At 44.3% G+C, this 40,773-nt stretch carries 31 protein-coding genes and 1 pseudogene; 16 read left to right on the top strand and 16 right to left on the bottom strand.

All coding sequences use genetic code 11. The features are described 5' to 3' along the window. Both B2866_RS10885 and B2866_RS10880 read left to right on the top strand, forming a co-directional pair. Nucleotides 1-495: pseudogene (locus tag B2866_RS10885) on the top strand (DNA polymerase III subunit gamma/tau); the annotation flags it as partial. Nucleotides 496-729: 234 nt separating this feature from the next. Next, nucleotides 730-1,629 (top strand): LysR family transcriptional regulator, encoded by a 900-nt coding sequence (locus tag B2866_RS10880; protein WP_193032008.1) that lies wholly within the window; start codon nt 730-732, stop codon nt 1,627-1,629. 116 nt (nt 1,630-1,745) lie between these two features. Here the strand turns inward: B2866_RS10880 and B2866_RS10875 are convergent, their stop codons facing one another. Continuing rightward, nucleotides 1,746-2,927, bottom strand: coding sequence for an aspartate aminotransferase family protein (locus tag B2866_RS10875; RefSeq protein WP_296194037.1), 1,182 nt, complete (start codon nt 2,925-2,927; stop codon nt 1,746-1,748). Nucleotides 2,928-2,981: 54 nt separating this feature from the next. Continuing rightward, nucleotides 2,982-3,194, bottom strand: a complete 213-nt coding sequence (locus B2866_RS10870) for a DNA gyrase inhibitor YacG (RefSeq protein ID WP_296194034.1) — start codon at nt 3,192-3,194, stop codon at nt 2,982-2,984. Nucleotides 3,195-3,428: 234 nt separating this feature from the next. Here B2866_RS10870 and B2866_RS10865 point away from each other — a divergent pair, with 234 nt between their 5' ends. Beyond that, nucleotides 3,429-4,091 carry a DUF938 domain-containing protein gene (locus tag B2866_RS10865; protein WP_296194033.1) on the top strand — a complete coding sequence of 221 codons (663 nt, stop codon included), beginning with the start codon at nt 3,429-3,431 and terminating at the stop codon, nt 4,089-4,091. A gap of 185 nt (nt 4,092-4,276) precedes the next feature. On the opposite strand, the gene B2866_RS10860 is transcribed toward B2866_RS10865, so the two are convergent. After that, complete coding sequence (locus B2866_RS10860; protein WP_296194030.1) at nt 4,277-5,686, bottom strand: ABC1 kinase family protein; 1,410 nt, start codon at nt 5,684-5,686, stop codon at nt 4,277-4,279. A 430-nt stretch (nt 5,687-6,116) separates the two neighbouring features. Then, entirely contained in the window at nt 6,117-7,451 is a 1,335-nt protein-coding gene (gene purD, locus B2866_RS10855) for a phosphoribosylamine--glycine ligase (protein WP_296194088.1), read from the bottom strand. Nucleotides 7,452-7,828: 377 nt separating this feature from the next. Between purD and B2866_RS10850 the strand changes: the two genes are divergently transcribed. Further along, nucleotides 7,829-12,637 (top strand): NAD-glutamate dehydrogenase, encoded by a 4,809-nt coding sequence (locus tag B2866_RS10850; RefSeq protein ID WP_296194027.1) that lies wholly within the window; start codon nt 7,829-7,831, stop codon nt 12,635-12,637. Between the two features lie 113 nt (nt 12,638-12,750). Here the strand turns inward: B2866_RS10850 and B2866_RS10845 are convergent, their stop codons facing one another. The 3 genes from B2866_RS10845 to B2866_RS10835 form a co-directional block, all read right to left on the bottom strand. Next, complete coding sequence (locus B2866_RS10845) at nt 12,751-13,818, bottom strand: WG repeat-containing protein (RefSeq protein WP_296194024.1); 1,068 nt, start codon at nt 13,816-13,818, stop codon at nt 12,751-12,753. Nucleotides 13,819-13,848: 30 nt separating this feature from the next. Continuing rightward, nucleotides 13,849-17,844 (bottom strand): AAA family ATPase, encoded by a 3,996-nt coding sequence (locus B2866_RS10840; protein WP_296194022.1) that lies wholly within the window; start codon nt 17,842-17,844, stop codon nt 13,849-13,851. Between the two features lie 79 nt (nt 17,845-17,923). Beyond that, nucleotides 17,924-19,465, bottom strand: a complete 1,542-nt coding sequence (locus B2866_RS10835) for an exonuclease SbcCD subunit D C-terminal domain-containing protein (protein ID WP_296194020.1) — start codon at nt 19,463-19,465, stop codon at nt 17,924-17,926. Nucleotides 19,466-19,595: 130 nt separating this feature from the next. On the opposite strand from B2866_RS10835, the gene B2866_RS13275 reads away from it, so the two are divergent. Beyond that, entirely contained in the window at nt 19,596-19,796 is a 201-nt protein-coding gene (locus tag B2866_RS13275) for a DUF4377 domain-containing protein (protein WP_409520837.1), read from the top strand. A 164-nt stretch (nt 19,797-19,960) separates the two neighbouring features. Here the strand turns inward: B2866_RS13275 and B2866_RS10830 are convergent, their stop codons facing one another. The 3 genes from B2866_RS10830 to B2866_RS10820 all read right to left on the bottom strand — a co-directional run bounded on the left by B2866_RS10830 (nt 19,961) and on the right by B2866_RS10820 (nt 23,395). Beyond that, complete coding sequence (locus B2866_RS10830) at nt 19,961-20,455, bottom strand: hypothetical protein (RefSeq protein WP_296194017.1); 495 nt, start codon at nt 20,453-20,455, stop codon at nt 19,961-19,963. A gap of 120 nt (nt 20,456-20,575) precedes the next feature. Then, nucleotides 20,576-22,186 (bottom strand): siroheme synthase CysG, encoded by a 1,611-nt coding sequence (gene cysG / locus B2866_RS10825; protein WP_296194015.1) that lies wholly within the window; start codon nt 22,184-22,186, stop codon nt 20,576-20,578. Nucleotides 22,187-22,444: 258 nt separating this feature from the next. Further along, complete coding sequence (locus tag B2866_RS10820; protein ID WP_296194013.1) at nt 22,445-23,395, bottom strand: acyltransferase; 951 nt, start codon at nt 23,393-23,395, stop codon at nt 22,445-22,447. Between the two features lie 356 nt (nt 23,396-23,751). Here B2866_RS10820 and B2866_RS10815 point away from each other — a divergent pair, with 356 nt between their 5' ends. Beyond that, a complete protein-coding gene (locus B2866_RS10815) occupies nt 23,752-24,495 on the top strand; it encodes an SDR family NAD(P)-dependent oxidoreductase (protein WP_296194010.1) in 744 nt (247 codons plus the stop codon). Nucleotides 24,496-24,589: 94 nt separating this feature from the next. Here B2866_RS10815 and B2866_RS10810 read toward each other — a convergent pair whose 3' ends face one another. The 3 genes from B2866_RS10810 to B2866_RS10800 form a co-directional block, all read right to left on the bottom strand. After that, nucleotides 24,590-25,228, bottom strand: coding sequence for a phosphoadenosine phosphosulfate reductase family protein (locus tag B2866_RS10810; RefSeq protein ID WP_068405362.1), 639 nt, complete (start codon nt 25,226-25,228; stop codon nt 24,590-24,592). 66 nt (nt 25,229-25,294) lie between these two features. Next, the gene (locus B2866_RS10805; RefSeq protein WP_296194006.1) at nt 25,295-25,891 is read right to left on the bottom strand and encodes a DUF934 domain-containing protein; all 597 of its coding nucleotides are present in this window, start codon (nt 25,889-25,891) and stop codon (nt 25,295-25,297) included. Continuing rightward, nucleotides 25,884-27,569, bottom strand: a complete 1,686-nt coding sequence (locus tag B2866_RS10800; RefSeq protein WP_296194003.1) for a nitrite/sulfite reductase — start codon at nt 27,567-27,569, stop codon at nt 25,884-25,886. The genes B2866_RS10805 and B2866_RS10800 overlap by 8 nt, the downstream gene beginning before the upstream one ends. Nucleotides 27,570-27,835: 266 nt before the next feature. Between B2866_RS10800 and sat the strand changes: the two genes are divergently transcribed. Further along, nucleotides 27,836-29,089: a sulfate adenylyltransferase gene (gene sat / locus B2866_RS10795; protein ID WP_296194000.1), complete on the top strand. Its 1,254-nt coding sequence runs from the start codon at nt 27,836-27,838 to the stop codon at nt 29,087-29,089. Between the two features lie 95 nt (nt 29,090-29,184). On the opposite strand, the gene B2866_RS10790 is transcribed toward sat, so the two are convergent. Beyond that, nucleotides 29,185-29,718 carry a hypothetical protein gene (locus B2866_RS10790; RefSeq protein ID WP_296193998.1) on the bottom strand — a complete coding sequence of 178 codons (534 nt, stop codon included), beginning with the start codon at nt 29,716-29,718 and terminating at the stop codon, nt 29,185-29,187. 420 nt (nt 29,719-30,138) lie between these two features. On the opposite strand from B2866_RS10790, the gene B2866_RS10785 reads away from it, so the two are divergent. From B2866_RS10785 to B2866_RS10765, 5 genes are all read left to right on the top strand, one after another. Then, nucleotides 30,139-31,314 (top strand): sulfate ABC transporter substrate-binding protein, encoded by a 1,176-nt coding sequence (locus tag B2866_RS10785; protein WP_296193995.1) that lies wholly within the window; start codon nt 30,139-30,141, stop codon nt 31,312-31,314. Between the two features lie 224 nt (nt 31,315-31,538). Then, nucleotides 31,539-32,642 (top strand): sulfate ABC transporter substrate-binding protein, encoded by a 1,104-nt coding sequence (locus B2866_RS10780; protein WP_296193992.1) that lies wholly within the window; start codon nt 31,539-31,541, stop codon nt 32,640-32,642. A gap of 213 nt (nt 32,643-32,855) precedes the next feature. After that, nucleotides 32,856-33,737 carry a sulfate ABC transporter permease subunit CysT gene (cysT, locus tag B2866_RS10775; protein ID WP_296193989.1) on the top strand — a complete coding sequence of 294 codons (882 nt, stop codon included), beginning with the start codon at nt 32,856-32,858 and terminating at the stop codon, nt 33,735-33,737. Further along, nucleotides 33,737-34,738, top strand: coding sequence for a sulfate ABC transporter permease subunit CysW (cysW, locus tag B2866_RS10770; RefSeq protein ID WP_296193986.1), 1,002 nt, complete (start codon nt 33,737-33,739; stop codon nt 34,736-34,738). Before cysT ends, cysW begins: the two co-directional genes overlap by 1 nt. Nucleotides 34,739-34,807: 69 nt before the next feature. Beyond that, nucleotides 34,808-35,530 (top strand): sulfate/molybdate ABC transporter ATP-binding protein, encoded by a 723-nt coding sequence (locus B2866_RS10765; protein WP_313474154.1) that lies wholly within the window; start codon nt 34,808-34,810, stop codon nt 35,528-35,530. A 133-nt stretch (nt 35,531-35,663) separates the two neighbouring features. Here B2866_RS10765 and B2866_RS10760 read toward each other — a convergent pair whose 3' ends face one another. Beyond that, nucleotides 35,664-35,987 carry an ArsR/SmtB family transcription factor gene (locus B2866_RS10760; protein WP_296193983.1) on the bottom strand — a complete coding sequence of 108 codons (324 nt, stop codon included), beginning with the start codon at nt 35,985-35,987 and terminating at the stop codon, nt 35,664-35,666. A gap of 287 nt (nt 35,988-36,274) precedes the next feature. Between B2866_RS10760 and B2866_RS10755 the strand changes: the two genes are divergently transcribed. From B2866_RS10755 to bfr (B2866_RS10745), 3 genes are all read left to right on the top strand, one after another. Beyond that, on the top strand, nt 36,275-36,466 hold the full coding sequence (locus B2866_RS10755) for a (2Fe-2S)-binding protein (protein ID WP_068405488.1): 192 nt from the start codon (nt 36,275-36,277) through the stop codon (nt 36,464-36,466). 447 nt (nt 36,467-36,913) lie between these two features. Then, on the top strand, nt 36,914-37,402 hold the full coding sequence (bfr, locus tag B2866_RS10750) for a bacterioferritin (protein WP_296193978.1): 489 nt from the start codon (nt 36,914-36,916) through the stop codon (nt 37,400-37,402). A gap of 78 nt (nt 37,403-37,480) precedes the next feature. Then, complete coding sequence (gene bfr / locus B2866_RS10745; RefSeq protein ID WP_296193976.1) at nt 37,481-37,963, top strand: bacterioferritin; 483 nt, start codon at nt 37,481-37,483, stop codon at nt 37,961-37,963. A 109-nt stretch (nt 37,964-38,072) separates the two neighbouring features. On the opposite strand, the gene B2866_RS10740 is transcribed toward bfr (B2866_RS10745), so the two are convergent. Continuing rightward, nucleotides 38,073-39,449: a DHA2 family efflux MFS transporter permease subunit gene (locus B2866_RS10740; RefSeq protein WP_296193971.1), complete on the bottom strand. Its 1,377-nt coding sequence runs from the start codon at nt 39,447-39,449 to the stop codon at nt 38,073-38,075. Between the two features lie 353 nt (nt 39,450-39,802). Between B2866_RS10740 and yghU the strand changes: the two genes are divergently transcribed. Beyond that, complete coding sequence (gene yghU, locus B2866_RS10735) at nt 39,803-40,690, top strand: glutathione-dependent disulfide-bond oxidoreductase (protein ID WP_296193968.1); 888 nt, start codon at nt 39,803-39,805, stop codon at nt 40,688-40,690. The last annotated feature ends 83 nt before the right edge of the window (nt 40,691-40,773 follow it).

Below are 40,773 nucleotides of genomic sequence, written 5' to 3'. Positions count from 1 at the left end.
CCTGAGCCTGTTGTTGAGCCTGCCACAAATGATTCTCAATTAGCAATACAAGTGGATGATCCGCGTACTTTGTTACGCTGTGCGCCGCAAGAATTAACGGATGAGTGGACGCCAGAAAAATGGGACTATTGGTTACAATGCGCCCGCGAAGCTGGTAGTTTGGCACCCGATGAATTGGCATTAGCGCGCCAAGGGATGATGACTGGTGACTGTAACGCTAAAGCCGTGTTTGTCACGGCGGTAGATAGCAAGCATCTGCAAGCTACTTTTCAGCAGCTGGCAGCGAAACTGCAAGAACAGTTTACGCAAGCAGACATTAGCTTGCAGATAGATGGCAGTATTATGCAAGCCGATGATAAGACGCCTGAACGTCGTCAACAAAAACGCCTTATTGAAGCGCGTACAGTGGCAGAGTCTAGATTACTTAATACACCCGTCATGCAATATCTGACAGAGCGCGGTGAAGGAAAAATGGGTAAGGTTCAGTTATATTAAACAATCGCTGATTTTATGATTGGCAATTTTTAATCAGCATATCTTTATATACTTTATTATATTTACCAAAATATCAAGGTGACGTCATTTTATCGCCTTGATATTTTTAGTTTTATTAAAGGCAAAATAGCTTTAGATGACTAATAGAGTTATAGTAAAAAACTGTAAGATTTATTATAATCCGCTATAATGGTTAAGTTATATTAAAAACTAAAAAGCAGCTTAGGTGGGAATATGTTAGATAATTTACGTGGTATGGCTGTGTTTGCCAGTGTGGTCGGACACGGCTCTTTTAGTGGTTCAGCTCGCGAATTGGGTATCACAACCAGTGCGGTCAGCCAGCAGATACGCGCTCTAGAAAATGAGCTGGGTGTGGTGCTCCTGCATCGTTCAACTCGTAAGCTTAGCTTAACAGAAGCGGGCGCAAGCTTTTATGAAGCGGCAAAAGACGTGGTTAGCGCTGCTGAACAAGGGCGTATTAAAGTCAATCAATTACGCGATGAGCTCGCTGGTAGTTTGCGTATTGCAACGACGCCTGAGCTTGGCGTTCACCATATTTTGCCCGCTCTATCGACTTGGATGTCGGCACACGACGACCTTAGCATTACCTATTTTGCCGACAATCATTATATTGATATGATTGATGAGCGTATCGATATTGCGGTACGTATGAGCCCCAATATCAATGATTCAACCCTGAGCAATCATCCGTTATCTGATGTGCGTCAACTGTTGGTCGCCTCACCGCAGTATTTACGTCAGCATAAAAAGATTGAAACGCCAAAAGACTTGGCAGACCATCAGCTGATTTGTATCGATATCATGAAAGATGCAAGTCATGTAGAGCTTACCCAAACGGAAACGGGCAAGAAAACACGCATTAAAATGAATTCACGTATTCATACCAATAACGTGTTTATGGCGATGACTTTAGCAAAAGAAGGTCATGGATTGATTCGTATCATGGAAATGGACGTCAAAAAAGAGCTTGAAAATGGCAATTTGGTCGAAGTATTGACCGGTTATCAGCTACCAAGTTTTGTGCTATATGCCGTCACCTTAAACCGTGATCAACAGCCTGCAAAAATCACCCGCTGCTTAGAGGTGTTAAAAAAGTACTTTCATGCCAATTAAGCTAAGCGCTTAATAACATTTAATTTAAATTACTTTTAAAGTGTTAAAAAGCAAAAAGCCTATAGATAAGTTATTTATAGGCTTTTTTAGCTGTAAACTTTGATTAGATCAATCGTTTAAAATGAAGGCTTTAATAAATTAACCAAGCGCTCAACTACTTGTGAGCTTTCATCACGGCTCATATTAAGCGGCGGCAATAGACGAATCACATGACCGCCTGTGACGTTGATGATTAATTTTTGCTCATCACGGGCACGGTCAACCAATTTGCTACAGTCCATCTGTTCTGGTAGAGCAATACCGATCATCATCCCTGCGCCGCGAGTGCTAACGCCATATTGTCCAAGCGCATCAACGACACCCTCACGGATGAATTGTCCTTCGGTGACAGCATTATTCATAATATTGCCGTCAGCAAGCACGTCATAAACGCTATGTACCACACGACTGGCCAAAGGCGTGCCTCCATAGGTTGAGCCGTGACTACCGGCACCAAATAAGCCATTGGCACGCCCGCGTACCATGCAAGCACCTACTGGAAAGCCATTACCTAAGCCTTTGGCCGTCGTTAAGACATCAGGACGAGCATTGCTATGCTGATAAGCAAAGTATTTGCCCGTACGACCGTTGCCGGTTTGTACTTCATCGAGCATAAATAACCAATTATGGCTATCGCATACGGCTTGTAGCTGCTCAAGGTAATTAAAACCATTGGCTGCGGTATTCAAACCCCCTTCGCCTTGGATAGGCTCGACAAATACCGCACAGATATCATCATGGTCTTGAGCGGCTTGTTCAATCGCAGCGATATCACCAAAGGGCACACGGAGAAAATCTTCATCCAAGGTATAAAAACCTTCACGTGCTTTAGGGTTGGCAGTTGCTGATAACGACAGCAAGGTACGACCATGAAAAGACTGTTCCATAACGATAACTTTTGGGCGTTTAAAACCTTGCTGATGGGCATAGAGTCGTGCCAGTTTTAATGCCGCTTCATTGGCTTCAGCACCACTATTAGCAAAGAACACGCTATCCATTTGCGCCGCATGACATAGAGCTTCGCCAGCGCGCTCTTGCCAATCAATACCAAATAAATTACTGGTATGCACCAAGGTTGCCGCCTGCTGCTGAATAGCCTCTGTCACCTTTGGATGGCAGTGCCCCAAACCGCATACTGCGATACCTGTCAAAGCATCTAAATAAGGCGTCTCATCTTTGGTATAAAGCCAACTGCCTGAACCGCGGGTGAAGCTGATTGGTTGACGATTATAAGTGGGCATCAGGTAAGTAGCAGACATGTAAAACATCCTTGGAGTTATAAAAGGTTAGAGGGCTAGAGAGATTGGGATTAATTAGAGCTCATCAGAAAACGGCGTCGATTCGGCAGGTAAGGTATATTCTTCACTTGCCCAAGCGCCTAAGTCGATAAGCTTGCAGTGATGACTACAAAATGGCTTATATTTATTGTCCTGCCACGCGGTTTGGTTGCCGCATTCTGGACAAGGATAGGTTTTGGGTAAGGGGTTGGTATGGTTGTCGCTGTTGCTAGAAGTAGATTCAGTCATAATAAAAGTAGATACATCCTATGGGCTATCAATAAATGCTGTCATTTAGGACAGCGCTTCTAATCAATAGCGAGTATGAAAAATGTGGGTTTTCCAGATTTATAAGCAATCGCTCTGCATCATTAATAATTGTCGTTCGATAAGCACGGTCGTTGTATTACTATTGGACTAGATTGACTATATAATAGCATGCGGTCGAATAATGACAAATGACAAATCCCTTAAGGATAGTAGATGACTGATAATATCGAGCTTTCGCATCAGCAGCAGCGTGCCTTCCAACCACAAAAACTCTCAGCCCCACGTGATTTTATAATGCCGGATATATTGGTCGACGCCGAGCTGCCTTTGGTATTGGAGATTGGCGCAGGGAAGGGCAAGCATGCGCTTAGCTTCGCAATGCAACATCCTGATAAGCACTTGATAGCCATCGAGCGTACGCGTAATAAATTCGATGCCTTTGCTAAAATGGCAGCGCAGCAGAAATCAAGCAATCTCAGCGCGATTCATGCTGATGCCATCGCTTGGATTGTCCATGCCATTGTGCCAAACAGTATCGAGCGTATCTTTATCTTATATCCCAATCCTGAGCAACATAACCCCAACCAACAGTGGTTAAACATGCCTTTTTTTGAGTTTTTGCTTTCTCGTTTGCAAGTAGATGGAGAAGTGGTGCTGGCGACTAATATAGAAGCGTATATGGATAATGCAGAGCAGCAAGCCAATGAAGTCTGGTGCTTACCGAATACGCGTCATAAAGTCGCTAGTGATAGTCAGCGTACACATTTTGAAGTCAAATACTTGGCGCGCGGTGAAACTTGTTGGCAGCTAAACATGCGTAAGCCTGACGGTTATCAAACCAGATTCGACAATTGGCAAGCGAGTAGTGAAGCATGAAAAATAGCCTAAGCAAAAATACGCATAATACTCAAAAATTATTGAATATCAGCGTAGGAATGCAGAGCAGTAAACAAAAATATATCCTTATTAAAATGATTATATAAAATAGCCTAAGCAAAAAAACATAAAAAATAAAAAGACCGCCACAAAAAGGCGGTCCAAAAAACATCAAATTTCTTATACTACAAAAAAGGCTTCACCAATTTATTAGAATCAGTATGAGCATCTAATACCGTCAAAAAGGTATAGGCACCGATAAATTTTCTACTGATAAACATAAACTCTTTAGGCGGCAGGTTAAACTCAAAAGACTGCATCGCTTGCGTGGCATTATTTGAGAGGCGAGTATGCAACTTACTGTTCGCCCAGATATAACGCTGCTGTTCATCCAAACAGTTATTAGGAATATCAGGGTTTAAAGTAGGGTCGCTAAAGGGTTCTGTCGCCAACAAGAATAATGAAGCGATATCTGAGCGTACTTTATCGCTCATGCTATCAAAGAAGTCATAACCCGTCATAGCTCGCTTCATCGCTTGATGGTCGTGACGATATCCGGCTCGTAATAACCCGTGTGCAATCGTCAGTAGGTTGTTATCGAATTGGCGAATGGCGCCAAAATCTAATAATACCAGTTTATCGATTTCGTTTTCATTGGCAGCGACACGAACGAGGTAATTGCCAAAATTGGGATCCGTTTGCATCTCACCCCAAACGAAAATCTCTTGCATCATGATTTCGATAGCCGCTTGACCGATAGCGTTGCGGCGCTCATGTGACAATAACTGTAGCGCTTCCGAGACCACCGTAATGCCTGGCTCATAAGACATGCATAACAAGCGTTTGGTTGAGTAAGTACGATTGATTTTGGGTACGATATAACGCGGGTCGCCCAGTAAGCGCTCATAAAAACGCTCCGTGGTCGCTGCTTCCGCTTCGTAGTCAACTTCATGATGGAGGAGGTCACGTATCTCTTCAAACCATGCATCGAGAGCGCGTGTTTGCGGTACGATATTACTGACTTTTAATAAACGCTTAAATAAAGCCAAGTCAGAATTAATAGCATCGGCAACACCTGGATATTGAATTTTTAAAACCACTTGCTCACCCGTTGCCAACACTGTTGCGCGATGAACTTGGGCGAGGGAAGCGGTACCAATAGGAATGGGATCAACTTCTAGCTCATTTAACTTCGCGCCCAATAATTGACGTAACGTGACCTCGATTTTTGGCCATGCTAAGGTTGCGGTGTCATCATTGAGCGTTTGCAGGGCGCGCGTGATTTCGGGCGGTAATATATGCTCGCCATAAATTGCCAGCATTTGGCCAATTTTTACTACCGACCCTTTTAATTTACCCAGCTCTTCTGCCAGATAATGCGCCTGTTCTTCCATAAATATTTGGTTGCGCGCTGTACGTGCTTCTTTATTCAAAAACATACCTGACACACTATTACCTGCCCAACGACGACCGATATTTAAGGAAGTTTTTGCAATGGACATCCGACGCTCAAACCCTGAGGTCTTCAGGTTGTCGATGGATTGCTTATTATTAGACGGTTTATTATTAGAAGGTCTAGAGGTATCATTTGCCATAAATATAATCATTCATCCGGTTGCTATTGATGTGCGGGCGTAAACCGACAATACAAGGAGATGCGACGTACTGGTACAAAATTGTATCATATAATGGGTGGTAGATTGAGCTGCCTGAGCCTAGCCTGAACAGTTACTTTGTAAGTTAACGTATGCATATTAAAAGTGACTGTATTAATTGCTAAGCTACAGGCTATTACCTAGCACTAGAGCACTCCAAATCAAGCGCCACAGTAATGATCTTTATTCTAACACTAAGCCGCCACAGATAATTTTTTAAATAAGATCGTAAAAAATGAGCAAAAAGAAACCGACCTAGCATTACTGGGTCGGATTATTACAAAACAATATAATTTTTAAAACGTCGCTTTTAAAAAAACAGCCTTTAAAAAAAGCTTTTAAGATAAAAATTTAGACCAGCTTAACCATATCAAACGTTTTCACGAGTAATCGCATGATGTCCGATATCACGGCGATAATGGGCACCATCAAAACTAATCGCGCCTGTCACTGCCAATGCGGCTTGCTGCGCACCAGAAATGCTATCAGCCAATGCTGTCACGCACAATACGCGCCCGCCATTGGTCACCACTTCTTTCTCATCACTATCATCACTAAGCGCATCGTCATTAGAAAAAGCCGTGCCAGCATGGAAAACTTTTACCGAGCTTTGATTGTCATCATCTAATTCTGGTAAGCCAGTAATCACATCGCCTTTAGATGAGGTTTCAGGATAACCTTTTGAGGCAACGACGATGCCAAGAGCAGAGCGCTCATCCCAATTGGCGGCGCTTGGTAACTTACCATCTAACCCTTGAGCGACCAAGTCAACCATCGATGATTGCAAACGCATCAAAATCGGCTGCGTTTCTGGGTCACCAAAGCGGCAGTTAAATTCAATCACATACGGGTCGCCCGCCTCATCAATCATTAGCCCAGCATATAAAAATCCAGTATAAGGATGACCGGCAGCTTTCATTGCATCAACAACAGGTTGGATAACTTGCGCCATTACCTTATCGTGAACGTCTTGGGTCACGACTGGCGCAGGAGAGTAGGCACCCATGCCGCCAGTATTTGGTCCAGTGTCACCTTCAAACGCACGCTTATGATCTTGGCTGGTTGCCATCGGTAAGATGTTTTCACCATCTACCATGCAAATAAAGCTGGCTTCTTCACCTTGCAAGAATTGCTCGATAACCACACGGCTACCAGCATCACCAAATTTATTATCAGCAAGCATATCATCAATCGCATCATGCGCCTGCTTGATGGTTTCAGCGACGATAACGCCTTTACCCGCAGCCAAACCGTCGGCTTTGATTACAATCGGTGCGCCTTGCTCATCGATATACGCTTTGGCAGCAGTAGCGTCCGTAAACCCTTGATAAGCTGCGGTTGGTATGTTGTTTTGTGCCATAAACTCTTTAGCAAAAGTTTTTGAGCCTTCGAGCTGTGCACAATAAGCGGTTGGCCCCCATGCTTTGATGCCAGCTTCACGGCAAGCATCGACAATACCCGTTACCAATGGCGCTTCTGGACCAACAATTACCATATCAATGGCGTTTTTTTTGCAAAATTCGATAACCGCACTATGTTCGACAGCGTTATCTGCATCTTCTAGCATAACGTTTTGGCATTTTGGCTCAAGCGCAGTGCCAGCATTACCGGGGGCGACATAGATGTTTTGTACCTTGTCGTCTTTTGCACACTGCCACGCGAGAGCGTGTTCGCGACCACCTGAGCCAATCACCAAAATATTTATCATACGTCTGCCCTTAGCATCAAAATTCATTGTGAGTTGTTTGTGAGTTAGTTTTTTGGGAGTTAATAGCGAGCCAGCAAAATCTGCTGCAATATACTGCGGTATTCTAACAAAAAAACGCTATGATTGTTATGAGTATCCACTTGCCAGCAAGTTTTAGATGAAGTTAAGGTGTTATCGTCTTAATTACTAAAGACTGTCTCATTAACTGTCTTATTATCAAAGGTTATCGACATCTTAGTGATTCATGAAATGATGTTGTACGCTTTTGCTATACGCTGAGGTGCGTTACACTTTGATAAGTTGGCAGCAGTAAATACCAATGATTGGTTATTAAAAAAACGAGAACGACAAACCTATAACAAAGGACAACGGACATGCCTAACACGTTAAATATCGCAAAAGAGCGGATTAGCCAGATAAGCGATATTGCCACCAGTTATGTGCAAAAGGACAAATCGCTATTTGATCATTTTATTCATAGCTATTACCAAAGCTTGCACCAAGAAGCGGCCAAAGATATCAGCAATATGGATTTGGCTGGCATGGCGCTGCATCATTTCACCCTGCTCAAAGCCTATGACGGCAGTCAGCCGCAGCTTGCTATTTTAAACCCTATCGCAGAAGAGCAGCATTTTCATAGCTCGCATACGGTTATTCAAATAGTCGCTTACGACAGACCGTTTTTGGTCGATACTATTTTGATGAGTCTAGAAGCAGAAGGCATCGACGTCCATCGCACTTATAATATCATTATCGGGGTTGAGCGTGATGAAAGCGGCGATATCACTCATGTCGAAAGTGCTCATGAAAGTGACACCTCAAAAATGTCTTTAATTCATTGCGAAATCGCTTATCAAAACAATGATGAGTTGGCAGCCCTAAAGCAAATGTTGCTGGCAAAAATAGATACTCTAGATGTTGTTGTCGATGATTGGCAACAGATACGCGGCAAGCTGACCGATATAAAAGCAGAGCTGGCTGGTCAGAATCTACCAGAAGTGTATTATTCGCAGCAAGAGATTCAGGCGTTTTTGGATTGGGTATTAGACGAGCATTTTATCTTTTTAGGCTATCGCGAGTACCGCTTAGAAGATGATGGTAATTTAGACTTATTTGCCATTGGTAATAGTGGGCTTGGCCTGTTGCGCGGCGGTAGTGAAGATACGCTCTCAAAAAGCTTTGATGAGCTGCCCCATAATCTAAAAAAACTATTAACCGAGCCACGCGTATTGATGCTATCCAAATCAAGCCGTGTGTCACCCGTTCATCGTCCGGTATATATGGACTTTTTAGGTATCCATAAGTTCGATGACAATGGCACTCTGATTGGCGAATATCGCTTTATTGGTCTATTTACCGCGCAAGCCTATCAGCTAAGCGTACAACAGATTCCATTACTGCGTGAAAAAGCCAATAAAATCATGGCGATGGCGGATTTACCACGTGACGGTCATGCGTATCACAAAATGATGCATGTGATTAACTCTTTACCGCGTGATGATTTGTTTCAAGCCAGCGTTGAAGAGTTATATCCTATCGTCTCTGGTATTAGCCAATTGCAAGATAAGAAAAGCTTGCGTTTATTTAGCCGAGTCGATCATTATCAGCGCTTTGTATCCTGCTTGGTCTATATCCCGCGTGATAAGTTCAATACCGAGCTGCGTATTAAAGTACAAAACGTCTTAAAAGACGCTTACGGCGGTACGTCATCTGGCTTTACCACGGAATTTAACGAATCAGAACACGCCCGCGTCCACGTCCATGTGCGTACGATACCCGGTCAAGTAAATGAGGTAGATACGGCGGCGCTACAAGATAAGCTGTCGGCTCTTATGCAATCATGGCGCGATAATTACCAAAGAATGCTGCTTGATAATGTCGGCGAGCAGCAAGCCAATGCCTTAATGCGCCGCTTCTTAAGTTATATTCCTGCAGCCTATCAAGAACGGTTTGATGCGCGGACGGCGGTCGAAGATACCAAGCGTCTGGCGGGCTTAAATGACGAGCGGCCAATGATTTGGCATTTATATCAGTCAACGGGCGGCGCCAGCAATCAGCTGCACCTAAAACTTTACGGTCGCCAAAACCCTGCCATTCTCTCAAAAGTCTTGCCGGTGCTAGAAAACTTTGGCGTATCGGTGATCTCGGCACAAACCTACGAGTTCGATTTGCCAGAGCAGCCGATTTGGATGCAAGAGTATGAGCTGGTATTGGAACATGTTGACACCATCGATATGCAAGTGGTACGCGCGCAGTTTGAAGACAGCCTTAAGCAAATATGGGCAGGGCGCGTTGAGAGTGATTCCTTTAATGAGCTGGTATTAACCACTAAACTCGATACGTATGATGTGGTGGTACTGCGGGCCTTATCGCGTTATATGATGCAAGCAAAAGCGCCGTTCTCTAGTGCTTATATTCAGCAAACCGTGGTGAAAAATAGTGCAATTAGCATTGCATTAAGCGAGCTATTCGATGCGCGCATGAACCCTCAATATAGTGAAGAGGAGCGTGCCAGCAAAACCAATCAAACCCGAGAGCAAATTAACAGAGCCTTAGCGGGTGTCAGTAGTTTAGATGAAGATCGTATCCTGCGTTGGTATTTGGATTTGATTAACGCCATGGTGCGTACCAACTTCTATCAAAGAGAAGCGGATGGTCAACGTAAAGATCGTTTATCGTTTAAGTTTTTGGCGGCAGATATTCCAAACTTGCCCAAACCAAAACCAATGTTTGAGATATTTGTTTATTCACCACGCGTTGAGGCAGTGCATTTACGCGGTGGCAAAGTCGCTCGCGGCGGTCTGCGCTGGTCGGACCGTATGGAAGATTTTCGTACCGAAGTGCTCGGTCTGGTCAAAGCACAAATGGTCAAAAACGCGGTCATTGTCCCAGTTGGCTCTAAAGGCGGTTTTATCGTCAAGACCAAAACCATGGCTGATGGCCGTGAAGCCTTTCAAGCAGAGGGCATTGCCTGTTACCAAGCGTTCCTGCGCGGTATGCTCGATGTGACTGATAATATTGTCGATGGCAAAATTGTCCCGCCAGCCAATACGGTGCGTCACGACGAAGATGACCCGTATTTAGTGGTCGCCGCTGATAAAGGTACCGCTACTTTTTCTGATATCGCCAATGCCTTATCAAGCGAGTATAACTTTTGGCTCGATGATGCGTTTGCTTCAGGCGGCTCGGTCGGTTATGACCATAAAGCCATGGGCATCACTGCTCGCGGTGGCTGGGAGTCGGTCAAACGCCACTTCCGTATGCGTGGTATGGACATCCAAAACCGTGATGATTTTACCGTCGTCGGTATTGGCGATATGAGTGGTGACGTTTTTGGCAACGGTATGCTCAGATCCACACATACCAAGCTGGTCGCAGCCTTTAACCATTTGCATATCTTTATCGATCCAAACCCTGATACTGAAGCGTCTTATGCCGAGCGTGAGCGTTTATTTAATCTGCCGCGCTCAACGTGGGACGACTATGAAAAATCGCTTATCAGTCAAGGTGGCGGTGTTTTCTCACGTCAAGACAAAACCATTGTGATTAGCCCTGAGATGAAAGCGCTATTTGATATCAGTGAAGATAGCCTTGCCCCTAATGAGTTAATCAGTGCGCTGCTAAAATCGCCAGTTGATTTGATTTGGAATGGCGGTATCGGTACTTATGTAAAAAGCGCCAATGAAAGTCATGCCGATGTCGGTGATCGCGCCAATGATGCCGTACGCGTCAACGGTGGTGAGCTACGCACGGCGGTTGTTGGCGAAGGCGGTAACTTAGGTTTTACTCAACAAGGACGTATCGAATACGCACAGACAGGCGGGCGCATTTATACCGACGCTATCGACAACTCGGGCGGCGTTAATTGCTCAGACCATGAAGTTAATATTAAGATTTTGCTTGGTAAAGTGGTCGAGCAAGGCGACATGACGCTCAAGCAGCGTAATGAGCTCTTAGAGTCTATGACCGATACGGTCGCTGAATTGGTGCTGCGCCAAAATTATCTACAACCGCAGGCGCTTGAGCTTAGCCATCTACGTGCCGCGGCAAATTTAAGTGACCATCAACGCTTTATTCAAATGCTAGAAAGCGAAGGTCGTCTTGACCGTGCTATCGAATATCTGCCGTCGGATGAAGAAATCGCCAAACGCCAAAAAGCGGGCACGGGGCTCACCAATCCAGAGCTGGCAATCGTCATGGCTTACGGCAAGATGTGGGTGTACGATAATTTGTTGGCGTCAGATTTACCTGATGCACCGTATTTCGTTAATGAGCTGCGTCAATACTTCCCTGATGAGCTGGCAGCAAACTTCTTTGATGAGATGAAAGAACATCGTTTGCACCGTGAAATCATCAGTACTTATTTGACCAATAGCATCGTCAACCGTTTGGGTATCGAAGCCTTATTTCGTTTATTTGAGGAAACAGGGCAAACGCTTGCTACAATTGCGCGCGGCTATGCAATTGCTCGTGATGTCTTCCATGTATCAAAAGCCTGGGAGAAACTTGAGTCGCTGGACAACCAAGTCGATGCCACCTTGCTACTTGAGCTTGAGCTGCGTTTACGTGATGCGCTTGAAAATGGCGTAGTGTGGTTTATCAATGCCTTTGGTCAGGATTTACAAGTTGCCGATATGATCGAGCGCTTTGAAAACAGTGTGGAAAAATTAACCAAAGCAGGTGGTTTTATTGAGCAGCAGTTCTCAGAGTACTTACAAGAAGATATTACAAGCTTAACGGAAAACAAGCTGTCTGCGGATGATGCGGCGATGTTTGCGATGTTACCTTACCATGTCGATGCGCTAGATGCAGCGCTGCTGGCTGAGCAGTATGAGCGCCCAGTCGATGAGATTGCCACTTTATACTTTGAGGCCTATCACGTTTTGCAGCTAGATTGGATGATGGACAATATCGCCACCTTACCGCAGCAAGACCACTGGGATCGCCGTGCGCGTCATGCCCTTGTCAACGAAGTTTCGCGCAGCTTACGTATGCTGATGGATACTTTATTGACGCAGCCTGATGCCAAGCAAGCCTTTAGTGACTGGAAATCTCGTCACACAAACCAGCTTGATTCCGTCACCGCTGAGATGCAAAAAATTGATAGTAATGATGAAAGTGATATTAGTTTATCAACGTTATCGGTATTGATGAGTGAGCTTAGTGGGCTGGTAAGTAAGTAATAAGCCAAATAAAAGCCAGACTATATTTTTATTAAAAAATCACCGTTATGAGTTAACGGTGATTTTTTGTCTTTCAATAATAAAAAGAAAAATAAATGCCCTAATCTAAAGCATTAATTGAAGCTTATAAAGCTATTTAAACGGCGCATTTTGCCATTCTTCTCAACCCACACTTTATCGCCATCGTCACGATAGCTATCAAATTGAGGTGTTAGTATTACACTGCCTTTATCATTCATAATGCCAAACTTGCCAGCTTGTTTATAAGTATAAAGCTGATGGTATAGCAGTTTTCTGATAGGCGCGTCTGATGCGAGGATTAACTTTCCATTAGCATCGATAATTTGCGCGCTGACAATCTCGTCCTGGATATCTTCGCTCATGCCTGTAGCGGTACTGCCATTGATTAACGTACTGCGCAGAAAAAGCAAAGGGCTGACATTGTTATTAAACGCTTCAATATGTTGATGGGCAGCAAAAGGAATGATGACTTGGTTATGTTGGTCAATGAGTGCTGTCTTGTCGTTTAAGCTCACTTGCAAATACAAAAGCTGACCTGTACAAGCATTTAACGGATGAATCGCCTCATACTGCGGCATGATTGTCCAGTAGCCTTTATCATCGAGCAGTCCTGTGGGCCCTTGATTACTAGTCATTTTAAAATAATCTTGGTCATTGTCAGGATCGTAGTGCGCATGCTTGATACGCGCCGCGGTGAGTGGAAAAATCCAGTCGCCATGACGATTAATAATACCTTGTCTGGGTGTCGCATCTGATGATTTTATGCTGACAATAAAGCTAGTTGCAATATCCGGTTCGGTTTGAATGTCATCATATTCAAAAGGGGCAATAATCTTGCCAGCAGCATTGATAACGCCGTATTTGCCATACTGTTTGGCAAGCACATAGTTATCCATCACGATATAAGCCTCGGACAAATTATCCATGACTACATCACCGCTTAGGTCGTGCAATTGCTGCGTGCCATCGGTTTGTTCGGCCAACTTGCCAGCAAACGGCGTAGTATTTTCAATGCGCTCGAAATACCGATTGGGTAAAGTTCCGGCGCAACTGATTGTTGCCTGCGCAGTCGTCAAACTTAAAGTAAAAGCAGTGATAGTAAATATAAAGGCATTAAGCAAACGCGTATTAATATAAATAATTTTAAATAGACTATGCATAAATATGCTACCTTCAAATCGCTTTAGCCATTAACTGGCAATATGATAACAGCCTTGCCCAGTGATTTTACTAAAGCCACCTGAGAGCTTAGTGACTTGAATTTGGGTCAAAATACGCTCTTTTAGCGCCTGCACGTGTGAGATAACGCCAATCAATTTGCCTTCTTGCTGTAAGCTGGTCAAGGTATCGAGGGCGATATCCAGTGATTCCTCATCAAGGGTGCCAAAGCCTTCGTCCAAAAATAACGAGTCGACGCGAATATTATGACTGGCCATCTGCGACAGCCCAAGCGCTAATGCTAGGCTTATAATAAAGCCTTCACCGCCAGAGAGATTTTTGGTGCTGCGTCTCTCGCCACCTTGATAGTTGTCAATGACATTGAGCTCGAGCGGATTATTGTCGTCACGCGCCAGCAAATAGCGATCGCTCATTTTATGCAGTTGGGCATTGGCATGGGTCACCATGATATCAAAGGTCAAACCTTGGGCAAAGGTACGATACTTTTTGCCACTGCTTGAGCCTATCAACTCATTGAGCTGTCGCCAGACTTGCAAAGTGTCTTTTTGCTGAGCAATGGCTTGGCGCTGAGCCTGCTGATTGCCTTTTTTCTCTTCATTGTCTTTGAGCTGTTGGCTCATGGCGCCGATTGCTTCAATCAAGCGCTGCAACTCCTTTTGTGCCAGCTGCTGCTGCTCAGCCAGCGACTCTCTATCTTCAGTGGTTAAAGGGTTGGCTTTTTTCTCTGCAAGTGCTTGCATGGTTTGAGTCAATAAGGATTGCGCTTGTTTGAGCGTATCGTTGATTTGCTGCTGCTGCTCGGTTAAGTGATGACGCTCGGCAGCTGGCAGGCGCGCGCGCATGAATGCTGCTTCATCGCTAAAGTCAGAGCTGGCAAGTACCGTTTTAAAAATATCTTCTTGCGTCGTTAGAGCCGTGCTAGCGATCGTTAATTGCTCGGCAAGCTGCTGCTGCTGTCGTTGTAATTGTTTGAGGGTGAGCTCAGCACTATCTAACTGCCGCTGCGCTGCTGCTTGTTCGCTATGCGCCTGTTCGAGGACAGCGCGCAACCTTGCTTCTTCTGCATCAGGATTGATATTCATGTTGCTATTATCATTACCAGCATTCGGCACATCACCTGAAAAAATATCACGCCGCTCAGTGGTTAATTGCGCCAGCGTCTCGGTTTTCGCAATAATTTCTTGCAGCAAATCATCAAGCTCAATCTCTTGTTTATTCAACTGGGCTTGCTTGGTTTCGATTTGCACGGTCATGCTACCAAGCGCAGTGATTAGGTTTTGTTGGGCATTTTTATAAGCAGTAAACTGCTGCTTTAGTTGCACCAAACTGCTACGCTGCTGACGCAGCGTATCAAGGTGAACCTCATAGTCAGCTTTATTTAACACAACTTGTTGATCGATACTCGCTAGCAGCGGCTGTAAAGCAGCAGGTTTGGTGACGGCATCTAGCTCATACTTGCCCGCAAGATATTTATTTAATATCGCCAATATAGCGTCTTTAAGCTGGGATAATTCGGCAAAATTCGTCGAGATTTTTTTCTCGATAGCATCCAAAGCCAGTGCGCTTATTTGAGAGTTGCTCTTAATCTCATAAATATCAGTGGCAAGCTGATACTGCTGCTTTTCAAACGTCTCAATGGTTTTGTTTGTTTTAGCAAGCTCATCGCTTAGTGCTTCATGTTGTGTAAGCGTGTCTTTTAAAGACTGCTTGCGCTTACTGAGTTGGTCTTTAATCGTATCTAGCAATAACAAACTATCTTTTATTAAGCGCTCTTTTATCAGTGTGCAATCTGTTGAGTCGTCAGCTATTTGTTCACTCAACAAATTCATATCTATGCCAATTTGGCCAAGCTGAGTCATGCTTGCGGCCACAGCGTTAGAATAGCTCTTAGCCAAAAGCGGCTGTATTAAGTCATCGCTGTCCGCGCCCAGCTTTTTCATCTGCTCATGGAGTGGGATTTTTTGCTCATGCAACTGCTTAATCTGATTTTGTGTGGTGGCATATTCAATACGCTGCTTGGATAGGGTTTGTTCTAGCGTATTGATCGTCGTATCCAGCTCGCTTATTTGCTGCTGCGTTTGAGCCACTTCCGCTGGCTCTTTGTTCAATACAGGATGATGGGCGCCGTAGGGATGCTCGCGCGCACCGCAAAGCGGGCAAGGGTTGCCATCTTTTAGTTGGGTAATATAACGCTCTAAGTTGGCAACCTGTTGCCATGAATCGAGCAGCTTTTGCTTATCTTGACGTCGGTCTTTGGCGTCTGCCATAAGCGCTTCGTTGTCAGTAATGCTCGCCGCCAGTTTGGTCAAGGCATCATTAATGGTCGGCAGGGCAGTGTTTATCTTATTGGTTTGGATAGCAAGCGCTTCAATGTGCTGTGCCTTAAAGCTCACTTGCTCTATCTGGCTGTGCGTGTGCTCAATCTGCTCTTGCTCACCGCGTATAGCAGCCAATGACTGCGTTTGGGTTAATTGCACCTGCTGTTTTTGTAAAGCGGTTAACGTTTCACGCGCCTTAGCAATCAAAGCGTTGGTCGCATTTTGCTGCTGCTGACATTGATCAAGATTGGTTTGATAATGGCTTGATTGCTGATGATGAGCAATTTTTTCGTTTGCCAAAGCGGCATTGTCTTGCAGCAGCGCTTTTAGGCGGCTGCCATGACTATCAAAATTTGCCGCATCGGTATCTATATCGTGCAAAGCGGCGGCGTCAATCAAATATTTTTCTATCGTTGCTAACTGAGCTTTGTCCTGATTGAGTTGGACGGTATGATTTTCTATTTCTTGGCGTAAGCCTTGGGTATTGGTCGCTAGGCGTTGTTTTCTATGCTGCTGATCGTCTAACACCTGCATTTGCTGGGCGATTGCGCCATCGAGCTTACGAGCGTGAGCAATTTTTGGTAACGTGATTTGCAGCTTATCATAGGCGCTCTGCGTATCAGCGTCAGCTGCTTTTAACGTATTCGCCGCGTGCGCAAGGCGCTCTTCTTGCTGCGGCAGCTGATGATTTAGTGCCTGCTGCTCATCTTGCAAGCGTTTAAGATTATCGCGGTTATGGGCAAGTTGACTGTATTGGCTGTCAATCTCCAAGGCTTTATTGGCGGCGTTAAGTCGCTTAGCGTCAGGAGCGAAATCTGCCTGCGCTTGCTTGGCTACCGTAACCTCATTTTGATAATTATCGACGTTTTTTTCTAATTCTGCCACCGTATCGAGCCAATTGATTTGCGCTTGCAGACGTTGATACTGTTGTTGCTGCTTGGTTTGTGCGGTTTGATGTGAGGTCAGCGTTTCATTAATCAGCGCTTCTTCGTCGGCGTCTAACAAAGTTAAACCCTCTAAGCCAAACTGCAATTTATTTAAAATCTCTTCTTCCGCGCGCTTTTTTTCAAAGACATGGGTCGATATCGTCGCGTAGATATCTGTACCCGTGATTTTTTCTAAGATATCGGCGCGCTCATCGGCCTTAGCCTTTAAAAACGCGGAAAAACTCCCTTGCGCCAGTAAGATTGAACGCGTGAACTGCTGAAAATCCATTCGTGTCAGCTCAACGATTTTTTCTTTGGTGCGTGACAGTTTGCTTTCTAGTATTTCATCGCCTTTAAGCTTGTCGTCTTTGCTATCGGCATTACTGTCATCGTCAGTTTTAGGCTTTACTAAAGCAATCTCATGGGTGGCATCTTGCAAGTTACCATCCGCCTTGCCATAAGCGCGGCGCTGCCCCCAGCGGCAGCGATATTGAGTGCCATTTAAATCAATGACCACTTCCGCGAAACACTCTGCCGTTTGCCGCGTCATGACCTCGTTGCTACTTTTACTGATGTTATTAATCCGCGGCGTCTCACCATAGAGCGCCAGACAAATCGCATCCAAAATCGTGGTCTTGCCAGCGCCGGTCTGTCCAGTAATAGCAAAGATGCCTTCATTGATAAACGCAGAATCAGCAAAATCGATATGCCATTCGCCTTTTAAAGAGTTTAAGTTTTTGAGTCGCAGTTCTATTAGGCGCATGTGTCGGTCTTTGTCGTTTGAATGGATAGTTTTGATTTGGATTTGGAACTTATGTTTTGATGCCGCGCTCATTGCTCATTTATTCAGCTTGAGCGTCATCATGGTAGATATTATGGAGTATCTGCTCATAGGCGCTGCGTAATGACGCTTTTTGCGTATCGGCAATGCCATTGATTTCTAGGCATTTATCAAACACATCAAGCTCATTTAAATCTTGTAAGGTTTCAGAGGATTGCTGCTGATTAAGGACTTTATTATAGGTGCGCGTATTTTTGATTTTTAACACTTCGCAAGTTAAACCCTCGATCATGGCATTCACTTCTTCACGCAGCTCATTGACGATTTCGTCACCGTCATAAATCACTTCTAGCCAAATAGACTCTGAGGGCTTTAATGATTTTATCGTCGCAGCGATGGTCGTCAAATCGCCCGTTATCTGCGCCAGTTTTTGAAAGCAAGGAATCGGCAACGAGATTACCTGCATTTGTCGTGACTCATCATGATGCAGTCGTTGAGAAGTTAAACCAGACGTTGTAAAAGTAGAATCAAGCGGTACCGCCTCTGACTGAGTAAAGGGTTTTTCATCGACGTTAATTGCGGCGCTTTTTTCTTGCTCAACAAAAGCAAATAAATCATCCATCAATTCAGGCGTTTGAATGGCTGCTTTTTTTGCTGCGGCTTTGGTAGAGGATAGAGAAGGTTCATTATCAGTGTTTGGTTTTTCTGGCGTGATGTTGTCTTTAGCATCTTCTTCAATACTCTGCTCTGTGGCACCAAATTGTACCAATAAAACCTGCTTTTGCTGCTTTGCTTCGCCAAAACCCATGGCGATAGGCGAGCCTGAATAGCGGATATGCTCACAGCCGCCGACGCGCTGCGGTACGTGCAAATGCCCAAGTGCCACATAATCAAAGCCATCATCAAACATATCAGCGGAGATTTGACCGAGCGAGCCAACATAAAGATCGCGCACGCCATCATCTTCTGTAGTCTTACTGCCTGCGGCGAATAAATGCCCCGTCGCAATAATAGGAATATGGCGCTGATGAGCGTCGCTTAAATGCTCCTGTCTTGCTTTGGCAATGCTAGCCACTTCATCATAATGCGCTCGAATACCCTTGATAACATTGGCATCTTTGCTATCCGCTGACTCGCCAGCATGGCTACCACGCACATCGCGGTCGCGCAGATAGGGCACAGCGGCGATAATGCAATGCGGTGTGCCATCAACCGCGTCTAAAACCAACACCTCATCGTTTAAATCGTCACAAGCAGTACCGATGACATGAACATTTAGAAACTTTAAGACTTTACTTGGGGCATCTAAAAAAGTCGGGGAGTCGTGGTTGCCGGCGACGATGACAATATGCTCGCAGCACAATTTTGATACTTTACCTAAAAACTCATAATACAGCGCTTGGGCTCTGTTACTTGGGGTCATGGTATCAAAGATATCGCCAGCTACGATAAGTACGTCCACTTTTTGTGCGCTAATGGTCTCTTGTAGCCAACTTAAAAAGGCTTCAAATTCTTCATAACGCATACGCCCATAAAGTCTGCGTCCCAAATGCCAGTCGGAGGTATGAAGAATCGTAAGCGGTTTAATAGCAAATGCAGGCATAAGTGAACTTAATAATGGTTAGAAGACTGCGATTATTCTAGCAAGAATTGCTGTGGTTTGCTGTGCTTATAACCTTATGGTTGATTCACTGTGAAAAAGACGGAAAGACTTATTCAGCATTGATGAGTAAATCCAACTTTGGTCAGTAAAATGCTCATCAAATGCAAGAAATGGGTATCGATATAGTGGTATAGAGGGCTTTGATTATCAGCCGCATTACGAGTACACCTTGCTTATCAAGAATACAACAATCGCCAATCCACCTGCGGATGCAGCGTCCATTCATAGTAAGTTGATAAAGATAATTGAGAAGAAAAGGACTATAGAGTAAGGATTACAAAAACCTCTATTAGAGATTGCTTAGAGTATTAATGCATTATGGCTTGTTATGAAAATTTGTGAGGTTTTCTAATGCTTGGCTTGCGCATCCTATCACAGTTAACCAACCTCAAAAACTAACTCTTTATTAACACTAATTGTTAATATTGAATTTCATTACGGCTTTGGCTTATCGTCCCAATCAAGTAAGAATTTTCTACGCAATTCAGGAGTTAGGACTTCAATAGAATGTATAGTTGCTACTCTATCCGTTAAGCATTTTTCATCGCCAGTAGTTTGAAGTGCAGGAATATTTTTCTTATCAATAAAACCGCCCCCTGCGAAAACTTCTGTATCAAATGGAACTGCTATTGCATTTAAGATTACAGTCTTTGAATCTAAGTCAACTTTGATATTACTAGCTTTCGTATCAAACACTGGGGTTATATAACCATCTTCGTCGCCAAATAAAAGACAGCCATTCTTCATTGTAAATGTGCCTGATAATAATGCAGTTAATTGAACATTATTACTTTCATCATAATAAGAGAAGAGATCGAGTGAGTTTTTCGTTCTTATCACTGGGTTAGAAGTATTTCTTACTGTTTGATTAGTGCAACCAAACTGAAATAGAACTACGATAGGAATTAGGAAAAAATATCTATTTATCATGTGTAATAACCTCATGGCACTGATGGAATAGTAACAGATATTTCATGTGCGTTATGTATTGAGGAAAAGTATTTTAGTAATGAATCGACAATCTTGATAGTCGCTTGACCTTAATCGCACTTAGCCAATCACTAATTGCTCCACATCACCAGCGGTCGCCAAATTAGCGACCATTGATAGCGCATGTGCTTGCTGGCTAGTAGGGGCTTTTGCCGCCGCTGTCTTGCCACCGCGCAACCAATTGTCATCGGTATCAGCAGCATTTTCGTTGTTTTGCTCATTGTCTACATGATACCAAGCCAAATCATGATGCAATGCAACTACGTCTCCCATAATCAGCAGAGCAGGCGTGGGTAGCTGATTTTGTTCTTGCAACTCAACGATATTGGCAAGCGTACCAGTTAATACTTGCTGATTGGGCATACTGGCATTAGAGACAATGGCGATTGGGGTATCGCTACTACGTCCAGCATCAATTAAACCTGTCGTCAAACGTGCCAGTGAATGCAGCCCCATATAAAACACCACAGTTTCGTCGGTATTTAAAAAGCTTTTAAAGTTACTGTTTGGCGTGCCAGCCTTCAAAAACCCCGTGACAAAACGTACCGACTGCGAGTGATCGCGGTGTGTGAGCGGAATACCAGCATAACTGGCAGCGGCATTGGCAGCGGTAATACCGGGTACGACCTGATAAGGGACGCCATGCGCACGCAAGCTTTCAATCTCTTCACCGCCGCGTCCAAAGATGAAAGGATCGCCGCCTTTTAAACGCACCACACGGCGACCATCTTTTGCGCTATTGATTAATAGCTCATTGATGCCAAGCTGAGCGACGGCATGGTTGCTACGTTTTTTACCGACAAATACTTTGTCAGCATCGCGGCGGCATAAATCCAATACTTGCGGTGATACTAACGCATCATAATAGACGATATCGGCTTGCTGCATAAGACGTAGGGCTTTAAAGGTCAGCAGCTCTGGATCACCGGGGCCTGCACCGACGATATAAACTTCACCCATTGGATTTTTTACGGTGTGAGATTCTGTAGATGTATTACCTGCTGTACTTTTTTCATTGATAGCAGGTGCAGTGTTATCTAAATCCGCTTGCAGTCGCGCCGCTGCTGCATCTTCATTGCCAGCAAACATCAGCTGACTGACTTCACCTTCAAAAGTGCGCTCCCAGAACTGACGACGTCCTGTCAGCGTTGGGATTTTGGTTTTTACCTCATCCCGAAAGTCACCAGCCAGCTTGGCCAATTTGCCATAACCTTGCGGGATTAACGTCTCTAGACGTGCGCGCAGTAAACGTGCCAGCACCGGCGCTTTGCCATTGGATGAAATGCCAATCACAATTGGATTACGATCGACGATGGCTGGGAAAATAAAGTCGCATAAATGCGGCGTATCAACGACGTTGACGGGAATATTCAGCTCGCTGGCATCAGTATGAATTTGATGATTGAGCGCTTCATCATCCGTTGCGGCGATAATAACGCGTGCGCCAGTCATATAAGCTTTATTGTAGTTTTCATAAATCAGTTCGTGCTTGGCTTTGTCCTTAGTATGGCTGAGCAAAGCTTGTATTTCAGCACTGATAGTTGGTGCAAGGATCGTGATCGCAGCACCAGCGCGCCTGAGTAAGTCAGCTTTACGTAGCGCGACATCACCGCCACCAACGATCAGTACTTTGCGGTCTTCTAATTTAAAAAATAGCGGAAAGGTGTTCATAGCATCACCAATGATTCAGTCAATATAAAATATGTCATCATTATGCGGTATCACGCGCTACGTCTCATGCAGTGAATTGGCATTAACATATTCGTTTTTGTCATGTTGCTGATGATTTTTGCTAGGATGTGGAATAGCTGGGGAATAAAAACGTAGAAACGTGGCAGAAAAAAACCACAAGCTCATTTTTAAGCTTGTGGGTGATGTGGATTCTAAGTCTTATATTTACATGGATAGTGTTTAACGTACTGCCAAATCTTACTCAAACTCACTTAGCATCTTAGTAATACGCGCATCTTTTTGTTGCCAAATGTCCTCGAGCCAATCAAACATCATTTTTTTAGTGGCTTCATCACGGTCATAACCGCCGTCCATAATGGCCGCAAATAACTCGTCCGGTATGGTTAAGCGCGTCACATCGACGCCCAAGCGACGAATATTACCTTTCCATAAATCATCATAGTCAGGCGCACCGTCGGGATAGACGATAGTCACGTCTAAAATCGAATCCAATTCATTGCCTAACGCATTAAGCGCCAATGACAACCCGCCAGCGCGTGGTTTTAATAAATGCTCATAAGGTGAGCCTTGCTTATCATGTTTTTCTTTAGTAAAGCGCGTGCCTTCTAAATAGTTTAATAGCGCGAAAGGTTTGTTTTTTAATTGACGACAGGCGCGCTTTGCTTCTTCGATATCCTTACCTTTGAGGGCAGGATTTTTGGCAATCGCTTCTTTAGAGTGGCGGCGCATCATTGGGAAGTCTAAGAAATAAAAGGCTTGACCGATAACGGGAATATAAATCAAATTAAACTTAGTGAAAAACCTTGTTAGAGGCAGCGTATCTTGGCTGATATATTGCACAATACTGGTATCGACCCACGACTGATGGTTACTGACCAAGAGATACTGCTTATCTTCGCTTAGATCATCGGGCAGGCTGATGCGCCAGTCTTTATGAGGTAGGGCGTGGTCGATAACGGCATTATTAGTATTAATCCAATATTTGGTAATTGCAATTAAGGCATCATCGGTCAGTTTCGACCCAGTCAATACTTTCGCCGCGCCCATAGTCCAGACCGGTAGACCAACCAACGCACTATTGGCAGTGAGGACGCCAGTACCCGTCAAAAAAGAAGCGGCCTTGCCAACAGCTGGCAATTTATCATGCAGTTTTTCATAGAATGAATCGATTTTTTTTATTAAAGGCATATCAAATATCCGTATTGATGAGTGTGGCAAAGCCATGATCGAGCTTGATGGTAAAAAGACGCACAAGTAGCTGCAACGACGGGCAGCTTCGTCCATAGTTTAGCGTTAAAAGGTTGGCTTAACGTTTAATGTGATGTTGCGCCAGCTTTGAAGCCATAGAATACCTTAATGTTAGCCGATAAAACGTTAAGAAAACGTTATTTATGCAACTAAAAGGCTAGATATGTGCCAGTTATTAGCTGATTAAAAATGTCTAACATAGCCTAACATTCACAGTTAGGTGACTATGTTAATCTAACCTAAATGTGATCAGATAGAAAAAAGTTTTATTTACAACATAAAAAACAAGGATGAACATGATGAAATTACAAGACAGGGTGGCCATTATATTTGGCGGTACCTCAGGATTGGGCGAAGCGACTGCAAAAGCGTATGCCGATGAAGGGGCAAAGGTCGTCGTCACGGGTCGCGATGAAGAAGACGGCAAACGTATTATCAAAGACATAACCGATAAAGGTCAAGACGCTCTCTTTGTGCATGCCGATGTGACCAAAAAAGCAGAGATTGAAGCGGTGGTCGATAAAGCCTTAGAAGCTTATGGTCAAATTGACATTTTATATAATGGTGCAGGCATCCACGACGCTTATGATAATGCCGTCGAGTTAGAAGAAGACTTATACGATAAATTGATGGCAATTAATGTCAAAGCGCCATACCTCGCCTCAAAAGCGGTGATTCCGCACTTTATCAAGCAAGGACGTGGAGTTATCATCAATGTTGGCTCACAAGCCACGCAAATGGCAGGCCCCGGCGGTTCCGCTTATGTGACTTCCAAGCATGCGGTGTTAGGATTTACCAAACAATTGGCATTTGATTTTGGCAGTCAAGGGATCAAAGTAAATATTCTATCGCCGGGCTTTATCGAAACGCCTATGACCGATGGTATTGATGATGAGCGCTTAAATCGTATCCCAGCCCAGCGCGCTGGCAAGCCCGAAGAGATTGCAGCGCTCGCGGTATTTTTGGCGTCTGATGACTCAAACTATATGCATGGCTCGAACGTCTTTATGGATGGTGGTTGGATTCTCGGTCGTAAATAACGTTCTAAAAAGCTATAATCTTAAGCTATCTAAGTGTAAAAAGCCCTCTTAAATGATAAGAGGGCTTTTTAATTTCACAGGTTAAGAATAAAGCTTAAAGCTGCGTATGCAAACCACATTCACGGCTTTCTTCAACTTTGGTTGGATCAAAGTAATCAAACTCGTTAGGCAAGTTATGCTCTTCAAGATAGACGTCTAAATCCGCGTCTGTTTTTTCAAATAATGGTGCAACTTTTAACACGCCGTCTTTTGATAAGCTCAGCACATCAAGACCTTGGCGAAATTCCGTTTGATCTTTACGAATGGCGTTAAACCAGACATCAGGTTTCAGCTCATCTAGCGCACGGCGAAATGGCTCAAGTTTTACTTGGTCCGTGAATTCATCATGCTGTGGATTATCAATGCCTGGGATACCGTTCATGGTTGCGTCACGATAGGCAGCCGTTTGCTTAGGAATGTAAGTGATGACGTTTAAATTCAAATCACGGATGACTTTATTGGCAAACTGGTAAGTAGCATCGGTGTTATAACCAGAATCTACCCACAATACCGTGATATCAGGGCGCTGTTTAGCAACCAAATGCAAAATCGCGGACTCATACGGGCGGAAATTGGTGGTGATAATGGGGTTTTTTGCTTGGCTAAGCGCCCATGCGACGATTTCTTCTGGTGATTTACCTTTTAATTCTTGGTTGGCTTGATCGATATCTAAATTTGGGTGTAATTGGCTCATGATGGATTCCTTAAGGGTAAAAAATATATAAATGATTGATAATAAGTAGGGTGGTGAATATGAATATTAAGCACCAGCAAACATCGGTAAGTCGGCGGCGTTACGACCGTCATAACTACTGGCAAGCGCATTAAATGCTTGGCTGATATCAGAAATAGAGTGCAAATCATGCGCGCTTATCACAAAACTGTCGGCGCCTGCGCGTAGCAGATATGCGATTTGATCGCGGCCAAACTTGCCAGCCATACGAATCTCGCCTTGATAGCCCATTTGGCGTAAGGTTTGGGCGTAACTAAAACCACGTCCGTCCGTGAAAGCAGGGACGTGAATCACAATCAAATCTTGCTGTAATAAAAACTCTGGAATACGCGTCAGCACCTCGGTATCGCTATCGGATGTCACCCAGACACCAGTACGGCTGATATGCTCGGCTAACAATTCACGTACTTGTAATAGTAGTCCGCCTGCAATATTGCCTTTAGCATCTAATAAATCAGTAAGCGGTAAAACGACCTCGAGTTTTTCTTGTTTTTGCAGCAGCTCTAACAAAGATATATCGGTCAGGGTAATACCGTCAGGCAGCTCATCGGTGCTAAGCGCAAGCCAAGTGTCAGTCTCGCTAATATCGATGCCTTCGCTAGTAAACACATGATGATTAGCCATAGACCTTCTCCTTAAAAGGGGTAATACCGATACGGTCGATTAACTCACCAAAGCCTTCGACGTCATTGTCATTGCTAACGCGCTGCTCTAAGTAAACGTCGATTATCTTTTGTATCGTCGTTGCTACGGCATCGGTTGGTACCGCCTTGCCTAATATCTTACCGATTTTGGCGTCGTTGCTAGAGTTACCGCCTAGGCTGATTTGATACCAGTATTCGCCTTTTTTATCGACCCCAAGGATACCAATATCGCCGGTATGGTGATGGGCGCAGGCATTCATACAGCCAGACATATTGAGGCGTATCTCACCCAAGTCATAAAGGTAGTCAAGATCATTAAACTGCTTTTCGATTTGCTCAGCGATATTGTGGGTCGTGGCATTGGCAAGCGAACAAAAATCCCAGCCTGGGCAGACGATCATATCGGTTAGAGTATTGATATTTGGACGGGCCAAATGTAGTGCAGCCAGCTGCTGCCATAATTCGTACAAGCGGTTGGTTTGTACATCGGCAAAGACCAGATTTTGCTGATAAGTACCACGTAGCTCGCCAAAGCTATGCTCGTCAGCGAGGTCGGCGAGGGCGTCCATTTGCGCGGCGCTAATATCACCTGATGGTACATATTTACCATCGACCAAGCCGGCTTTTAACGAAATAACCACCGCGCGATAGCCTGCGATTTTATGCGCCACGGTATTTTGCTGATACCAATTGGCAAAGTCTTTATCAGCCTCTAGTTGCTGCTGCAAGTCTGACTGTACCTGTAGTGCATCAAAACTTAGATAATCAGGCTCAGTAAAAAAGCTGCTGGCCTTGTCAAAGTTGGCATCGGTCAGGGTCAACGGACCATCTTTGATATTGGCTTCCCATTCGGCATCGACCAATTTGGCAAATGCTGGGCCGCCCATGCTATCGACCAATATCTTGATACGCGCTTTGAATTTATTGTCGCGGCGACCATGCAGATTGTAGACACGCAAAATCGCATCTAAATAGCTGAGCAGATGCTGGCGCGGTAAAAATGCATTAATGGTTTTTCCAATCACTGGCGTACGCCCAAGACCGCCACCAACTATCACCTCAAAGCCAAGCTCGCCTGCGTCATTTTTCTTTAAGTGTAGTCCAATATCATGGACTTGCGTCGCCGCGCGGTCTTTTGCCGTACCAATCACGGCAATTTTAAATTTACGCGGTAAAAAAGCAAATTCCGGATGAAAGGTTGACCATTGACGAATAATCTCACAATAAGGACGCGGATCGGCGATCTCTTCCTTATGAATACCCGCATAAGGGTCGGTGGTGGTATTACGGATACAGTTGCCCGAGGTTTGGATCGAGTGCATTTGCACCGATGCCAATTCTGCCAAAATATCTGGCACTTCTTCAAGTTTTGGCCAGTTCAGCTGCATATTGGTACGGGTGGTAAAGTGGCCGTAACCTTTATCATATTTACGGGTAATCTCAGCCAATTTGCGTAATTGATAGGTTGCCAGCAAGCCATAAGGCACGGCGATACGTAGCATCGGTGCATAGCGCTGGATATATAGCCCATTTTGTAAACGCAGCGGTAAAAACTGCTCTTCTGGCAGCTCACCTGCCAAAAACCGCTCGGTTTGGTCGCGAAACTGGGCGACTCGTTCCTCTACCAAGGTTTGGTCAGCGTAATTATATTGATACATGACGTAATCTCAATTTTGTTTTTAACTTAAAAAGCCGCGACGAAAATGATTTGCGTGTGATCGCTTGTATTGCCAATCGCAAGGTAAACAATTCAGAGTCACATCATATAAGCTTAAATCTATAAACATAAATTCCTTTAAGACATATCCATATCCAAACACAGCATAAATTTTCATAACCAAAGTTAGGTAGCCTATGTTTATCAAATTTAAGCGCTCATTCTCCTGACCAACTATCTCTCAATTTCATTATTAAGGTTTTAAAAATGACATCTACCAATCCCAATCTCTCCTCATCAAAACTTGTTCCGCCGCACGGCAGCAGCGAGCTAAAACCATTGCTATTAAAAGGTGAGGCGCGCAAGCAAGCATTAAAGCTTGCCAGCACGCTGCCGACGATTACCTTAAGCTCTCGTGAGCGTGGCGATTTGATTATGCTTGGGATTGGCGGCTTTACCCCGCTAAATGGTTTTATGAATCAGGCAGATTGGCAAGGCGTCGTGGATAATATGCGCTTGCAAAGCGGCGACAATGATGGCTTGTTTTGGCCGATTCCTATCACCTTATCAGCGCCAAAAGCAACCGCCGACAGCCTAAACCAAGGTGATAAAGTGGCATTGGTCGCAAAAGATGGCGAAATTATGGGCATTTTAACGGTAGAAGAAACCTATACCATCGATAAAGCCCATGAGTGTCAGCAAGTCTTTACCACCACCGATAGCGAGCATCCGGGCGTGCAGCAAGTACTTAACCAAGGTGACGTAAACATCGCCGGTAGTGTCGAAGTACTAAGCGAAGGCGAGTTCCCAACCTTATACCCAGAGATTTACAAAACACCCGCTGAGACGCGCGAGATTTTGGATGCCAAGGGCTGGAAAACGGTTGCCGCCTTCCAAACGCGTAATCCGATGCACCGCTCGCACGAATATCTTGCCAAGATTGCTATCGAAATTTGCGACGGCGTATTGATTCATTCACTACTCGGCGCACTAAAACCGGGCGACATCCCAGCCGAAGTGCGTCAAGAAGCCATCAAGACCTTGATTGATAATTACTTTAGAGCAGACACCGTTATCCAAGCTGGGTATCCGCTCGATATGCGTTATGCTGGACCACGCGAGGCGCTACTACATGCGGTATTCCGTCAAAACTACGGCTGTAGTCATCTGATTGTTGGTCGTGACCATGCGGGCGTTGGTGATTATTATGGCGCGTTTGATGCGCAAACCATCTTTGAATATGTTGGTAAAGACGACTTGATTACGCAGCCGCTAAAAATTGGTTGGACGTTTTGGTGTAATGCTTGTAATGCCATGGCTTCTGATAAAACTTGCCCGCATGAAGCATCTGAGCATGTTAAGGTTTCAGGCACCAAGCTACGTAAAGCGCTATCAGAAGACCTCGATGTACCAGAGAACTTTAGCCGTCCTGAAGTGCTAGAGATTTTGCGACATTACTATGCTGGTATCGCTAAGGAAGAACGTGCTGAGGTGAAATTGGTCGGTGCATCTGCGGTTTAAGTAATATTTTATCGTCATCAATAAAAGTATTAAAAAAGGTGTGAGACGTTTAATCTGACACCTTTTTTATTATCTAAAGCCAACCATTAAAGTGGTTAATGCAGCTCTAAATCACCCTCAAGCTTTTGATACTCGCCAACGAGTGAAGCTCCACCCGAACAAAAATAATTCAGCGCGTACTTATCTTGGCTATCAATAGTCAACGTATCATCTTTAAATTGAAAAAAGGCGGTACTGTCATTAACCTTACTTTGAAAAATAACACCGTGCGCCTCGTCTTGACCCATTAATGTCGCTTTACCATCGAAGTGACAAGTTGGTTTTTTTACATCACTACGCGCTCGTACTTTAATATCAATTTGCTCGCCATTGTCTGCGTCGTCAGCTCTTATCATCACACCCATCCAATCATAGCCTTGGGCACGCTTGGCATAACCGTCAGAGGCGTAATCGCCAACGACCGTCTGCACCGCTGGCGTGACAGCAGCGTTTGGTTGCTTAATCGTTTGTTTATTGACGCTTGGCGTTACGTTATTACAGCCACTTAAGGCCAATAAAGCGATAGAGGTCGTTAAAATACCAACAAAAAAGCGTGAGTGACGAGCATAACGAGGTGGAGACTTGATCATTGCATTACCTTTAATAAAGGGGTTAGTAAACAGGAAATAAGTGAAAGCGTATCGGCTAAGTTTTATCAGTGCAGCGCCTGATATACAACAAGCTAAAGGATAATATCGACTCTATAGAGGCTCGTCTAGAGCCTAAGCAATACCGTAACTTACTCAAAAGTGTCTGCTTATCACAAAATTGCAAAAATACTCATTAAAAACAACCACTTTAGAATAACTAATAAAATTACTTATGCCAAGTTAATAACTCGATAAGCGTATTTGTCACTAAGCAATTGCCTCACAGGCTGTTAGCATATTGCTCATCATCCATAGAACCGAATTTCGAAACGCAAGATTTTTATCCCTATTATTAAAGAACAACGTTCCTATTTATTAGAGAAAACTTATTAGAGAACAACGTTCCTATCGAGAGCAAATATGCAGCCAAATAAAAAGAGCGGTCAAAAAATACCTCACAAGCATATCAATGCGCGTGCTCCTTTCGCCATTCAACCTAACAGCATCGGCACAGCGCTCGCCACTCGCTTTAGTTATACCGTCAATCTTGCCAGCAGTTTTGGCCTTAGTGGTGTGCTCGCAGCGGCGGTGCTGATCACAGGCTGTAAGCCAACCGAAGCCAATCAAAATGACGCCGCCAACGAGGCAAAAAATATTGATTTATTAAATGTGTCTTATGATGTGTCACGCGACTTTTATAAAGACTACAACCCGTTGTTTAATGCAAATTATCAGCAAAAACACCCAGGTATTAAGGTGAATATCAACCAATCGCACGGCGGATCGAGCAAACAAGCGCTAGCGGTTGCTAATGGCTTGCAGGCAGACGTTGTTACTCTCAACCAAGAAAGCGATATGAATTTGCTGGTTGAAAAAGGCTTGGTGGCTAGCGATTGGCAACAGGCATTGCCAAACAATGCCGTGCCTTATAGCAGTACCATGGTGCTTCTGGTTCGTGCGGGTAACCCAAAAGGTATCAAAGATTGGGCAGACTTAGCCCGTAACGATATCGCCGTGGTGATACCAAATCCCAAGACCAGTGGCACGGCGCGTTATGCCTTTTTGGGTGCTTATGGCTACGGCTTACATCATTTTAAAGAAAAGGTGCAAAGCCCTACCAAAACCGATGCTTTTATCAAAAAACTACTGGCAAACGTCGTCACCTATGACAATGGCGCGCGTGCTGCCACCACTACCTTTACCCAGCGTGGGCTCGGCGATGTTTTAATCACCACCGAAAACGAAGCGCATCTGGCTGCTAAGCAGTTTGCCAAAGGTCAGGTCGATATCGTATATCCAAGTTACTCGATTGTGATTGCCAACCCTGTGGCGGTGGTGAAAACAGTAACCGATAAAAAAGGCACCACCGCCGCGGCAAATGACTATTTAACAGGCTTATGGTCGACACCCGCACAAGAGCTGATGGCACAGATGTATATGCGCCCTAGTAATGCCCAGGTACTTGCCGCGCACAGCAAAACCTTACCTGAAATTGCAACCTTTGAACCCGTGGCGGTATTTGGTGATTGGGACAGCATCATGGCGACGTTCTTTGTCGATGGTGGGCGTTTTGATCAGCTGGCGAGGGTGAAGTAGAGGGTAGCTTTATATTTTTAAAAAAGATTTATTATAAGAAAATGATAAAAGTTTCAAAGCCATTTGTAAGCTCGTTATTTTAAGTGCTTGATAAAGCTGTGGTTTAGTAACCATTACTTAGTTATTCCATTTTGGCAATAACATACGCATATTCATCATTAAACATAATAAGCTGGCGCTGTTAGCATACTTGAATTCACCAATTAATCCCTTTTGAGGCTGCCATGACATCATATACCACAGGTTATAAATATAAAAACAAAACGCTTAGCGTACTAAGTATCGCCGGTGTGGCGCTTACGTTGGGTATCGCAGGCTGTAGCAATAGCGAAAAAGCTGAGCCAACTGCCAATGCAGAAGGCACGCCAGCCACTACTGAAGGTCAAGATATTGAGCTATTAAACGTCTCTTACGATGTGGCCCGTGACTTTTATAAAGATTATAACCCATTATTTGTTGAGCACTATAAAGCGGAAAACCCAAACAGCAATATCTTAATCAAGCAATCGCACGGCGGCTCAAGTAAGCAAGCATTGTCTGTGGCTAATGGTTTACAAGCCGATGTGGCGACCATGAACCAAGGCTCAGATATCGAGCTACTTGAGAAAAAAGGCTTGGTTGAGGCGGATTGGGAAAGCAAATTCCCAGACAACGCCGTACCTTTTACCAGTACCATCGTATTTTTGGTGCGTAAAGACAATCCAAAAGGCATTAACGATTGGCAAGACTTGACCAAAGAAGGCGTTGAGATTGTTATGGCCAACCCAAAAGTCACGGGTAATGGTCGTTATGCGTTCTTAGGCGCTTATGGTTATGGTTTGCATGCCTTTAATAAAGATGAAACACAAGCCAAAAACTACGTCAAAGATATGCTGAAAAATGTCAAAGTCTATGAGAATGGCGGACGTGCAGCGACGACGACGTTTGTTCAGCGCGGTATCGGTGATGTCTTGGTCACCTTTGAAAACGAAGCCAACTTGGCTGCCAAAGATTTTGGTGCAGGGCAAGTCGATATCGTCTATCCAAAATACTCTATCAAGTCTGAGAGCCCAGTCGCTGTTGTGAAAACCGTGACTGATAAAAAAGGCACCACCGATGCGGCAAAAGCCTATCTTGATTACTTATGGAGCGAGCCTGCACAGCAATTGGCAGCCAATTTATACTTGCGCCCAAGCGTGAAGAGTGTGCTTGATAAAAACAGCGATAAATTGCCATCTATCGATACTTTCCGTCCAAACGATGCCTTTGGTACGTGGGATGAAATCATGGGTACTTACTTTAGCGATGGCGGCGTATTTGATCAATTGGCCGTTAATGCGCCAAAGTAAGCCGCTAGTACGCTGACTGATTGCGCCATTTATAAATTTTCTTAAATAACGTTTAAACCGTCAGTTTTACCGTAACGTCCAAGCATCTAAAGGACATGGCTACCCACGCTATGTCCTTTATCGCTTACACAGACCCATAATAAATACATCTGATAGCACGTGGTGCTTACAAGCAGCAAATAAGCGCCAGCAGTTAGGCAATAGGACATCACTATGAGTGCAACAACTTCTCCTGCCAGCAAACCCATCAAAAAAGGGTGGCTGACGCGCTTGCGTCAACGTAATGTGCTACCAGGGTTTGGACTGAGCATGGGCATCACCGTCTTTAGCTTATCGTTACTGGTGGTGCTACCGTTTGCCATGATGGCCTATACCACGACGCAAATGGGCTGGACGGGTTTTTGGGAAACCATTACTCAGCCGCAAGTCACCGCTGCTATCAAACTCAGTTTATGGATGTCGTTTTTGGCGATGCTAACCAACATGGTGTTTGGTACGCTGGTCGCTTGGGTGCTGGTGCGCTATGAGTTTTGGGGTAAATCGTTGATTAATGCCTTGGTTGATTTGCCATTCGCACTACCGACAGCGGTTACCGGTATCTCGCTTGCGACCCTTTATGCACCCAATGGTTTAATCGGCCAGTGGTTTGCCAAATTTGACATCCAAGTGGCCTTTACGCCGCTCGGTATTTGGCTCGCTTTAGTGGTCGTCAGCTTCCCGTTTATCGTCCGTGCGGTGCAGCCGGTTTTGGCAGAATTGTCCGTTGAATTTGAAGAAGCAGCGTCGGTATTGGGTGCCAATCGATTTACGACCTTTCGTAAGGTAATTTTACCAGAGCTATTGCCGGCTTTACTGATGGGCGCTGGCATGATGTTTGCCCGTGCCACTGGCGAGTATGGCTCGGTGATTTTTATTGCTGGTAATATTCCGATGCAGTCTGAGATTTTACCCTTAATCATTATTAGTAAGCTTGAGCAGTTTGATGTGCAAGGCGCATCCGCTGTTGCACTCTTTATGCTACTGATTTCATTTGTGATTTTATTGACCATTAATATCGTACAGTGGAAGCTGTCGCGCCGCGTAGGAGCCCGCTAATGCAAATTTCTAATAGCTACGACTACCAAAGCAATCCAGCGACCAAAGACACGCCGTGGATACGCCGTACTTTTATCGGTATCGCCGTACTGTTTATGGTGGCGATGTTGGTGGTGCCACTTTTAGCAGTGTTCTATGAAGCCTTTAAAAACGGCTGGCAGCTGTATATCGCTTCACTGGTTGACCCTGAAGCCTTGCAAGCGATTAAATTAACCTTAATTACGGCGGCGATTGTGTTGCCGATTAATATGGTGATGGGTATTGCAATTGCTTGGCTGGTGACCCGTTATCAGTTTAAAGGTAAGCAGCTGGTGACCACCTTGCTTGATTTACCGTTTTCCGTATCTCCGGTGGTTGCAGGATTGATGTTTGTGCTGCTATTTGGTCTAAACTCTAGCATTGGCGGCTGGCTTGAGAGCATGGGCTTTCAGGTGATTTACGCCGTCCCAGGGATTATTTTAGCGACGTTATTTGTGACCTTTCCGTTTGTGGCGCGTGAGCTCATACCGCTCATGCAGACCCAAGGCGATAGTGAAGAGCAAGCGGCATTAACCTTGGGTGCTAGCGGTTGGCAGACCTTTTGGCATGTGACACTGCCCAATATCAAATGGGCGCTACTGTATGGTTTGATTTTGACCAACGCACGGGCGATGGGCGAGTTTGGCGCAGTCAGCGTGGTCTCCGGTCATATCCGCGGTGAAACCAATACCATGCCACTATTGGTTGAGATTGCTTATAACGATTATAACTTTACCGCCGCCTTTGCTTTATCGAGTTTGCTTGCAGCGTTAGCGCTGGTGACATTGCTAATTCAGCAAGTGATGACCAAGCTGCAAGAGCGCAAATTCGCCAAGTCTGAGCGCTTAGCAACTGCGCCTGAGTTGCCAGTTAGTGCCAATGCTAGTAGTGCTGGCAATGTTAGCAAGGCGTCAAACACTAAAGACGCTAAGAAAGCGTCAGATACGGATGCTACTTTAGCGAAAAGCACAGGCAATCTATAAGCGCTATTTTACAAATCCGTCAGCAAGAAAGCCATCTGCTAAGCCAAAAATATAATAAGAGAACCCATTATGAGTATCGAGATTCGCAACGTTAATAAAAAATTCGGTAACTTTACCGCCTTAGATGATATCAATATCACCGTACCAACGGGCAAGTTGACGACGTTGCTTGGTCCGTCAGGCTGCGGCAAAACCACCTTGCTGCGTATTATTGCGGGTTTAGAATACGCGGACTCTGGGCAGATATTATTTGATGAGCTCGATGTCACCAATACGCCAGTGCAAAAGCGCCATATCGGCTTTATGTTTCAGCACTATGCGTTATTTCGACACAAAAACATTGCCGATAATGTTGGCTTTGGCTTAACCTTGCTACCGAAGAATGAGCGCCCGAGTAAAGCGGATATCAATAAGCGCGTTACTGAATTGCTAGACTTAGTACAGCTGCCGCAAGTTGCCAATGCCTATCCGCATCAGTTGTCAGGTGGTCAGCGTCAGCGTATTGCGCTGGCACGAGCCTTGGCAGTGAAGCCAAAATTGTTATTACTCGATGAGCCGTTTGGCGCGCTAGATGCCAAGGTACGTAAAGAGCTGCGTACTTGGCTAAAGAATATTCACCACGAGCTTGGTATTACGAGCATTATGGTAACCCATGACCAAGAAGAGGCGCGGGCGGTATCGGATGAGATTGTGGTGATGAATCAGGGCCGCGTCGAGCAAGTAGGGACGTCAGAGGAGCTGATTCACCAGCCAGCAAACGCCTTTGTCAGTGATTTTTTAGACCTAGTCTAATTTAGGCTTAAAAGCGTATTTTAAAACAACGCTTAAAAACGAAGATTGAAAATAAAAAAGACCTATCAATGATAGGTCTTTTTTTGCGCTTAATTATTTGTCGTTAGCCTTTCTCAGCTTACTTGTTTGAGCATTAGGCAGGCTTTGGCATATTGACATCTCTGGTCGATATTTGCTTATAGGTGATTTCTAAAATATCTTGGCACCATTCTGGCAAATCATCAGACACCTCGTACCACATCCACGTCCCATCACGAACACAGCTTAAAATACCCAACTTTTTCAAATGATTCAAGTGACGCGAGATGGTCGGCTGCGGTTGATCAAGTATTTCTACCAGTTCGCCAACACAGCGCGATTCTTTGTTAAATAAGATTTGAAAAATCTTTAAGCGCGTTGGGTCAGACAAGACTTTAAATAACTCAAGCGGCTGTATCGTAGAATTATTATTAGACATAGAACAATTCCAATATAGATTTAGTTAATAGGGGGTCAATATAACAGCAGTTAACGGCAAAATCGATTAAAAAATGAGCAAATTTACAGTTCGTCGCCATTTTACTACCTTTGGTACTTTGTGGTTACACCTAAGACTGTATTCAGTTACATGGATAAAGTAAGGGTAATATATCTTTGTAGCAGCGCCTAATATGACGGATAAATGTCGTAAATACTATTGTAAATGGTAATAATTATCGTTATTATAAAGCATAACGAGCTAGACATTCATAGTAGGAGCCGCATATGTACGTATGTATCTGTAACGACGTCAAAGACAAACAAATCAAAGCTGCCATTGCTTCAGGCATTGATACACTAGAGGGATTAAAAGATACCCTTGATGTAGCGACGTGCTGTGGCTGCTGCGAACCTATGGTAAATGATTTCCTTGACGAACATCACGCTAAGCTTGATGCTTTGGCCTACGCTGTTTAACTTTGACCTACGCCGGTTAAATAGCCTCGATTTAAATCTCCAGCTAAAACCCTATTCTCCATATAACGACCGCATCGTTAATACGTCCGACAAAAATTATATTCACTATTGCGCACTTATCCTTTCATTATACGCAAAGGATAAGTGGTGAGCGTCCATATAACTTTACTCATTCACCGACGGCAAACCTTTCTAGCCGTGTCATCAGTTACTTTGCCTATGAGCGATAGCTGGTAGCGCGAGTTAATTACAATTCTCAATTAGCATCTTATTCTTAGTTCATATCGTTACAAGCGTTATGGTTTGTCTATGCTACTATATCTGCCTAACTTTGTAAGACGTTTGATGGGTTTTAATCTTTACTGATTAGTTTACGAATAGTACTTTCTATATATCTATTATTGTGAATGTATTGGTAGACAAATAAAAAATACAGGAGTATAGGTGATGATAGGCAGCCCAAAGGTTATTGATTATTTAAATTTTTTATTAGGTGGTGAGCTTGCGGCTCGTGACCAATATTTTATTCACTCTGAGATGTACGCAGAATGGCATTACGGTAAATTATACGACCGTATCCACCATGAGATGCAGGATGAAACGCAGCACGCCCAAGCGATTATCCGCCGTATTCTAATGTTAAGCGGTACGCCGAAGATGCGCGTTAACGAGATTAACATTGGCTCGACGGTTCCTGAAATGCTGCAATTGGACCTTGATTTAGAATATCAAGTACAGCAGCATCTAAAAGACGGCATCGCGCTTTGTGAAGCAGAGCATGACTATGTGACGCGTGAGATGTTGGTTGAGCAGCTAAAAGACACCGAAGAAGACCACGCTCATTGGTTAGAGCAGCAGCTGCGCCTGATTGACATGATTGGTCTACCCAATTATTTACAAAGTCAGATGGCAGAAGTGTCTCCTGATATTGTTTAGTATTTTATTAACTAAGCACTTTTAACTAGCGTTATTATTAACATTAATAAAATCAGTAAGCAAGACAGGGAGAACCGCATGAAAGGGGATAAAGAAGTTATTCGCGCACTCAATCAAGTGCTCGGTCAGTCATTGATAGCCATCAATCAGTACTTTTTGCACGCCCGTATCGCACGCCATTGGGGTTTAGAGGCATTAAACGAAAATTTCTATAAGCAATCTATTGCAGAGATGAAATGGTCAGATGATCTTATTGCGCGTATTTTATTGTTAGGTGGTCTGCCAAACCTACAAGATTACGGCAAAATGTTCATCGCAGAAGATGTGCCTGAAATGATTGACTGTAACTTGCGCTTAGAAAAGCAGAAATTTTCTATCATAACGGATGCGATTACTTTGTGTGAGAGCAAGCGCGACTATGTCTCGCGTCATTTATTGGTTACCCTAAAAGATGGCAATGAAGAGTATCAAGATTGGCTTGAAACCCAAGAGGGCTTGGTTAAAGACGTTGGCATTGAAAATTATATTCAGTCACAAATGGATGATGACCACACGCCTTAGCATAAAGAACAGAAAAATAAAAAAGAGCTCATACCTGCCAGCACATTCTAAGATAGGTCTTAATTGACGTTTTAGAGTACGCTGGCATTTTTATGTTTAATGCTTTAACTTAATACAAGCCGCGACCATCCTCAGGTTTGAGGCGTAAGAAGTATAAGCCTGAAAGGATGGTTAAAATACCCAGTATCCAATAGGTGGTCTGAAAGGCGACCAAGGTATCAAGCTCAAAGCGTTCCCGCAGCAGATTCAAGACCGCCGCGCCAAAAGCGATACCAAAGCTAATCGCCAATTGCTGATTGACCGCCATTAAGCTGTTACCGCTACTGGTCTGCGCGCCTTCTAAATCACCGATAGTAATGGTATTCATCGCACTAAACTGCATAGAGTTACAGGCACCCATGATCGTTAGGATAGGGATAAACCAAATCCAATTGGCCGCATCATTAAACTGCGCTAAGACAATAATAAGCAGGCCTATCAAAAAGGTATTGGCCACCAACACTTTGCGGTAGCTAAAGCGCTGAATGATTTTACTGACCCAAGGCTTAATACCGATTGCACCAACAGCAATGGGCGCAAGCAGCCAACCAGCTTGCGACGGTGAGTACTCAAATACCACCTGTAGTAATAGCGGCAATAGAAAGGGCACAGCGCTGATACCTAAGCGAGTAAATAAGTTGCCGGTAATACCAATACGAAAGGTGCGAATATTAAATAAACTCAGCGGAAACAGGGGCGCTGCACGGCGTTTGGCATGCCACACATAAGCGCCTATCAAGATACTGGCGCCCAATGCGAGCAGCAGACCGTAAAACCCGCGACCTGTCTGTGAGCCAAACTCGACAGCAAGGGTAAAACCGCAAGCAGCGGCGGCAAATAAAGCAAAACCCGTCCAGTCTAAACGCTTGGTATCTTCAAATAATGCCGGCACCAGTTTTTTACCCATGATAAAACCAAATATACCCATCGGGATATTGATGAGAAATATCCAATGCCAACTGGTATATTGCACGATATAACCGCCCAACACCGGTCCGACTAAGGGCGCGATTAACGCCGGTATCACCGCAAAGTTCATCACGGTTAACAGCTTGTTGCGCGGATAAGACTTGACCAATATTAAACGCGCAACCGGGGTCATCATCGCACCGCCAATACCTTGTATGACGCGCGAACCAATCAATAAATTCAGCGTTGGGGAAGCAGCGCATAACAGCGAGCCAATACAAAAGATAATAACAGCGTATAAAAATACCCGCCGCGTGCCATATTTATCAGCCAAAAAGCCACTGATAGGTATAAAAATCGCCAAGGTTAGCGCGTAGCTGATGACCGCCCACTGCATTTTTAATGGTGACTCGCCAAGTGCTTGCGCCATTTGCGGCAAAGAGGTGTTTAAGATGGTGGCATCTAAAATTTGCATAAATAGCGCCACCGCTAAGACATAAGGTAGGTATTTATCTTGCGTTGGAGTTAGGGTTACCATATTGACATCACCATATCTTTTGACCACGCTGGTTAAGCGGGTCTCTAAAAAGCCGTTAAGTTGGGGTAGTATAAAAACAACCGACTATGAGTTAAAGAGTAGCAAAGTAACGGTATGCACGCAGTTATTAGAAGTTTGCCCTCAAACGCTTTGCTATTCCTGCTCGTTACTTTTAAAAATAGGTTACAAGACAGGGCTTTAACTGAAGATTTGCTATAGTAGAATTGTCATATATGATGAGGCGGGGCTGCTGCAAATTTTCTTGGCTGGCTATGCTTACGGCGATAGATGCTGCAAAAATCATATCAATTCTACTGGCTCTCTTTTATAGAACAATAAAAATAGGAAGTATTATGAGTAGTGATAATAACCAATCAAGCAATATCCAAAACGACATTCAAAACAACCATACCAATGCCTATACGCCACCTAAGATATGGAAAAATGACACCGAAAATGGTGGTAAGTTCGCCAGTATCAATCGCCCAACGGCTGGCGCGCGCCATGAGCAAAAACTGCCCGTTGGCGAGGCACCTTTACAACTGTATTCACTAAATACCCCGAATGGCGTCAAAGTAAATATCCTGTTAGAAGAGCTGGCTGAGCTCAATATTAAAGGCGCTGAGTATGACGCCTATCAAATTGACATCTCTGCGGGCGATCAGTTTGGCTCAGGGTTTGTCGCGATTGACCCCAACTCAAAAATCCCTGCACTGGTTGATTATTCTGACACTCTAGATGATAAGGATGCAGGCAAGCCTATCGCGCTTTTTGAGTCGGGTGCTATCTTATTATATTTAGCCGAGAAATTTGGCAAGTTTGTACCGTCTGCTAATGGCTCGCAAAATAAAGCGCGCGCAGATTGTCTGTCTTGGCTGATGTGGCAGATGGGTAGTGCGCCGTTTTTAGGTGGCGGTTTTGGGCATTTCTACGCCTATGCGCCCGAACCGCTAGAGTATCCTATCAATCGCTATACGATGGAGACCAAACGCCAGCTTGATGTACTAGATAAGCACCTCAAAGACCACGAGTATATGTGCGGTAATGATGAGGCGGACTATAATATCGCTGATATGATTATCTGGGCGTGGTACGGTCAGCTGGTGCTGGGCAAGCTTTATGATGCGGCAGAATTTTTACAAGTAGATGATTACAAAAACGTCAAACGTTGGGCACAAAAAATCGCCGACCGTCCAGCGGTAAAACGCGCCGTAGAGTTAGAATTAAAGCCTATTGTTTAAAGGTTTAACTTTATCAGTTTATATTTAAATAGTCGTAGCAAAACATAAGTTTTCATAAAAAGGTTAATAAGCCATTGCTTGTT

Source organism: Psychrobacter sp. UBA3483 (genome assembly GCF_002377905.1).
In the GTDB taxonomy this organism is placed as follows: Bacteria; Pseudomonadota; Gammaproteobacteria; order Pseudomonadales; family Moraxellaceae; genus Psychrobacter.
This window is presented reverse-complemented; position numbering and strand designations above follow the sequence as displayed.

Excerpts from the sequence above, each read along its gene's own strand:
- B2866_RS10880 (WP_193032008.1), top strand. The coding sequence starts at position 730 with ATGTTAGATAATTTACGTGGTATGGCTGTGTTTGCCAGTGTGGTCGGA.
- B2866_RS10875 (WP_296194037.1), bottom strand. The coding sequence starts at position 2,927 with ATGTCTGCTACTTACCTGATGCCCACTTATAATCGTCAACCAATCAGC.
- B2866_RS10870 (WP_296194034.1), bottom strand. The coding sequence starts at position 3,194 with ATGACTGAATCTACTTCTAGCAACAGCGACAACCATACCAACCCCTTA.
- B2866_RS10865 (WP_296194033.1), top strand. The coding sequence starts at position 3,429 with ATGACTGATAATATCGAGCTTTCGCATCAGCAGCAGCGTGCCTTCCAA.
- B2866_RS10860 (WP_296194030.1), bottom strand. The coding sequence starts at position 5,686 with ATGGCAAATGATACCTCTAGACCTTCTAATAATAAACCGTCTAATAAT.
- B2866_RS10850 (WP_296194027.1), top strand. The coding sequence starts at position 7,829 with ATGCCTAACACGTTAAATATCGCAAAAGAGCGGATTAGCCAGATAAGC.
- B2866_RS10845 (WP_296194024.1), bottom strand. The coding sequence starts at position 13,818 with ATGCATAGTCTATTTAAAATTATTTATATTAATACGCGTTTGCTTAAT.
- B2866_RS10840 (WP_296194022.1), bottom strand. The coding sequence starts at position 17,844 with ATGCGCCTAATAGAACTGCGACTCAAAAACTTAAACTCTTTAAAAGGC.
- B2866_RS10835 (WP_296194020.1), bottom strand. The coding sequence starts at position 19,465 with ATGCCTGCATTTGCTATTAAACCGCTTACGATTCTTCATACCTCCGAC.
- B2866_RS10830 (WP_296194017.1), bottom strand. The coding sequence starts at position 20,455 with ATGATAAATAGATATTTTTTCCTAATTCCTATCGTAGTTCTATTTCAG.
- cysG (WP_296194015.1), bottom strand. The coding sequence starts at position 22,186 with ATGAACACCTTTCCGCTATTTTTTAAATTAGAAGACCGCAAAGTACTG.
- B2866_RS10820 (WP_296194013.1), bottom strand. The coding sequence starts at position 23,395 with ATGCCTTTAATAAAAAAAATCGATTCATTCTATGAAAAACTGCATGAT.
- B2866_RS10815 (WP_296194010.1), top strand. The coding sequence starts at position 23,752 with ATGATGAAATTACAAGACAGGGTGGCCATTATATTTGGCGGTACCTCA.
- B2866_RS10810 (WP_068405362.1), bottom strand. The coding sequence starts at position 25,228 with ATGAGCCAATTACACCCAAATTTAGATATCGATCAAGCCAACCAAGAA.
- B2866_RS10805 (WP_296194006.1), bottom strand. The coding sequence starts at position 25,891 with ATGGCTAATCATCATGTGTTTACTAGCGAAGGCATCGATATTAGCGAG.
- B2866_RS10800 (WP_296194003.1), bottom strand. The coding sequence starts at position 27,569 with ATGTATCAATATAATTACGCTGACCAAACCTTGGTAGAGGAACGAGTC.
- sat (WP_296194000.1), top strand. The coding sequence starts at position 27,836 with ATGACATCTACCAATCCCAATCTCTCCTCATCAAAACTTGTTCCGCCG.
- B2866_RS10790 (WP_296193998.1), bottom strand. The coding sequence starts at position 29,718 with ATGATCAAGTCTCCACCTCGTTATGCTCGTCACTCACGCTTTTTTGTT.
- B2866_RS10785 (WP_296193995.1), top strand. The coding sequence starts at position 30,139 with ATGCAGCCAAATAAAAAGAGCGGTCAAAAAATACCTCACAAGCATATC.
- B2866_RS10780 (WP_296193992.1), top strand. The coding sequence starts at position 31,539 with ATGACATCATATACCACAGGTTATAAATATAAAAACAAAACGCTTAGC.
- cysT (WP_296193989.1), top strand. The coding sequence starts at position 32,856 with ATGAGTGCAACAACTTCTCCTGCCAGCAAACCCATCAAAAAAGGGTGG.
- cysW (WP_296193986.1), top strand. The coding sequence starts at position 33,737 with ATGCAAATTTCTAATAGCTACGACTACCAAAGCAATCCAGCGACCAAA.
- B2866_RS10765 (WP_313474154.1), top strand. The coding sequence starts at position 34,808 with ATGAGTATCGAGATTCGCAACGTTAATAAAAAATTCGGTAACTTTACC.
- B2866_RS10760 (WP_296193983.1), bottom strand. The coding sequence starts at position 35,987 with ATGTCTAATAATAATTCTACGATACAGCCGCTTGAGTTATTTAAAGTC.
- B2866_RS10755 (WP_068405488.1), top strand. The coding sequence starts at position 36,275 with ATGTACGTATGTATCTGTAACGACGTCAAAGACAAACAAATCAAAGCT.
- bfr (WP_296193978.1), top strand. The coding sequence starts at position 36,914 with ATGATAGGCAGCCCAAAGGTTATTGATTATTTAAATTTTTTATTAGGT.
- bfr (WP_296193976.1), top strand. The coding sequence starts at position 37,481 with ATGAAAGGGGATAAAGAAGTTATTCGCGCACTCAATCAAGTGCTCGGT.
- B2866_RS10740 (WP_296193971.1), bottom strand. The coding sequence starts at position 39,449 with ATGGTAACCCTAACTCCAACGCAAGATAAATACCTACCTTATGTCTTA.
- yghU (WP_296193968.1), top strand. The coding sequence starts at position 39,803 with ATGAGTAGTGATAATAACCAATCAAGCAATATCCAAAACGACATTCAA.